The sequence below is a fragment of the Rhodospirillaceae bacterium genome (assembly GCA_018660465.1).
In the GTDB taxonomy this organism is placed as follows: domain Bacteria; phylum Pseudomonadota; class Alphaproteobacteria; order Rhodospirillales; family JABJKH01; genus JABJKH01.
Map to the genome: position 1 here is coordinate 1 of JABJKH010000008.1, position 57,671 is coordinate 57,671.

Annotated in this window: 52 protein-coding genes (1 of these 52 running past the window's edge); 21 read left to right on the forward strand and 31 right to left on the reverse strand. The window is 51.7% G+C overall.

Features of this window, described 5'->3' with window-relative positions; genetic code table 11:
* The 5 genes from HOM51_01340 to HOM51_01360 all read right to left on the reverse strand — a co-directional run.
* Positions 1-396: NAD(P) transhydrogenase subunit alpha (locus tag HOM51_01340; protein MBT5033138.1), on the reverse strand; the 396-nt coding region annotated here is incomplete at its 3' end.
* Between the two features lie 2 nt (positions 397-398).
* Positions 399-1,637, reverse strand: a complete 1,239-nt coding sequence (locus tag HOM51_01345; protein ID MBT5033139.1) for a Re/Si-specific NAD(P)(+) transhydrogenase subunit alpha — start codon at positions 1,635-1,637, stop codon at positions 399-401.
* A 232-nt stretch (positions 1,638-1,869) separates the two neighbouring features.
* The gene (locus HOM51_01350; protein MBT5033140.1) at positions 1,870-2,454 is read right to left on the reverse strand and encodes a cyclic nucleotide-binding domain-containing protein; all 585 of its coding nucleotides are present in this window, start codon (positions 2,452-2,454) and stop codon (positions 1,870-1,872) included.
* Between the two features lie 77 nt (positions 2,455-2,531).
* Positions 2,532-3,875, reverse strand: a complete 1,344-nt coding sequence (locus HOM51_01355; protein MBT5033141.1) for an AarF/ABC1/UbiB kinase family protein — start codon at positions 3,873-3,875, stop codon at positions 2,532-2,534.
* Positions 3,876-4,157: 282 nt separating this feature from the next.
* Positions 4,158-5,936 carry a M3 family oligoendopeptidase gene (locus HOM51_01360; protein MBT5033142.1) on the reverse strand — a complete coding sequence of 593 codons (1,779 nt, stop codon included), beginning with the start codon at positions 5,934-5,936 and terminating at the stop codon, positions 4,158-4,160.
* 78 nt (positions 5,937-6,014) lie between these two features.
* Between HOM51_01360 and HOM51_01365 the strand changes: the two genes are divergently transcribed.
* Positions 6,015-7,772 (forward strand): AMP-binding protein, encoded by a 1,758-nt coding sequence (locus tag HOM51_01365; protein MBT5033143.1) that lies wholly within the window; start codon positions 6,015-6,017, stop codon positions 7,770-7,772.
* Here the strand turns inward: HOM51_01365 and HOM51_01370 are convergent.
* Positions 7,763-8,620: an EamA family transporter gene (locus HOM51_01370; protein MBT5033144.1), complete on the reverse strand. Its 858-nt coding sequence runs from the start codon at positions 8,618-8,620 to the stop codon at positions 7,763-7,765. The two genes, HOM51_01365 and HOM51_01370, sit on opposite strands and share 10 nt — an antisense overlap.
* Positions 8,621-8,800: 180 nt before the next feature.
* On the opposite strand from HOM51_01370, the gene HOM51_01375 reads away from it, so the two are divergent.
* The 7 genes from HOM51_01375 to HOM51_01405 are packed head-to-tail and all read left to right on the forward strand — an operon-like array spanning position 8,801 to position 14,624.
* A complete protein-coding gene (locus tag HOM51_01375) occupies positions 8,801-9,085 on the forward strand; it encodes a 4Fe-4S binding protein (GenBank protein ID MBT5033145.1) in 285 nt (94 codons plus the stop codon).
* Positions 9,082-9,321, forward strand: a complete 240-nt coding sequence (locus HOM51_01380) for a chaperone NapD (GenBank protein MBT5033146.1) — start codon at positions 9,082-9,084, stop codon at positions 9,319-9,321. The genes HOM51_01375 and HOM51_01380 overlap by 4 nt, the downstream gene beginning before the upstream one ends.
* 24 nt (positions 9,322-9,345) lie before the next feature.
* On the forward strand, positions 9,346-11,835 hold the full coding sequence (gene napA, locus HOM51_01385) for a nitrate reductase catalytic subunit NapA (GenBank protein MBT5033147.1): 2,490 nt from the start codon (positions 9,346-9,348) through the stop codon (positions 11,833-11,835).
* Positions 11,836-11,839: 4 nt separating this feature from the next.
* Complete coding sequence (gene napG / locus HOM51_01390) at positions 11,840-12,601, forward strand: ferredoxin-type protein NapG (protein MBT5033148.1); 762 nt, start codon at positions 11,840-11,842, stop codon at positions 12,599-12,601.
* The gene (gene napH, locus HOM51_01395) at positions 12,598-13,491 is read left to right on the forward strand and encodes a quinol dehydrogenase ferredoxin subunit NapH (protein ID MBT5033149.1); all 894 of its coding nucleotides are present in this window, start codon (positions 12,598-12,600) and stop codon (positions 13,489-13,491) included. Before napG ends, napH begins: the two co-directional genes overlap by 4 nt.
* Positions 13,492-13,511: 20 nt before the next feature.
* Positions 13,512-13,964, forward strand: a complete 453-nt coding sequence (locus HOM51_01400) for a nitrate reductase cytochrome c-type subunit (GenBank protein MBT5033150.1) — start codon at positions 13,512-13,514, stop codon at positions 13,962-13,964.
* 33 nt (positions 13,965-13,997) lie between these two features.
* Positions 13,998-14,624 carry a Denitrification system component NirT gene (locus HOM51_01405; protein MBT5033151.1) on the forward strand — a complete coding sequence of 209 codons (627 nt, stop codon included), beginning with the start codon at positions 13,998-14,000 and terminating at the stop codon, positions 14,622-14,624.
* Here the strand turns inward: HOM51_01405 and HOM51_01410 are convergent, their stop codons facing one another.
* On the reverse strand, positions 14,625-15,596 hold the full coding sequence (locus HOM51_01410) for an SDR family NAD(P)-dependent oxidoreductase (GenBank protein ID MBT5033152.1): 972 nt from the start codon (positions 15,594-15,596) through the stop codon (positions 14,625-14,627).
* Positions 15,597-15,734: 138 nt separating this feature from the next.
* On the opposite strand from HOM51_01410, the gene HOM51_01415 reads away from it, so the two are divergent.
* Positions 15,735-19,145 (forward strand): indolepyruvate ferredoxin oxidoreductase family protein, encoded by a 3,411-nt coding sequence (locus HOM51_01415; protein ID MBT5033153.1) that lies wholly within the window; start codon positions 15,735-15,737, stop codon positions 19,143-19,145.
* Here HOM51_01415 and HOM51_01420 read toward each other — a convergent pair.
* Together HOM51_01420 and HOM51_01425 are read right to left on the reverse strand one after the other, a co-directional pair.
* The gene (locus tag HOM51_01420) at positions 19,142-20,017 is read right to left on the reverse strand and encodes an AEC family transporter (GenBank protein ID MBT5033154.1); all 876 of its coding nucleotides are present in this window, start codon (positions 20,015-20,017) and stop codon (positions 19,142-19,144) included. The two genes, HOM51_01415 and HOM51_01420, sit on opposite strands and share 4 nt — an antisense overlap.
* 24 nt (positions 20,018-20,041) lie before the next feature.
* Positions 20,042-20,932, reverse strand: coding sequence for a sulfite exporter TauE/SafE family protein (locus tag HOM51_01425; protein ID MBT5033155.1), 891 nt, complete (start codon positions 20,930-20,932; stop codon positions 20,042-20,044).
* Between the two features lie 384 nt (positions 20,933-21,316).
* Here HOM51_01425 and HOM51_01430 point away from each other — a divergent pair, with 384 nt between their 5' ends.
* Positions 21,317-22,660, forward strand: coding sequence for a hypothetical protein (locus HOM51_01430; protein MBT5033156.1), 1,344 nt, complete (start codon positions 21,317-21,319; stop codon positions 22,658-22,660).
* Positions 22,661-22,664: 4 nt separating this feature from the next.
* On the opposite strand, the gene HOM51_01435 is transcribed toward HOM51_01430, so the two are convergent.
* Positions 22,665-23,903: a glycerate kinase gene (locus tag HOM51_01435; protein MBT5033157.1), complete on the reverse strand. Its 1,239-nt coding sequence runs from the start codon at positions 23,901-23,903 to the stop codon at positions 22,665-22,667.
* Between the two features lie 163 nt (positions 23,904-24,066).
* Here HOM51_01435 and HOM51_01440 point away from each other — a divergent pair, with 163 nt between their 5' ends.
* The 4 genes from HOM51_01440 to HOM51_01455 all read left to right on the forward strand — a co-directional run bounded on the left by HOM51_01440 (position 24,067) and on the right by HOM51_01455 (position 26,952).
* A complete protein-coding gene (locus HOM51_01440; GenBank protein ID MBT5033158.1) occupies positions 24,067-24,570 on the forward strand; it encodes a hypothetical protein in 504 nt (167 codons plus the stop codon).
* Between the two features lie 76 nt (positions 24,571-24,646).
* Positions 24,647-25,624, forward strand: a complete 978-nt coding sequence (gene meaB, locus HOM51_01445; protein MBT5033159.1) for a methylmalonyl Co-A mutase-associated GTPase MeaB — start codon at positions 24,647-24,649, stop codon at positions 25,622-25,624.
* A 149-nt stretch (positions 25,625-25,773) separates the two neighbouring features.
* On the forward strand, positions 25,774-26,301 hold the full coding sequence (locus HOM51_01450) for a hypothetical protein (protein ID MBT5033160.1): 528 nt from the start codon (positions 25,774-25,776) through the stop codon (positions 26,299-26,301).
* 102 nt (positions 26,302-26,403) lie between these two features.
* On the forward strand, positions 26,404-26,952 hold the full coding sequence (locus HOM51_01455; GenBank protein ID MBT5033161.1) for a peptidylprolyl isomerase: 549 nt from the start codon (positions 26,404-26,406) through the stop codon (positions 26,950-26,952).
* A 5-nt stretch (positions 26,953-26,957) separates the two neighbouring features.
* Here HOM51_01455 and HOM51_01460 read toward each other — a convergent pair whose 3' ends face one another.
* From HOM51_01460 to HOM51_01495, 8 genes are all read right to left on the reverse strand, one after another.
* The gene (locus HOM51_01460) at positions 26,958-28,418 is read right to left on the reverse strand and encodes an alkaline phosphatase (GenBank protein ID MBT5033162.1); all 1,461 of its coding nucleotides are present in this window, start codon (positions 28,416-28,418) and stop codon (positions 26,958-26,960) included.
* A 38-nt stretch (positions 28,419-28,456) separates the two neighbouring features.
* Entirely contained in the window at positions 28,457-29,635 is a 1,179-nt protein-coding gene (locus tag HOM51_01465) for a VWA domain-containing protein (protein ID MBT5033163.1), read from the reverse strand.
* A 10-nt stretch (positions 29,636-29,645) separates the two neighbouring features.
* Positions 29,646-30,497: a MoxR family ATPase gene (locus HOM51_01470; GenBank protein MBT5033164.1), complete on the reverse strand. Its 852-nt coding sequence runs from the start codon at positions 30,495-30,497 to the stop codon at positions 29,646-29,648.
* A gap of 33 nt (positions 30,498-30,530) precedes the next feature.
* Entirely contained in the window at positions 30,531-31,754 is a 1,224-nt protein-coding gene (locus tag HOM51_01475) for an MFS transporter (GenBank protein MBT5033165.1), read from the reverse strand.
* 13 nt (positions 31,755-31,767) lie between these two features.
* Positions 31,768-34,413: an alanine--tRNA ligase gene (gene alaS / locus HOM51_01480; GenBank protein ID MBT5033166.1), complete on the reverse strand. Its 2,646-nt coding sequence runs from the start codon at positions 34,411-34,413 to the stop codon at positions 31,768-31,770.
* A gap of 192 nt (positions 34,414-34,605) precedes the next feature.
* Positions 34,606-35,724: a recombinase RecA gene (gene recA / locus HOM51_01485; GenBank protein MBT5033167.1), complete on the reverse strand. Its 1,119-nt coding sequence runs from the start codon at positions 35,722-35,724 to the stop codon at positions 34,606-34,608.
* A 292-nt stretch (positions 35,725-36,016) separates the two neighbouring features.
* The gene (locus HOM51_01490; GenBank protein MBT5033168.1) at positions 36,017-36,505 is read right to left on the reverse strand and encodes a hypothetical protein; all 489 of its coding nucleotides are present in this window, start codon (positions 36,503-36,505) and stop codon (positions 36,017-36,019) included.
* Between the two features lie 34 nt (positions 36,506-36,539).
* Entirely contained in the window at positions 36,540-36,872 is a 333-nt protein-coding gene (locus HOM51_01495) for a hypothetical protein (GenBank protein MBT5033169.1), read from the reverse strand.
* A gap of 432 nt (positions 36,873-37,304) precedes the next feature.
* Here HOM51_01495 and HOM51_01500 point away from each other — a divergent pair, with 432 nt between their 5' ends.
* Positions 37,305-38,849, forward strand: a complete 1,545-nt coding sequence (locus tag HOM51_01500) for a sulfatase-like hydrolase/transferase (GenBank protein ID MBT5033170.1) — start codon at positions 37,305-37,307, stop codon at positions 38,847-38,849.
* Between the two features lie 45 nt (positions 38,850-38,894).
* Here the strand turns inward: HOM51_01500 and HOM51_01505 are convergent, their stop codons facing one another.
* From HOM51_01505 to HOM51_01535, 7 genes are all read right to left on the reverse strand, one after another.
* The gene (locus HOM51_01505; GenBank protein ID MBT5033171.1) at positions 38,895-41,396 is read right to left on the reverse strand and encodes a PAS domain S-box protein; all 2,502 of its coding nucleotides are present in this window, start codon (positions 41,394-41,396) and stop codon (positions 38,895-38,897) included.
* A 104-nt stretch (positions 41,397-41,500) separates the two neighbouring features.
* Positions 41,501-42,568 carry a flagellar biosynthesis protein FlhB gene (gene flhB / locus HOM51_01510; GenBank protein ID MBT5033172.1) on the reverse strand — a complete coding sequence of 356 codons (1,068 nt, stop codon included), beginning with the start codon at positions 42,566-42,568 and terminating at the stop codon, positions 41,501-41,503.
* 30 nt (positions 42,569-42,598) lie between these two features.
* Complete coding sequence (fliR, locus tag HOM51_01515) at positions 42,599-43,360, reverse strand: flagellar biosynthetic protein FliR (protein ID MBT5033173.1); 762 nt, start codon at positions 43,358-43,360, stop codon at positions 42,599-42,601.
* 33 nt (positions 43,361-43,393) lie between these two features.
* Positions 43,394-43,660: a flagellar biosynthesis protein FliQ gene (gene fliQ / locus HOM51_01520; protein MBT5033174.1), complete on the reverse strand. Its 267-nt coding sequence runs from the start codon at positions 43,658-43,660 to the stop codon at positions 43,394-43,396.
* An 80-nt stretch (positions 43,661-43,740) separates the two neighbouring features.
* The gene (locus HOM51_01525; protein ID MBT5033175.1) at positions 43,741-44,067 is read right to left on the reverse strand and encodes a flagellar hook-basal body protein FliE; all 327 of its coding nucleotides are present in this window, start codon (positions 44,065-44,067) and stop codon (positions 43,741-43,743) included.
* Between the two features lie 104 nt (positions 44,068-44,171).
* Positions 44,172-44,582 carry a flagellar basal body rod protein FlgC gene (gene flgC / locus HOM51_01530; GenBank protein ID MBT5033176.1) on the reverse strand — a complete coding sequence of 137 codons (411 nt, stop codon included), beginning with the start codon at positions 44,580-44,582 and terminating at the stop codon, positions 44,172-44,174.
* Positions 44,583-44,619: 37 nt separating this feature from the next.
* Positions 44,620-45,024: a flagellar basal body rod protein FlgB gene (locus tag HOM51_01535; protein ID MBT5033177.1), complete on the reverse strand. Its 405-nt coding sequence runs from the start codon at positions 45,022-45,024 to the stop codon at positions 44,620-44,622.
* A gap of 125 nt (positions 45,025-45,149) precedes the next feature.
* On the opposite strand from HOM51_01535, the gene HOM51_01540 reads away from it, so the two are divergent.
* The gene (locus HOM51_01540; protein MBT5033178.1) at positions 45,150-45,986 is read left to right on the forward strand and encodes an MBL fold metallo-hydrolase; all 837 of its coding nucleotides are present in this window, start codon (positions 45,150-45,152) and stop codon (positions 45,984-45,986) included.
* Positions 45,987-46,002: 16 nt separating this feature from the next.
* Here HOM51_01540 and HOM51_01545 read toward each other — a convergent pair whose 3' ends face one another.
* Complete coding sequence (locus HOM51_01545) at positions 46,003-48,639, reverse strand: PAS domain S-box protein (GenBank protein ID MBT5033179.1); 2,637 nt, start codon at positions 48,637-48,639, stop codon at positions 46,003-46,005.
* Positions 48,640-48,922: 283 nt separating this feature from the next.
* Complete coding sequence (locus HOM51_01550) at positions 48,923-49,798, reverse strand: carboxyvinyl-carboxyphosphonate phosphorylmutase (GenBank protein ID MBT5033180.1); 876 nt, start codon at positions 49,796-49,798, stop codon at positions 48,923-48,925.
* A 138-nt stretch (positions 49,799-49,936) separates the two neighbouring features.
* On the opposite strand from HOM51_01550, the gene HOM51_01555 reads away from it, so the two are divergent.
* The 4 genes from HOM51_01555 to fliP are packed head-to-tail and all read left to right on the forward strand — an operon-like array spanning position 49,937 to position 51,756.
* Positions 49,937-50,266, forward strand: a complete 330-nt coding sequence (locus HOM51_01555; protein MBT5033181.1) for a flagellar protein FhlB — start codon at positions 49,937-49,939, stop codon at positions 50,264-50,266.
* Positions 50,263-50,613, forward strand: coding sequence for a hypothetical protein (locus HOM51_01560; protein ID MBT5033182.1), 351 nt, complete (start codon positions 50,263-50,265; stop codon positions 50,611-50,613). The genes HOM51_01555 and HOM51_01560 overlap by 4 nt, the downstream gene beginning before the upstream one ends.
* A gap of 34 nt (positions 50,614-50,647) precedes the next feature.
* Entirely contained in the window at positions 50,648-50,992 is a 345-nt protein-coding gene (locus HOM51_01565; GenBank protein ID MBT5033183.1) for a hypothetical protein, read from the forward strand.
* The gene (gene fliP, locus HOM51_01570) at positions 50,992-51,756 is read left to right on the forward strand and encodes a flagellar type III secretion system pore protein FliP (GenBank protein ID MBT5033184.1); all 765 of its coding nucleotides are present in this window, start codon (positions 50,992-50,994) and stop codon (positions 51,754-51,756) included. Before HOM51_01565 ends, fliP begins: the two co-directional genes overlap by 1 nt.
* Positions 51,757-51,827: 71 nt before the next feature.
* Here fliP and HOM51_01575 read toward each other — a convergent pair whose 3' ends face one another.
* The 3 genes from HOM51_01575 to HOM51_01585 all read right to left on the reverse strand — a co-directional run bounded on the left by HOM51_01575 (position 51,828) and on the right by HOM51_01585 (position 55,586).
* Positions 51,828-54,011 (reverse strand): VWA domain-containing protein, encoded by a 2,184-nt coding sequence (locus HOM51_01575; protein MBT5033185.1) that lies wholly within the window; start codon positions 54,009-54,011, stop codon positions 51,828-51,830.
* A gap of 167 nt (positions 54,012-54,178) precedes the next feature.
* A complete protein-coding gene (locus tag HOM51_01580) occupies positions 54,179-55,054 on the reverse strand; it encodes a hypothetical protein (GenBank protein MBT5033186.1) in 876 nt (291 codons plus the stop codon).
* A gap of 337 nt (positions 55,055-55,391) precedes the next feature.
* Positions 55,392-55,586, reverse strand: a complete 195-nt coding sequence (locus HOM51_01585) for a hypothetical protein (GenBank protein ID MBT5033187.1) — start codon at positions 55,584-55,586, stop codon at positions 55,392-55,394.
* A 235-nt stretch (positions 55,587-55,821) separates the two neighbouring features.
* On the opposite strand from HOM51_01585, the gene HOM51_01590 reads away from it, so the two are divergent.
* A complete protein-coding gene (locus HOM51_01590; GenBank protein ID MBT5033188.1) occupies positions 55,822-57,423 on the forward strand; it encodes a CHAT domain-containing protein in 1,602 nt (533 codons plus the stop codon).
* A 137-nt stretch (positions 57,424-57,560) separates the two neighbouring features.
* Here HOM51_01590 and speE read toward each other — a convergent pair whose 3' ends face one another.
* A protein-coding gene (gene speE / locus HOM51_01595; protein ID MBT5033189.1) for a polyamine aminopropyltransferase crosses the window boundary here: on the reverse strand, positions 57,561-57,671 show its 3' end. Its footprint extends 756 nt past the window's final position; the window shows 111 of its 867 coding nt (coding positions 757-867); its start codon lies off the right edge, out of view; it ends in the stop codon at positions 57,561-57,563.

Consider the following 57,671-nt stretch of genomic DNA (forward strand, 5'->3'; position numbering starts at 1 on the left):
CCGATTGGTGACGATGAAGCCACCGAAGATGTTAACTGATGCAAGGGTCACGGCCATAAAGCCCATGACTTTTGAAAAACCCATATCCATAGGTCCCGCAGCCAGCAATCCGCCGACGATGATCACCGATGAAATGGCATTGGTTACGCTCATAAGCGGCGAGTGCAGAGCCGGGGTCACCGACCAAACAACATAGAAACCGATGAAGCAGGCCAGCACGAAAACTGTAAACAAGGAGAGAAAGCTATCCCCAGTTTGTGCCGCCTGAGTAAGCGCTTGGGCTTGAGTATCGGCCAGCTTGGTGACTTCGCCCGCGATCTTGGCGGCTTGAGTCGCCAAGTTCTGCGCGTCTGTCGCCAGCTTTGACGATTGTTCTGTGAGGGTCGCCGAATCCATGGTTATTTTTCCTCTTTCTTAGACGCCGTTTTTTTAGCGGCAGGCTTTTTGGCAGCTGGCTTTTTAGCTACTGGCTTCTTTGCCGGCGCTTTTTTCTCTGGCATCAAACGTGGATGCACCACCTTGCCGTCCTTGCAAACCAAAGTGCCTTGAACGATTTCATCATCCCAGTCGAAGTTCAGCGCCTTCTTTTCTCCATCCACAAATGGCGTCAGAAAGTTAAGAAGGTTGCGGCCGAACAATGCGCTGGATGCTTCAGCCAATCGGCTTGGAACATTATCGTGGCCGATGATTTTAACACCGTGCTTGACCACGATCTTGCCCAATTCGGACAACGGGCAGTTGCCGCCAGCTTCAACGGCTAGGTCCACAATAACCGCGCCTGGCGGCATGGACTTCACCATGTCTTCGGTCACCAGCACAGGGGCCGGGCGACCAGGGATCAGCGCCGTGGTAATAACAATGTCTTGCTTGGCAATGTGATCCTGAACGACTTGCGCTTGTTTCTTTTTGTATTCGGCGCTCATTTCCTTGGCATAGCCACCTTCAGTCTCAGCGTTCTTCTCGGCTTCTGGATCGACCTCGAGGAATTTACCGCCCAGACTTTCGACCTGTTCCTTCACCGCAGGTCGAACATCTGTCGCTGTAACAATGGCGCCCAACCGCTTGGCCGTGGCGATGGCTTGCAGACCAGCGACGCCGACCCCCATGATAAAGGCCTTTGCTGGCGGAACAGTCCCCGCCGCCGTCATCATCATCGGAAATGCACGACCATATTCAGCTGCAGCATCCAGCACCGCCTTATAGCCCGCCAAATTGCTTTGGCTCGACAGCACGTCCACCGACTGCGCCCGGCTGATCCGTGGGGCAAGTTCCATGGCAAAGGCTGTGATCCCCGCCTTGGCGTAGGCATCGACGTCCTTGGGATTAACCAAGGCGGAAAGGTGGGCAATTAGAACCGCACCCTTTTTCATCTTGGCAACTTCGTTGGCGGCACCTGAGCCTAATATAGGTCGCTGAACCTTCAACACGACATCTGCTGTTTTCAAGGCAGCGCCAGCATCCTTAGCGATGGAGGCACCCATCTTCTTATAAGCCTCATCAGTGAAGGAGGAACCGTCGCCGGCTCCCTTTTCAACCACAACGTCAAAACCCAGTCCCACAAGTTTGCCGACCACATCAGGTGATGCGGACACGCGCTCTTCCCCGGGACGCAGTTCCTTAGGGATCGCAATTTTCATTTTGGGAAATTTCCTGTCGTCTCATGCAAGGGCCCGCGCGGCCCTAACCAAAATTATATACATTTGAGCTGGAATATAAGAAAGTTCTAATAAACATACAACCAGCTCATTTCACCCACCCAAATTAAACCTTCAACTCCTCACAGACTGCCGTTCCCTTACGTATTTCGCAACAGCAAATACCTGTGATCAGCAGGAAACACCATTTTTTACCTAATTGCATTGATCCAAATCAAGATTGCCGTCGCGCCATGTCTGATTCGTTAAATACGCTATGACGACTGTCCTCGTGATGTTTCAGCATATCGCGCAAAGTAAGAACCAGTTCATCAATTGCCGAAAGTTTATTCATGACATCAGAAGCGATCTCCTGATTCTTTGTCATTCCCATGTATTTTTTGAAGCCATCATTATGGTAATCAATGGCATTCAAAAAGTCATCCACACTTCTTGGCCGATGCATGTAGGATTTATGAACTGTCCTAAGATTATTCGTCAACACTTCAACCAAGGCCTGCAGGAACGGGTCAAATTTTGAAAGCCTTTCTTCCAGGGTCTTGCGCGGCACCTGCAAAAGTACGCTGTCTTCAACCGCCATGGCATCCGCCATACGCTTCCGACCATCAATGATGGCCATCTCGCCAAACATTTCGCCGTTTTTCAAAACCGCCAGTTGGACGCGCTCCCCCTCAATCGTCTTATAAATACCGACCGCGCCGGATTGAACGATAAACATACTTTCGCCCGGGTCGTCTTCTTGAAACACAATTTGGTGGCGTTTCGCCCTTATCTTTTTAAATCCATCAGGCTCAGACATAAGCTTAATCCCTTGTACTGCGAATTCTTATCACCTTGAGTTTATCCATATCACACGGGAGCGCCAAGTGAACTTTATTACGGCAGCGGCACGCCTGCTTTCATCAAGGTCTTGGACTGGCGCACCTTTAGCGTCTCTTCATCGAAATGATCAATCAGGTCATGAAACAATCGATGCCAATTGACCTCAGCCTTCAAATGCATAAACACGCTGCCAAGGCCAATTGCGGCACGGTCCATCAGCACGAATTCACGCGGTGGCGTGACCCCACCAAGTCGTCTGAGTTCCCGGTGGACTTTCGCCGCGACCTCGGCACCATAGATGCCCGACTCCGCTTCTTGAATTTTACGAACTCGGTCTTCCAGCAATGGCGCATATAGGAACCGCGCCCAGTGGTTCAGCACTTCTATCATTTCAATCGATAAGTCCTTGAAACCCCACGTTTCATACGCGTGTACCGCCAATGCTTCATCATCATCCCGAAGGGCGCGATAAAGATTAATGACGGCGCCCATAAAACTTGGCTTAAAGATGCGGATGCAGCCAAAATCCAAAAGATTTACATCGCCGTCGGGGCGGATTGAATAATTACCAAGGTGCGGGTCACCATGAATGACGCCGTAATAATAAAACGGCACATACCACGCCCTGAACATGTTATTGGCGACGGCGTTGCGAAGCTCAATGTGGCTATCGACAAAGTCCATCAGCGGTTCGCCCTCGAGCCAAGTCATGCTCAGCAATCTATCCGTCGATAGATCTTCAACTGATTGCGGCACATGGACGGTCTTTTCATCGGCCAGCATATCGCCATACAACGCCATGTTCTGGGCCTCGCGAACGTAGTCCAGTTCCTCCCGCAAGCGCTCTGAAAGTTCCTTGTGAATTTCGCTCGGATCAATCGCCGGGTCGTAGCGGCGGTAAACTGAGAAAGCCAGCTTCAGTTGCTTGAGATCAGCTTCCACCGCCGATCCCATATCCGGGTACTGGAGCTTACAAGCAAGGGCCTGGCCGTCGTGAGATGTCGCGCGGTGAACCTGACCCAGCGACGCCGCATGGGCCGCCTCGCGCTCGAACGATGCGAATTTTTCTTCCCAGCCTCGTCCCAACTCCGCATTCATCCGGCGTTTAACAAACGACCAGCCCATGGAGGGTGCGTTGGTTTGAAGCTGAATAAGTTCGGCTGTGTATTCTTCCGGCAGCAAATCAGGCACGGTGGCGAGGATTTGCGCCACCTTCATCAGCGGCCCCTTAAGCCCCCCAAGTACCGCCTTCAATTCGCCCGCATATTTTTCGTTGTCTAGATTGATCCCCAAGAACCGCTTGCCCGCGACCCGGGCCGCGACGCTGCCGACCGATGCGCCGACACGCGCATATCGCTTAACTCTGCCCCCCAATGTGGAACTGTCGCGATCGGTCATGTTAGGTCATGTACTCATAAATAGTGTTGACTGTGACGTGACTATTTTTGTCGCTGACAAGGCGTTAGGAGGGCGTGATGCCACAACATTACTGGGCGCATCACAACCGACGACACAACGCGGATCAGCGGCAAAAAGAGACACGCCCTGAAAGGGTCGATATAGGAGGTGTTTCGATGCGTCAAGGAGCCTCACCGGGGAATTGACCCCGCTTTCGGTCCCTTTCCTGCCGAAACACCTCCTATATCGATCACAGCGCATCACTATTTATGAGTACATGACCTAATCCGTCGGTAATTGTTCCAGTTCGTCGATGAACCCTGATACCACATTCAGCCCACGCTTCCAAAACTGCGGATCGGATGCATCCAACCCGAACGGGGCCAAAAGCTCCTTGTGACGCAGGGTGCCGCCAGCTCGCAGCATTTCAAGATACTTTCCTTGGAACGCCGCATGACCGTCGCTGAACACGTCATAGAGCGAATTCACCAAGCAATCGCCGAATGCATAGGCGTATACGTAAAATGGCGTATGGATGAAGTGCGGGATGTAGGCCCAGAAATGCTGGTATTCATCTTCCAGTTTAATCGCCGGCCCCAAGCTTTCCGCTTGGATTTCCATCCAGATTTCGCCCAAGCGCTCTGGTGCCAACTCACCAACCTTGCGCTCATCATGAACTTTCGTTTCGAAATGATGGAAGGCGATCTGACGCACCACGGTGTTGAGCATGTCTTCGACCTTACCGGCCAGAAGAATTTTGCGACGAGCAGGATCGGTCTCGCCCTCCAGCATGGCACGGAACGTCAGCATTTCGCCGAAGACAGACGCGGTTTCTGCCGTGGTCAAAGGTGTGTCAGACATCAACGCACCTTGTGGCCCGGAGAGTATTTGGTGAACACCGTGACCTAATTCATGCGCCAAGGTCATCACGTCACGAGATTTACCGTGAAAGTTCATCAATATATATGGGTGTGCCGACGGCACTGTCGGATGGGAGAATGCACCAGAATCTTTCCCAGGCCTCGGCCCTGCATCAATCCAGCGTTCATCGAAGAACCGCTGTGCGATGTCAGACATCTGCGGCTCAAACGCACCGTAGGCCTCCAGCACCATGGATCGCGCCTCGTCCCAGCTGTAGCGCTTGTCACTGTCGTCGGGCAATGGCGCGTTGCGGTCCCAATATTCCAGTTGTTCCTGGCCAAACCACTTGGCTTTCAGTTTGTAGTACCGGTGTGAAAGGTCGGGGTAAGCGTCCTTCACCGATGATGCCAAAGCATCCACCACGTCGTCTTCTACCTGATTACCAAGATTGCGCGACGAGACGGGACGAGGATACTTCCGCCATGTGTCTTCGATTTCTTTGTCCTTGGCCAAGGTGTTGGTGATCAGCGCAAACAAGCGCTGATGCTTGCCCAAGACCTCTCCCAGCACCTTCGCCGCTTTCTTGCGGGTCACACCATCTTTGTCCGACAGCATGTTCAAGGTGTCAGACAAGGTCAGGGATTTGTGCCCGATTTGGAACCGCATGTCGGCAAAGGTTTCTTCGAACAGGCGCACCCAGGCAGCCTTTCCGGCAACAGATTTTTCAAGTAGCAACTTCTCCAAGTCATCATCCAATTGGTGCGGACGATAGACCCGAACATCCCGCACCCAAGATTGATAGTGGCTGGCGGCCGGGTCCTTCAGCTTTTCTTCCAACACCTTGTCATCAAGGCGATTGAGTTCCAGCGTAAAGAACAAAAGATCAGAAGAGATTTCGGTGATGCGTTCGTGGACGGTTTGTTGAAAACGTCCGCGTTCTGCATCCCCCATATCAGCTGCGAACAGCAATTGTGCGTAGCTCATGGCCTTGCCCAGGACTTCTTCGATTTTCTCAAAGGCAGCAACGGCGGCGCCCAAGCCTGCACCATCTATCGCCTCAAGCGTGCCTTTATATGTCTCCCGAAACGCTTTGGCGTCAGCGGCTGATCCTGCCAAGTCTGCCTCTAGCTCTTTGGAATCTGGGCCCTGATAAAGGTGGCTCAAATCCCATTCAGGAAGGTCTGTCTTGGCAGCCTGCATTTGTGTACTCTCCAATAATTCTTTTAAACTCTCTACGGCTTATACTAAGGCAAGAAAAGAAACAAACGGGGAAGATTCATGACGGCAGAGACTTGGCCCAATTTGGTGACGATGTTTTTCGATCAGGCGGCAGAAAAGCGCGATGCGCCGTTTCTGTGGGCGAAAACAGACGGGACCTATCACGACTTTAGCTGGTCGCAAGCGGCAAGTATCATTGAAGCCCTCGCCCATGGTCTTAAGGCCGCGGGCGTCAACCCTGGCGACCGGGTCGTCCTGATCTCAGAAAACCGTCCCGAATGGTTAATGGCAGATATGGCCATCATGGCGGCGGGTGGCATCTCCGTCCCTGCCTACACCACCAACACAACTGCTGACCATGTTCATATTCTAAGCGACAGCGGGGCCGTGGGCGTAATTGTTTCGAATGATCGCCTGGCCAAATCTCTGATCCCCGCCGCGGAACAGGTCGAGAGCGCTAAATTTATCGTCGGCATTGATGCTTTATCGGACACCGGAACAGGGACCCTACAGTCCCATACCTGGGCTTCTATGACCGATTCCAATGATAAGGAAGGCACAATTAAGGAAGAAGCGCAGTCCCTCAAACGCACCGACACCGCGTGTATTATTTACACCTCCGGCACTGGCGGGGCTCCGAAGGGGGTTTTGTTGTCGCACGGCGCAATCTTGCATAATTGCGCGGGTTCAGCGGACGCAATTGAGCCTCTTGGATTAGACGACAATGTATTTTTGTCTTTCCTGCCCCTGTCACATTCATACGAACACATGGCGGGACAGTTTTTTCCGGTATCAATTGGGGCGGAGATTTATTACGCAGAAGGCGTCGAGACCTTGAGCGCCAACATGCTGGAAGCCCGCCCGACGATTATGACCGCTGTCCCCCGGCTCTATGAAATGATGCATGGGCGTATCTTGGCTGGCGTGCAAAAGGCCGGTGGCTTGAAAGAAAAGATGTTCTTGGGGGCTGTAGCGCTCGGCACGCAACGCTTTACCGACTCGGCCAGCCTATCGGTCTGCGACCGGTTCAAAGACGCAGTGCTTGATAAATTGGTCCGCAATAAAGTCCGGGGCCGATTCGGCGGGCGGCTTAAGGCTTTGGTATCAGGGGGCGCGCCGCTTAACCCAGACATCGGCATGTTCTTCACCGCCCTCGGGCTAACGATTCTACAAGGCTATGGCCAAACCGAATCAGCCCCCCTGATCAGCGTTAACCGCCCCGGAAATGTTAAGATGGAAACCGTCGGCCCGGTTGTTAAGAACACCGAAGTAAAAATCGCCGATGATGGTGAAATCCTGGCTCGCGGCGAATTGCTGATGCAGGGCTATTGGGGCAACGAAGAAGCCACCCAAGAAACAATTATCGACGGCTGGCTGCACACCGGCGACATCGGCGAATTCGATGCCGATGGGCACCTTAAAATCACCGATCGAAAGAAAGACATCATCGTTAATTCTGGCGGTGATAATCTATCTCCACAGCGGGTTGAGGGTATCCTTTGCCTGGAGCCTGAAATCGGCCAGGCCATGGTCTATGGCGACAAGCGGCCTCATTTGGTGGGGTTAATTGTCCCTGATGATGGGTGGCAGAAATCCTGGGCGCGAGAGAACCCAGATCAAGAAGACTTGCTTAAAGAACTCCGGACCGTGGTGAACCGGGTCAATGCCAAGCTCTCCAACATCGAAAAGGTCCGTCACATCATCCTCGCGGGCGAAGCCTTCACCATTGATAACGAGCAGATGACACCAACTATGAAAATCCGCCGTCATAAGATCAAAGAAATTTATGGCGCAGCGCTTGAAGGACTTTATGTTTGATTTTTAGGCTTATAGGTCGACAACCAAATTCCAATTAAAATGACGCCCAGGGCGATCAGTGCTTGCGGAGCCACGCGTTCGTCTAGGAAAAGAAAACCCCAGAAGACCCCTAACGGCGGCAGCAGGAAATTGTTGAGGGCGACATATGTGGCGCCCCGTTGCGCAACCAGATAAAAATAAATGATTAACGCAATCGCACCTGAAAACACACCTAAACAAATCATCGCCCCCCATGATATCGCCGACGGCATGGTCGTGATGGGCCAATCCACAATAAAGGCCAAGGGCAGGGCTTGCACCAAGGCACAGATCATCACAATGACCGATACGGTCAGCGGCGATATCTTTGGCAGGCGCCTTGCCATAACGGTTTGGATGGCGAAGCAAAAGGCCCCCCCCGCCACGGCCAGTTGGCGCACCAGATGATCGCCCAATCCGCCCAAAGCATCAGGTCCAACCAGAATAACCACACCAATGAACCCAACAACAACGCCGGCAACTTTAAGGGGGGTAAATTTCTCATCGGTCGTAAAGATGTGAGCAAGAACCAACGTCGCCAATGGCATCACCGACAACAAAATCGCCGCCAAAGCGCTATCCACATCGACTTCACCCCACATAATTAAGAAATACGGAAGGGTGTTCCCAAAAAACGCCAGCACAAAACATTGCCGCCACAGTGCGCCTTCCATGGGAAGGATGTCGCGACGCCATAGAAAGATCACGTAGAGTATAACGGTGGTAATAAGAATTCGCCCTGCGGCGAGCGACATCGGCGGAACAGTTTCCACACCTATTTTAATAAATAAGACGCTTGAACTCCAAACGACTGCTAGGCAGCAGAGCAAGGCAAAATACCGGGCCGAGGATTGGGAATTGGAAATATCGGCCTCCTAGACAGAAAAAAAAATTTCCGTCCTTATTCTTTGACTTAGGTCAATTACATAGGATTATAACTAACGCAATATTCCTCTTAGAGACAGGCTGCCAGTTTAGGCGGTCTATTTTAATCGGAACAGATTGTCGCAATGGAACCAAAAGCTCAATCCATGACTCGTGCGGCGTTTCTTCGGGGTGATTTCCGCAAGCAAACGCGGAACCTTGTCGTCGGTATTTCCGATGCCTGCTTATCAGCAAAAGGCGTCGTCTGCCGCACCTGCGAAGAGCAATGTGATCCTGGTGCTATTTCTTTCAAACTTGCCTTGGGTGGCGTCGCAAACGCCCAAGTGGATACAACCGCTTGCACAGGATGCGGGGAATGCATTGCCCCCTGTCCGGTGGATGCCATCAAATTTTTGGAGTCAGCTGCATGATTATTTCAGGAATACTTGTCCACGCCCAACCAAGCCAAATGAAGGATGTGGAGAAGCTACTCACAAAAATCCCCGGCGTCGATATCCACGAAACGACGCCCAACGGCCAATTGGTGGTCGTCGTTGAAGAAGATGACAAAAATACAGGTGCCGTTTTAAAAGATGTTCATTTTATGGACGGCGTTTTATCCGCTGCTTTGGTTTATCAGGAATCACTTCCTGACAGTGTTCACTAAGGAGTCCAATAAGGAGTAGAGTTCATGAAACTCACCAGACGCGATTACATTAAGGCAAATGCTGCGGCCGCTACGGCAGCAGCCGCAGGCATTGTTGTTCCAAAGGGTGCCGCCGAAGCGGCCGGCCCAGGTCGAGACATCCGCTGGGACAAAGCCCCCTGCCGTTTTTGCGGTACCGGGTGCAGCGTGCTTGTCGGCACCAAAGGCGGTCGCGTTGTCGCCACCCAAGGTGACCCGGAGGCCCCTGTGAACCGAGGACTGAACTGCATCAAGGGCTATTTCCTGTCTAAGATCATGTACGGTAGTGATCGTCTAACCGAGCCTCTGCTTCGCATGAAGAACGGCAAATACGACAAAAACGGTGAGTTCGAGCGGGTCAGTTGGGACGCCGCCTTCGACATCATGGCCAAGAAATTCAAAGAGGCTCTAAAGAAAAAAGGCCCGACCTCTGTTGGTATGTTCGGTTCCGGCCAATGGACTGTGTGGGAAGGCTATGCCGCGGTCAAATTGATGAAGGCCGGATTCCTATCCAATAACATCGACCCCAATGCGCGCCACTGCATGGCATCTGCTGTCGCAGGCTTTATGCGAACCTTCGGCATTGATGAGCCGATGGGCTGCTACGATGATCTGGAAGCAGCTGACGCGTTTGTGCTGTGGGGCTCAAACATGGCGGAGATGCATCCGATCTTATGGTCTCGCCTGACCAACAGAAGATTAACAGCCGATCATGTGAAAGTTCATGTGCTCTCCACCTTCAAGCATCGGTGCTTTGAGCTGGCCGATAACGGCATGATCTTCAAACCGCAGACTGATTTGGCGATCCTTAACGCCATCGCCAACTACATCATTCAATCTGGTGCGGTGAATGAGGACTTCGTGAAAAAGCACGTAAATTTCCGTGAGGGTAACACGGATATCGGTTACGGCCTCCGGCCCACTGACCCGCGCGAAAAAAACGCCAAGAACAGCAAGAAGACCGGCGGCTCTAAAAAGATCGACTTCGAAACCTTCAAGAAGTTCGTATCTGAGTATACTTTCGAAAAAGCCAGCGAGATTTCTGGCGTGTCGGTCAAAAAGATCGAAGCCTTGGCGAAGCTTTATGCCGATCCAAAGGTTAAAGTAACGTCCTACTGGACCATGGGTTTCAACCAGCACACCCGAGGTACTTGGGCCAACAACCTGATCTACAACATTCACCTGCTGGTCGGAAAAATCTCCGAGCCCGGCAACGGTCCATTTTCTCTAACTGGCCAGCCATCGGCTTGTGGCACGGCGCGTGAAGTCGGTACCTTTGCCCACAGACTCCCGGCTGACATGGTGGTGAAAAAGAAAAAGCACCGCGATATTGCCGAGAAAATTTGGAAACTGCCATCGGGCATTTTGAACGCCAAGGTCGGTTATCACGCCGTGTTGCAGAATCGCATGCTCAAGGACGGCAAGCTCAATGCCTACTGGGTGATGTGCAACAACAACATGCAGGCAGCAGCAAACATTAATAACGAAGGCCTTCCCGGGTATCGCAATCCGGAGAACTTCATTGTTGTGTCCGACCCCTACCCAACCGTGACGGCACAAGCCGCAGACCTAATTCTGCCAACCGCCATGTGGGTAGAGAAAGAAGGTGCCTACGGCAACGCGGAACGCCGCACCCAGTTCTGGCGTCAACAGGTCCAAGGACCGGGCGAATCCAAATCAGATCTCTGGCAGTTGATGGAGTTTTCCAAGCGATTCAAGGTCGAAGAAGTTTGGCCCGCCAAGATGATCGCCAAGATGCCGGAATACAAAGGCAAGACCTTGTATGATGTGCTCTTCAGAAATGGCCAAGTCGATGCCTTCCCGAGCAACCAAACCGCCGAAGGGTTTGATAACGACGAAGCCAAGCACTTCGGCTTCTATGCCCAAAAAGGCCTGTTCGAGGAATACGCCGCGTTTGGTCGCGGCAAGGCGCATGATCTCGCCGACTTCGACCGCTATCATAACTCCCGCGGCTTGCGTTGGCCTGTTGTCGATGGCAAGGAGACGCTCTGGCGGTTCCGCGAAGAATATGATCCCTACGTCAAGAAGGGCCAAGAAGTCCACTTCTATGGCAAGAAAGACGGCAAGGCCAATATCTTCGCCCTGCCCTACGAGCCCGCCGCAGAAGAGCCGGATAAAGACTACGATATGTGGCTGGTCACAGGTCGGGTGCTGGAACACTGGCATTCCGGGTCAATGACCAGACGGGTGCCGGAATTGCACCGCGCGGTACCGGATGCCGTCGTCTTCATGCACCCTGATGATGCATCCAAGCGCGGCCTGCGGCGGGGCCAATCGGTAAAACTCCAATCCCGCCGGGGTGAAGTAAAGACCCGAGTGGAAACACGTGGCCGTAACCGTCCACCAGAAGGGGTTATCTTCATCCCGTGGTTTGACGCCTCTCAATTGGTGAACAAACTCACGCTCGACGCCACTTGTCCGATCTCCAAGGAGACCGATTTCAAGAAATGTGCTGTTCGCGTGGTGAAAGCCTAAGACAATGCCCCATCAGGGACACGATAAGGCCGCTAAACTAAACCGCAGGAAGTTTCTGGCCTCCACGGCCAGGAATGCCTGCGGGGTGGCGGCGTTTGGGTTGCTGTTGGGGCTTTACGCCAAGCAAGCAAAGTCCCTCCCGGCAGATGCTCTTAGACCACCGGGTGCCGGTACCGAAGATCAATTTCTTGCCGCCTGTTTGCGGTGTGGGCTCTGTGTCCGCGACTGCCCCTATGGCACGTTGAAGTTATCTCAATTAGGCGACAGACCTGCCACCGGCAGCCCCTACTTCACGGCCCGCGATGTGCCATGTGAAATGTGTGATGATATCCCCTGTGTCGCGGCCTGCCCCTCTGGGGCCTTATCCAAAGACCTAAAGAACATTGATGACTCCCGTATGGGTATCGCGGTTCTCTCGGATAGGGAAACCTGCCTCAACGTCCGCGGATTGCGCTGTGATGTTTGTTATCGGGTGTGCCCCCTGATGGGCAAAGCCATTACCCTTGATATGCAGGCCAACAAGCGGACCGGCAAACATGCCAGCTTCATTCCGACTATTCATTCCGAAGCCTGCACCGGCTGCGGCAAATGTGAAAAATCCTGCGTCTTGGAAGAAGCCGCGATCAAAGTATTCCCGCGATCACTGACCAAAGGCCAAATGGGTGAACATTACCGACTCGGCTGGATTGAAAAAGAGAAAGCCGGAAAATCTCTAATGCCTGGACTTATTGACCTGCCAGACAGAAGGCCGGGAGGTCGAATATGAGCGAACACCATGTTCCCGGCCTGAATGCTGTAATTACCAAGGGTTATGCCGCCTATAAGTGGTTGCTAATCCGGCGGACAGTTCAGCTTCTGTTTCTAGGCTTGTTTTTAATTGGGCCTCTTACGGGCTTTTGGATTGTTAAAGGCACAGCAACTTCCAGTATTACCTTGGGATTCTTGGAACTAACTGACCCCTACGTCGCTCTTCAATCTCTTGTCGCTGGCCATATTACAGGCACCGCAGCAATAATTGGTGCCGCAATTTTATTCACCGTTTATGCGTTGATTGGTGGTCGGACGTATTGCTCTTTCTTCTGTCCCGTAAACATTGTGACCGACGCAGCTCATTGGCTGGCGCAACTATTTGGCGTAGATCGGGGCATTCGATTGAACCGGCATACTCGGCTCTGGGTACTTGGTATGACCTTAGTGGTTTCTGCCGTAACTGGCACCATTGCTTGGGAGTTTGTGAACCCCGTCACGCTGACGCATAGGGGGCTGGTCTTCGGCATTGGCTTTGCCTGGAGTGCCGCTGCCATGGTCTTCTTATTTGATCTATTTGTCAGTCGCCGGGGGTGGTGTAGCCATCTGTGTCCCGTCGGCGCTTTCTACAGCTTGGTAGGATCTTTCAGCTTGATCAGAATTTCAGCCCAAGATCGTGCAAAGTGTAATAATTGCATGGACTGTTTCGCGGTTTGCCCTGAACCACACACAATAACACCTGCGCTAAAAGGTGATGGTGGCCCCCTGGTACTATCAGGTGATTGCACCAACTGTGGACGGTGCATCGATGTCTGTGCCGAGAATGTATTTAAATTTGGATTAAGAACCAATAACCACCGGCCTGAATTAACTCCGGTGGCAGAATTCCCCTCCCGCAAGGCGGCTTAGAGGATAGAAGGAGAGAGCTAATGAAGACGATTAATTACGGCATGATCTTAGGCTTAGCATTGGTATTTGTTGCCCTTGGAAGCCCAGGTGCATTCAGCCAGGACGGCGGCGTTCAGTCGTTGCGTGGTACCCCGCAGATAAGCGAACCAGGTCCTTCGCCTGAAATCAAAAAGCAGGCAACGAACCAGCGCTTTGGACGCGCCTATCGTCAGCAGCCGCCGCTGATCCCACATAAGATCGAAAAGTACCAAATTAACTTGAAGGTCAATCAATGCATGCGCTGCCATGATTGGCCTTACAGCGTTGAAGAAGGCGCCCCTAAGATTAGCGAGACCCACTACATTGACCGCAGCGGCGTTGCGCTGGATAAGGTCGCTAAAACTCGCTGGTTCTGCACCCAATGCCACGTGCCTCAAGTTTACACGCGGCCACTGGTTCCCAACCGATTCAAATCGGCGTTCGAAACGAAGTAAATTTTATTTGGCTCGAAAGACGAGGATACGACCATGAACGACCAAGCGCCTGATGAGAATAAAGGGAAATTGATCCAGCGAGTCTGGGGGATCATTCGCAAACCCTCGGCCCGTTATGCCTTGGGGACACTCCTCACTGTTGGCTTTGTAGCCGGAGTTGTGTTCTGGGGAAGTTTCAACTGGTCGCTGGAACTGACCAATAACGAAGAATTCTGCATTACATGTCATGAAATGAAGGACAACGTCTATCAAGAATACAAGCAAACGATCCATTATTCCAACCGCTCCGGCGTGCGCGCGACGTGCCCAGACTGCCATGTACCGAAGACCTGGGTACACAAAATTGCACGGAAGATTCAAGCTTCCAATGAGCTATACCACCACTTCTTGGGGACCATTGACACCCGCGAGAAATACGAGGCCAAGCGCTTAAAACTAGCCAAAAATGAATGGCGGCGGATGAAGGAAACTGACAGCCGCGAATGCCGCAACTGTCATAACTTTGACTACATGGACTTCACCGTCCAAGAAAAGCGTTCCCGCAAGCGCCACGCGGTCGCCATCGAAAAAGGCAGTACCTGCATCGACTGCCACAAAGGCATCGCGCATGAATTACCAAAGGGCGCGTTTGAAGCGGAAAAGGAGATTTCGGCGAAGTAACTAAACCCCGTAATACCCGCGGTACCACTCAACAAACCGGGGCACCCCTTCATCAAGCGAGGTCTTGGGCTCGAAACCAAAATCCCGTCGCGTGGCGTCGATGTTGGCGTAGGTTTCTTTGACATCGCCGGGTTGCATGGGCTTAAAGTTAATTTCGGCCTTAACGCCCAAGGCATCTTCCAAGATTGCAATAAACCGCATCAGGGGTTCTGCATTGTTGTTGCCGATATTGTAGATCGGATTGGTCACGCCATCGCTGGGCGGTTTGTCTAAGCAGCTGACCACTCCCGCGACGATATCATCAATGTAAGTGAAATCCCGAGCCATTTCGCCGTTGTTAAAGACATCGATAGGCTCATTAGCAAAAATCTTGCGGCTAAAAATCATCGGTGCCATATCAGGCCGACCCCAGGGACCATAGACCGTGAAGAATCGCAGTCCCGTTTGTGGCAATCCATAAAGCCCGGCATAAGCATGGCTGAATAATTCCATGGTTTTTTTGGTCGCACCGTAAAGGGATTTGGGGCTGTCAGTTGAGTCCCCTACTGCGAGCGGTAATTCTAGGCTGTCGCCATAGACCGACGATGACGAAGCATAGACGAAATGCTTTAGGTCTTTTAGTCCGCGCGCTGCCTCCAACAGAACCAAATGCCCTTCAACGTTGGCATGCAAATAGGCGAAGGGATTGACCAGGGAATACCGAACCCCCGCCTGTGCCGCCAAATGAATGACCTCGGAAACTGCTGGATGCGCCGCGACGAGGGCCGCAACAGCGTCTCGGTCCGCAATATCAAGTTTGGTGAATTCGAATCCCTTGGCCTCTTGCAATTGGGCCAAGCGCGCTTGTTTCAAGGAGACTTCGTAATAATCGTTTAAATTATCGATGCCAATGACATGCCGCCCGGCTTCCAGAAGAGCCTTGCAGGTATGGTAGCCAATAAATCCCGCAGCGCCGGTCACTAAGACAGTCATGTGTTCTCCGTTATTGCCCCAGTGTTGTTGCCCCTGTCGCTTCGCGACACCATGGTAGCTTAGTCGGTTTACAACACCATGGTAGATTATGCCAAGGGTTACTGATAATGGTCCTTATAGACAAGGAGATGTTTCGGCATGGCGACGGCGAAGATAACGCTGGAAGATAAATACACGGTAACAGACGGGCGGATTTTAATCTCCGGCGTTCAGGCCTTAACGCGCCTGACTCTGATGCAGCGACGCAGGGACTTGGCTGCGGGCCACAATACGGCGGGCTACGTATCCGGCTATCGCGGGTCGCCTTTAGGAACCGTCGATACGGAATTCTGGCGCGCAGCAGAAATTGTCGAAGACCATCACGTAAAATTTCAAGCCGGGGTTAACGAAGACCTCGCCGCGACCGCGATCTGGGGCAGCCAACAAACCAATCTATTCGAAGGTGCCAAATACGATGGCGTGTTCGCGATGTGGTATGGCAAAGGCCCCGGCGTCGACCGATCAGGTGATGCCTTCCGCCATGGCAACCTAGCCGGCACGTCGCCTTTGGGAGGTGTCCTGGTGATCGCTGGAGATGATCCGTCGTGCATGTCTTCCACGGTCGCCAGCCAGAGCGAGGTAGCGCTGATTGACGCTCAGTTCCCAGTGCTTAATCCTTCCACTGTTCAAGACGTTCTTGATTTCGGCATTCGGGGCTGGGCGATGTCTCGGTATGCAGGCTGCTGGGTCTCCATGAAAACCACGTCGGAATTGATGGATTCTTCAGCCACAGTTGATGTCGGCGCGGACAGAAATAACGTCACCCTGCCGACAGACTTCGACATGCCGCCCGACGGTCTTCATATCCGTTGGCCCGATTCGTCGTTGGATCAAGAACGCCGCTTGCGCCATCAGAAGTTAGAAGCCGCCAAAGCCTTCGCCCGCGCAAACCCCTTCGACCGTATCGTTGTGGACAGTCCAAACCCCCGCATCGGCATCGCCACCACAGGCAAGTCGTATCCTGAAGTTATGCAAGCCTTGGCTGACTTCGGTATTGGTGATGATGCAGGTGTGAGGGTCTACAAGATCGGTCTGACCTGGCCGCTGGAGCAAGAGGGTCTGCGCCGCTTCGCCAATGGTTTGGATGAAATTTTTGTCATCGAAGAAAAGCGCCCCATCATTGAGCCTCAGATCAAAGAAATTCTTTATGATCTGCCGTCAGACAATCGCCCCCGCGTTGTGGGTTCAACCGATGAGACGTGTGCGGAACTCATTCCCTCCTACGGCGTTTTAAGCCCTGCACAAATTACCGAAGCCCTCGCCGATCGATTATCTCGATATATCGACGTTCCATCGATCCAGTCTAGATTAGATTTCGTTCGCGGTCGTATCCAGTCCCCGGCTGCATCTAAATCCAAACGCACCCCGTATTTCTGCTCCGGATGTCCGCATAACACATCGACCCTGACACCGGAAGGAACGCGCACGTTGGCCGGCATCGGCTGTCACACCATGGCGATCTGGATGGATCGCGAAAATTCGGTCTATACCCATATGGGGGCAGAAGGGGCGAACTGGCTTGGCCAAGCGCCCTTCACCGAAACTGATCATGTCTTCACCAATATTGGCGATGGGACCTATTTCCACTCAGGTTTGTTGGCGTTACGGGCGGCGGTCGCGGGTGGCGTCAACATGACCTACAAGATTCTCTATAACGATGCCGTCGCCCTCACCGGTGGCCAGCCTATGGATGGGCCGTTGGATGTGCCCATGATCACGCGGCAAGTACGGGCAGAGGGCGCGGGGCGCATCATCGTGGTTAGCGACGAGCCGGATAAATATCCCCTCGGTGCCGACTTCGCGTCCGGCGTCACCATCCATCACCGAGACGAATTGGATGAACTGCAGCGCAATCTACGCCATGAAAAAGGCATTTCGGTCCTGGTCTACGATCAGACCTGTGCCGCCGAAAAGCGCCGCCGACGTAAGCGCGGCGAATTCCCCGACCCGCCCCGGCGCGTCTTTATCAACGAAGCCGTCTGTGAAGGCTGCGGCGACTGTGGTCGGGCGTCTAACTGTGTCTCCCTAGTCCCTGTCGAAACTGAATTTGGCCGCAAGCGGGCCATCGATCAATCGGCTTGCAACAAAGATTACAGCTGCTTGAACGGCTTTTGCCCGGCCTTGGTGACCGTGCATGGGGGTGCGCTCCATAAGCGCGCTGCCTTGGCTGAGGATGAAACAGTCTTTCCACCCCTGCCCGAGCCAGAAATTCCCAACACAGCAACGCCCTACGGCATCGCCATTGCTGGTATTGGTGGAACTGGGGTGGTCACGATTGGCGCGCTGCTCGCTACCGCAGCACACATGGAAAACAAGGCAGCGTCCCTGCTGGAGATCACCGGCATGGCACAAAAGAACGGCGCCGTCTTCGCCCACTTGCGCATCGGTGACAAAGCGAATGCTCTCCATGCCCTGCGGTTAGGGCCGGGCTCTGCGAACCTACTTTTAGGATGTGACCTGGTTGCTTCAGCGGGAGAGGAAACCTTGGCAGCACTCACCCCTGGGCAATCTTCTGCCGTGGTCAATCGACATGAAACCATGACGCCTAATTTTTTACAGTCCCCTGACTTGGTATTTCCCGGCGAAGAACTCGTAGGCGCTTTAGAAAATGCGGCTGGATCTGATCGTACCCACGTCCTGGAAGCGACCAAGATTGCGACGGCCCTGTTGGGTGATTCTATTGCAACCAATCTTTTCCTTGTCGGGTTTGCCTACCAGAAAGGATTGATCCCACTTCATGCAGCGAGCATAGACGCCGCCATTGAACTCAATGGAGTCGCTGTCGACTTTAACAGGAACGCATTCATCTGGGGGCGCCATGCGGCCCATGATGGTGATTGGGTTAAAGACCTTGCCGGGTTTGGAACGGATCAGGTAGTGGAGCGCAAATCCATCGTTGACCACCGCGCCGATGAGCTGATTGCCTATCAAGATGAAGCCTACGCCGCCCGATACCGGGCTTTGGTTACACGAACACAGCAGGCCGAAGACGCCTTGGGGAAATCGGGTCTCGCCGATGCCGTGGCGCGATCTTATTTCAAGCTGCTGGCCTATAAGGACGAATACGAGGTCGCACGGCTGTTCACAGAGAGGCCCTTCCAGGATAAGCTTCGGGCCCAATTCGATGGTGAGATAAAACTATCGTTTCATCTCGCGCCGCCCTGGCTGGCAAACCGTGACCTTCGCACAGGCGAGCCCAGGAAAAAGGAATTCGGCAGCTGGATGATGCGCACGTTTCGCGTCTTGGCGAAGTTCAAAAACCTACGCGGCACGCCTTTCGATCCCTTTGGCAGATTGAAAGAACGACGAACAGAACGCCGCCTAATCACCGAGTTCGAAGCTCTCATGGATGATATTCTGGCTAATCTTTCTGCGGATAATTTTGAAACCGCCTGCGACTTAGCAGCGAACGCCCAATCAATCCGAGGCTTCGGCCATGTGAAGGATAAATCAATCGCTAAGGCGAAGACGACGGAGCAGTCGTTGCTGACGGCATTCCGCAGTCGCTAAATCACAAACCACAAAAGCGCTGGCAAGGTCGCGAATGTCAGTAGGGTTGAGATCATGGTTAGACTTGCGACGTCTTCTGGGTCCTGTTTAAAGGTCACCGCGAATAGATAGCTGAAGACCGCCACAGGCATGGAAGATTGTAATATCACGACGCCCTTAGCCATTCCTTCAAGCCCCATGAGTTCTGCAACCAAAATGCCCACCACAAAGCCTGATGCCAATCGAAACACTGAAAGTGGCAAGGCCCGCTTGAGGCTGCCCATTTTGATTTGACCCAAGGTAATCCCCAATGTGATCAGAAGCAGCGGGATGGTGATGCCGCCCAAAAGCTTGGTGGTTTCTAAAATCCATTTTGGTGGCGTCATATCACCGCTCATAAACACCAACGCCACGGCAACGGCATAGAGGATCGGCTGGCGTACGGCGACTTTGAACGTCATTGATCCAGCCGCGATTCCCAGCCCCAACGTAAACTGTGCAATCGCGATGATGGAAAATAGGGCGATGGCCAGGGCCAATCCTTTTTCACCAAACGCAAACAGCGCCAACGGCAAACCCATATTCCCCATATTCGGCAGGATCAACGCAGGCAAAAATGACCGTTGGGGCAACCTAACCATCGCCAGCATTGCCCAACTCACCGCCAATGCCCCCGCCAACACGGCCAGAGCGGCGATGGCCATCTCGCCAAAAGCGGCCGGATCGAGGTTGATTGCTGTCAGGGTATAAAACACCAAGCACGGTGTGCCGATATTAAGCACCAGGGCGCTAGCCAGTGTCGTATCAGAGGGTAAGCCCGCCTTTATCCAGCCATACCCAATCGCCGTACAAATAAATACGGGGGCGACGATCTCAAGTAATTGAAGCAGCATGGCCGGAAGTCTTTTTCGTGGTCGTTAAAAAAAGTTCCTGGAAACAATCCAGATAAAGGCCAGACCAATCACCGTAAATAACGAGCCAATCAGCATCTCTACCTTACGGGTGGCGATCAGACCCTGAAGCCGGGGGCCAATTTGCCCACCGATGATCACGGCAGGCACCGTATAGCAAATTAGGTTCCAGGGCACCGCATTAATCCCACCTTCCTGTATCATCTTGGAAAACTGCGTAAACGACGCGCTCATCACGGTGATGATCACCACCAAGATGGACGTCGCCGCCGCAACAGGAATATGAACCCGATACCGACGCGCCAATAGGGGAAGCGTAACTTCTCCAATCCCAACCCCAAGCACACCTGTTAACAGTCCACCAAGTCCGATTAGTGCTCCGCCCTTGCGTGGCCAATGGAAGTGATAGTTGTAGGTGTTGTTATCCCGGTCCGTTACCGAACGTTTTTCAATGGGATACGACGTATTGTAATGGATCGCGCCGTCTTCGCCGATATGTTCTTCGTCAACAGAGTGGCCCTTTAACAGAACATAGGCCAGGATCAACATCAGCAGTCCATAGCCTAATTTCAAAAGTTCTTCGTTAATCACGAATGCCAGCAAAGCCCCGGCGATGCCACACGGCACAGCAAAAACCAGAAATGACTTCGCCATACCGTAATCAATTAAACGGCGACGGCGATAGCCGACAAAACCCGATGCGAACCCGAATGTTTCGGTAAACAACGCGACGGCTATGGACGCGACCATGGGCTGAACGTACTCAGGCCCAAGAATTGGGAAAATAATTGCAAAAATCGGAATAAAATAAGCTGCGCCCCCAATTCCGCTCAACATCGCGATTGTCGCGACACATATCGAAATCGGAAACATGAACCAATATTGGACCCAATCCATAAACAGAACCCCTATTTGAGTGGATCACCGCGTCCCCGGAGAAATACGAGGAAAAACAACCGCACGGCAGATTTTGAATAAACACCAATTTCACGAACCGGTGGAGTTATTAACAGAAGCAAGCTATCCCTAGCAAACGCTTCTAATTAATCAAAATAAGTCTGGCAATTCACATTGTCGTGGCTACTTTCATATATGGTTAGCAATCTGTTAATATCCGTTGGTGTAGATAGGACATAGAGCTAACTTGGAAAATTATTTTATTTCTTAGGGAGAATTGGCGTAAGATACGCGTGCTGCGGTCCAAATCTAGGGAAGCATATTCCTTCATTGGGTTCGCATGAGTACTATCTTATGCTTAGTTGGGCGTACGAGTGCTGATAAATGGCTGAACAGGCAAGCTTTCCATACTGGCAAAAGCGTATTTCGGAAACCCCGGATGCGGAGAACTTGTCCGCGACCGTGCAGGATGCCGTTCAAGCTATGCTGGCCGAGCATAAAGTAGGCGATCAGGCGTGCGCTGACTTGTCCGGGATGATCATCGCATTCATCAATAAAAAGTCAGAGTTATCTGATAAAAAAATCCGTGCGACCAAGGCCTTAACGCCATTTTCGCTCCTTCCGAAACCGAAAGCTGGTGCAGCGGCGGGTGCAGGTGCTGCGATGGCTGCGGCTGCGGCGGCCGCGGTCACTGAGCCAGCGGCAGATCCTGAACCTAAGCCAGAAGCAGCGGCCCCTGCCCCTGCTGCAAAACCAGAGCCAAAGCCTGAAGCTGATGACCCCGCCCCACCACAAACCGAACCAGAGGAAGCGAAGGAGGAGGCTCCCGCTGAACAACAGGTAGCTGCGGGTCCAGGATTTGAAGAGCTTCTGATCAAATATCTGGCCAAGCATATTCTCCTACGCTTAAAACCGTTTCAATTGCCGGATTCAGGTAGCGAACCACAGCCCTATATATTCTCGGAGAAATTTGCCAATCGATTTAGTGATGCAATTCAGAAATATATCGGCCCCGAAGTAATAAAAAATCGTCGCATTCGTAATATGGGAACGTCGGTTAACCCAGCCGAACTAAACGACGCGTATTTTGAATATCAATTTTCCCTCTCTGAAAAAGAAAATACCGTCCGCACCTTGTGGTTAGAACTCATGAATACGACCCAGGGAACGGTCCGAATGGAACAGAAATCCCGTAAAAAGAAGAAGAAAGGCAAGGATGCCAAGGGAGAAAAGAAGGGCTTCCTCGCGAAACTTGGTTTGAAAAAATCAGAAGAACCAGCAGTCGGTGGCGCGACGGGCCCAAAAGTTGAGTGGCCGATGAAATTTTGGGATGCCGTGACCAAACCCGCGAAAGAAGATAATTACAGCCCACCGAAACTGGATGATTTTGGCCTTTTCCAAGTCCTCTTCGATTACAAACTTGATGACGTTAAAAACAGCCTTCAGGCCACAGCCCAGATTATGGATGAGGAATACCAGTCTGGAGAGCCTGGTGCGACACGGCGATTCATCTGTGATCGGGTCGATATGTATCCAGATTATTGCGGTGAACTAATTGCCTTATGGGCCTACTACGCCCATCCTGCGGAATACATAAAACAAGTTCATAAATCGTTTGTCGCAAGCCAAGGCCGTTCCGATGGTGAACGTAAGGCGCGCCTAATATTCTATCTGCGTTGGACTGAGAACCCGATTGGCAAAGACGAAGAAGTCCCTGTCGAGGAATAGACCGCTAGGCAATGAGTATTGCCCGAAAATCATTTACATTGGTTTGGGTCGGACCGGTTATCACCAAATCTCCCAACGCATCGAAGAACCCATACGCATCATTGTTGGCCAGCATGGCCACGGCATCCAATCCCAAATTCTTAGCCCGAGCCAGCGTATCTGGGCGAAGGATCGCACCTGCGTTGTCTTCACTGCCATCTATGCCGTCTGTATCGCACGCAATGGCCCAAATCCCAGGATGCCCGTCCAATTCAATCGCTAAGGACAGCAAATACTCGGCATTGCGCCCTCCCCGACCTGTGCCGGTTAATGTCACTGTGGTTTCCCCACCTGAAATTAAGACTCGTTTTTCCTGCCCAGATTGCAGCGCCTGATGAGCGTGATCGCCCGCAACTTCTCGGGCCTCGCCCTCTATATCGTCACCCAATACAACCGCCCTAACGCCTTCTTTCTCGGCATATTTTGCGGCCGCTTGCAGCGCCTCAGCAGGTGTGGAGATCAGGGCGAACGACGATTTCGATAGGCCCGAATCACCAGGTTTCGGCGTTTCCATGGCCGGGTTGTTCAGGCAATCCATAACAGTCGGGGAAACCTCCAGCTTATACTTATCCACAACGGCTCTTGCGTCGGCCAAGGTCGTTGGGTCGGCGACAGTTGGCCCGGAAGCGATTACCGCCGGATCATCGCCAGGAACATCGGAAATTGCCAAGGTCACAACGGTCGCCGGATGGGCCGCCACCGCCAATCGTCCGCCTTTTACCGCAGACAAATGCTTACGAACGCAATTCATTTCCGAAATATTGGCCCCAGAGCGCAGCAATGCCCGGTTCACCGCTTGTTTTTCATACAGGGTCAATCCAGGTGCAGGTAATGAAAACAGCGCAGACCCCCCGCCAGAGCATAGACACAGAACCAGATCATCACTGCTAAGACCTTGAACTCGGCTGAATATCTCTTCCGCGGCTTCATTGCCTGCGGCGTCAGGCAAGGGGTGCCCAGCCTCCACCACACGAATGTTCTGACAATCCATCCCGTGCTCATATCGCGTGACCACAAGCCCAGTTAGGTTCCCGCTCCAGTGTTCTTCAACTGCCCGCGCCATGGAGGCCGCAGCTTTTCCAAAACCGATAACGACAGTTTTGCCTTTCGGTGCAGGCGGCAAATGGCCTTGGATCACCTTTAAAGGGTCAGCGGCCGCAACCGCCTGCTCAAACAAAGACTTCAAAAACGTTTCATTCATCATGAATACTTATTATTTTTAGACCTTGGTCATTTTAAACCTTGGACACCGAATTTAACGGAGAATAAAGGGCTAATGGTATAAATCTAACATATAATTTATCCGATTTTCGGGCCGGTGTCGGTATGATAGACTGGTTACGTTCGTGATCTGAGGGCAGTAAAGAATGCTGAAATTCGTTTCAAAAGCGCTGATGTCTGTGGTGCTGGATAAGAACGCCCGCAAAAAGTTAGAGGGCCGCAGCGCGTCCAAAAAGAAAAAAGTCGTAAAAAAGCAGGTTCGGGTGGAAAAAACCATCGTTCACAGCTCCGGTGCGGCGGATCCGTTAGCAGAAGACGCCCAGGCGATTATGGAAGTCCTCGCCGAAGCCCGCCAAATGATTGCCCCGGGCGATAACCTGGAGCCATCGGAACCTGACAAACTACGGCACCAACTGCAGCAACGCCGAACCGGCACCCACCAAGCCCTGGACCAAGCGCTGGATTCATTATCGACGCGGAAAAAAAGTATGACACCGGAGCGGCAAGCGCTGATAAATGGCGCCGTGGCTTTAACCAAAATGAAGGCCAACGTTTTAGACGACTTGGCACCGGAACAGCGTGAAAAGCTCCAAGCCATGGCAGTAGCGACCTTCGCCGGTCAAATGGCCCCACCCAAGGGCCGGAAATAAGCAGTGAACGGCGATTAGCTTGCCAAAAACCCCGCCAAGAATTTCACCAGAAACCAAAGCTTTAGCCAGCAGCGTAATGGCTGGCGATGTCCGTGCTTTGGGCAAAGCCATCACCCTTATTGAATCCAGCCGCAGCGACCACAGGGAAACCGCGATCGGACTTATTGAAAGACTATTACCCCACGCTGGAAACGCCATTCGCGTAGGGCTTACAGGCATTCCGGGAGTCGGTAAATCTACCTTCATCGAAGCTCTGGGGCTGCAATTAATCGACCAAGGCCACAGGGTCGCCGTATTGGCTATTGATCCCACCAGCAACCGATCAGGCGGTTCTATTCTAGGTGACAAAACGCGTATGGAAAATTTATCTCGCCATGAAGATGCCTTCATCCGCCCTTCCCCCTCACGTGGCACTCTTGGCGGTGTGACACGCCGCACCCGCGAGGCAATACTTTGCGTTGAAGCCGCTGGATTCGACGTGGTGATTGTGGAGACCGTTGGCGTCGGCCAATCTGAAGTTTCTGTTGCCGATTTGGTCGATGTGTTTGTCTTGCTGTTGGCACCTGCGGGTGGTGATGAACTGCAAGGTTTGAAGAAAGGCATTATCGAAGTAGCTGATATTGTCGTTGTGAATAAGAACGATGGTAGCCTGACCCATGACGCGGAACGAACCCGCCACGACTACGCCCAGGCCCTGAGCCTATTGCAGCCCTTGTCCCCGGTTTGGATGCCGGAAGTTTTAAAATGCTCGGCACGGGCCCCTGATGGTATTGACGAAGTCTGGGACTCGATTAAACGCTGCCAAAATGCGCGCCAATCCTCGGGAGAAATTGTAGAGCGACGCAACGCACAGGCCTTGGCCTGGATGTGGTCTGAAGTCCAAGATTTGGCCCTTGAGCGCATCAATGGGAGCCCAAATATACGCGCCCGAGCTGTTGAACTCGAACACAGCATCACCGTCGGTGATATTTCGCCAACATCTGCCGCGAATTCATTATTTGAGACCTATTTAGAAAATCTAGAAACATCCCCCAAACAATCGAAAAACAAATAAAATCCCTAATTCTCAATCATTTAGACAATTTTAACCTCTATCGTTAACCATAGACGTGTTATGGAGTCTGGGATTTACTAGATAGTTGCGTTAGGATTGGTCTAGCTTTCTTGTACAGGAAAGCGTCTGAGTAGGGATTGGTGCGCGGTATGCCGGCCACAAGTAAAGACTTAAATGCTGAATTGGTTAGCCTGTTTTCTTATGTAACGCGGCTGCGCCAAGAAATTGCATCGATTAACCGTGGCCAAGGCGGAACCGAACAATTTAAGTCCATGAGCGATCAATTGGATGCAATCGTCGAAGCGACGGAAGAAGCGACTAACACCATCATGGAATCCATGGAAGGCAACGAAAACGCCGTAACAGAACTTCGCAAATCCATTACCGATCCGGAGCAAGTCAAATATCTAGATCAAATTGTCGATAATGGCAGCAACGTCTTTCAGGCTTGTGCTTTTCAAGACATCACCGGCCAACGGGTCTCAAAAATCGTCAAATCGGTGATTTACGTGGAACAACGGGTTCATAACCTGGTCGACATCTGGGGTAAATCTGAGCTGGAAGAGATCGAAGTTGAAGAGCAGGAAGAAACAGAAGATGAAAAACTTCTGCGCGGACCGAAGCTTCAAGGACAAGAAGCCTTGGACCAGAACGACATCGACTCTTTGTTCGATTAGGTAATATTTTTTCCTGCAAGCGGCCAATCATTGCTACCAAGGCGAAAAAATTTTCGCTAAACTCCCTCAAATAAATTTATATCAACCGGTTGAAGTGATCTCATGCTGCGCACAATCTTCCTCGCCTCTGCCCTCTTTCTATCAGGACTATTCATGACTCAAAACAGTTCCGCCGCCGATTTAGAAAACACCCTTTATTTGGACCTGACGTATGGACGGGTGATTATAGAGATGCGGCCCGACTTGGCGCCTAAGCATGTCAAAAGGATCAAAGAACTGGTGCGCTCGGGTTTTTATGACGGCCTCACGTTTCATCGGGTCATTCCTGGGTTTATGGCCCAAGGTGGTGACCCCAGTGGCAATGGCACTGGCGGTTCCGGCGTCAACATACCCGCAGAATTTTCCAGCGAGCCGCACCGCCGTGGAACCTTATCCATGGCCCGTTCGTCTGATCCGAACAGCGCCGACTCGCAATTCTTTATTGTCTTTGGACGGACACGGCATCTGGACGGAAAATATACTGTTTGGGGACGGGTGGTGAAGGGCATGATCCACGTCGGCAAAATCAAAAAAGGCACGTCGGGCAACAATGGATCCGTGAGCGACCCCGACAAAATCGTCCGCATGCAGGTAGCCGCCGACGTCAAATAGACGTTCTAGAGTCTCTGGGCCCCGGGTTTACCCTGTTCAACGATAAATGATGCTCGGGTTTTGATATCAGCTCCTGGGCTGGAGACATGATCAACAACGCGAAAATCTGTTTGCCATTTCTTGGGTGAGACTTCCGCCCGCACGTAGCCGCGTTGGTAGTTGAAAAATTTGAAATGCGGGTTCTTCTTCAACCGCTTGCGCCCCTTGCGCGTCATATCCCGACCATCACCGTTCGATGAAATCGACGTTCCGATAAATTCCGTTCCAATAATTTGTGAGTCGGAATCATCAAAGTCGGCAAGCAAATCCGCCACCCAGTTGCGATGATTGTCACCGCTTAGCACAATCGGATTTGGCACCTTATTTTCACGCAGGACATGAAACAACCGATTGCGAGACGCCTGATAGCCCGACCACTTGTCGAACATGTTATGGCCCGCAACCATATCCGCCATGATGACCTGCTGTGCCAAGACATTCCAAATCGCACGGGTTCGCCCCAATCGTCGATAAAGCCAAGCCTCCTGAGCAGGGCCGAGGATGGTTGCCGACAGGTTTTGCATCGCCGCATTCGTTTTCGGCAGGGGCGTCCTAAATTGGCGGGTGTCGAGAACATTCATGTCCATCAAATTGCCATATACGAAGTACCTGTAAAGCCTCATTTTTAGTCGATCCGGCTGCGACATCACGCGAAGTGGCATGTGCTCGTAATAGGCCCTGTAGGCATTTTCTCGACGCTTCGTAAAAGGAATTTCAGAGACCTTCTTACCAGGGATTAGTCCCGCATAATTATTTTCCACCTCATGATCATCCCAGGTCACGATCCAAGGGTGCGCCGCATGGCAGGCCTGTAGGTCTTGGTCCGACTTATAAAGCGCGTATCGATTGCGATAGTCATTCAACGAAAGTATTTCATCTGAATTGTGCTTTCGGGGAAAGATTGGCCACGCGCCGTTTTCATAAATGTAATCACCTAAGAATAAGACAAAATCCAAATTTTCCCGGCTCATATGACGGTGTGCCGTGTAATATCCCTGTTCGTAATTCTGACAAGATGCAAAGGCGAAGCGTACCTGCTCTGGTTTTGAAAATGGCGACGGGGCGGTTCGGGTTCTCCCGATTGGGCTGGTAAATTTTGCAGTGTGAAATCGATACCAATAAGAACGCCCAGGTTGCAGACCCTTAACATCCACGTGCACGCTATGAGCCCAGGCGGGATGGGCCACTGTTTTACCGGTTTGCACGATTTTTTTAAAGCCGCTGTCCGTCGCCATTTCCCAGTGAACATTTTGTGGCTTAGGCAACATGCCGCCACCGTTTAAAGGGTCAGGTGCCAACCGTGTCCACAACACCACGCTATCGGGAAAGGGATCGCCTGATGCAACACCGAGCGTAAATGGGTAGTCACTTCCCGCTTGGGCACCCCCCATCCCACCAACCATCAAAGCAGTTGCGGCACCTGCCATGATCTGACGCCGTGTAAATGAGGAAGGATTATTCTTCACTAACGGCTAAGTTCCCGCATGGCTTGATCAAGCCCCTCCAGCGTCATCGGATACATTCTGTCGTCCAATAGGTGCCGGATAATATCGATTGAGACCGTATGTCCCCACCATTGTTGCTTGACCGGGTTCAGCCATATGGCCTTGGGGTAAACATTCAGCAGGCGCTGCATCCACAACCCGCCGGCTTCTTCGTTCCAATGATCCACGGCACCGCCTGCAATCTTGATCTCATATGGGCTCATCGACGCATCTCCGACGAAGATAACTTTGTAGTCTGAACCGTAAGTATGCAGCAGGTCCCATGTGCCGATCCTGTCTCTTTGATAATTTCCATTATCGCGCCAGACATGGTCATAGAGACAATTGTGGAAGTAAAAATGTTCCAGGTGCTTGAATTCACCCCGGGCGGCGGAAAACAGTTCTTCGACCACCCGCACATGGTCATCCATGGAGCCACCGACATCCAGAAACAACAAAACCTTCACCGAATTATGGCGTTCCGGCACCATGTGCAGGTCCAGATACCCCTTCTTCGCCGTTGCATTAATGGTGCCGTCTAGATCCAATTCGGTTGCCGCCCCTTGGCGCGCGAATTTACGCAGCCTGCGCAGCGCCACTTTAATATTACGCGTGCCGATTTCGACGCTGTCATCCAGGTTTTTGAATTCGCGCTTGTCCCAGACTTTCACCGCGCGTCGATTACGTGACTCATTTTGACCAATGCGGACCCCTTCCGGGTTATATCCGAAGGCCCCGAATGGTGACGTACCAGCAGTACCAATCCACTTTGATCCGCCCTGGTGACGTTTCTTTTGCTCAGCCAGACGTTCAGCCAGGGTCTCCATCAACTTGTCCCAGCCGTCCATGGCTTCGATCTGAGCTTTCTCCTCATCGGTCAGAATTTTCTCGGCCATTTTACGCAGCCACTCGTCGGGAATTTCTGTCGTTCCGTCTTCATCTTCCGGTGGTTCCAAACCCTTAAAGACATGACCAAACACCCGGTCAAACTTATCCAGGTTGGTTTCATCCTTCACCAAACAAGACCGGCTCAGGTAATAGAATTCATCTATAGAATATTCGGCGAGACCTTCATCCATGGCCTCCATCAACGTCAGGTATTCGCGCAAACTCACCGGTATTGCAGCGTTTCGAAGCTCCAGAAAGAAGTCGACGAACATTGCGCCCCTCCTACCTTCCTTCGCGCCGATGCAGAAATGCCAGGCGTTCGAACATCTGGACATCTTGTTCGTTTTTCAGCAGCGCGCCGTACAATGGCGGGATCAGGTCGTTCCTATTTTCTGAGCGCAACGTTTCCAGTGGCACGTCTTCGATCATCAGTAGTTTGATCCAATCCAATAGCTCTGACGTGGTCGGCTTTTTCTTTAAGCCCGGCACTTCGCGGATTTCGTAAAACGCGTTCAAGGCCTCTGACACCAAGCGCTTTTGAATTCCAGGATAATGTACATCAATGATCCGGCTCATGGTCTCGGCATCAGGAAACTGGATGTAATGAAAAAAGCAGCGCCTGAGAAATGCATCCGGTAATTCTTTTTCGTTATTTGACGTGATTACAACAATTGGGCGGCTGGTCGCGCGGATGGTTTCCTTGGTCTCATAAACATGGAATTCCATTCGGTCCAATTCCAACAACAGATCGTTGGGGAACTCTATGTCGGCCTTATCAATTTCATCGATCAATAGAACAGGCCGGTCGGTGGCCTCAAAAGCTTCCCACAAACGACCGGGCAAAATGTAATTAGAAATATCATGGACACGCTCGTCGCCAAGCTGAGAATCTCTGAGCCGCGCGACGGCGTCATATTCATAAAGCCCTTGCTGCGCCTTGGTGGTTGATTTGATGTGCCACTGGATGAGATTTTTATCGAGAGCCTTGGCGATTTCGGTCGCAAGAACCGTCTTTCCTGTGCCGGGTTCCCCCTTGATCAACAACGGGCGTTCCAGTTTCACCGCTGCATTGACCGCCACCATTAAGTCTTCAGTGGCAACAAAACTATCCGTTCCCTCAAACCGTTTTTCCATAAGAGCCTTCCCGTCCTTGTGTATGCCCTGAACCTACTCAGCTGGTTCTGGTGCAACCCGATAGCGGCCGACAATTGCGACATTTTCCTGGGTCGGCGTTGTCGGTACCAGTAACCCCAAGATCAGTGATACCACCGCCATACCCGCACCGGCAAAGAAAACCGCCGCGGGTGAAATCACCCAGATAAGCCCGAATGCCGCCGGAATTACCACTGCGGCCGTGTGATTGATGGTGAAGCTAACGCCCATGCTGGACGCGATGTCTTTGGGGTCGGCGATCTTTTGGAAATACGTTTTGATGGCAATCCGCATGGCGAAGAACATGTGATCAAGGATGTAGAGGGCAACGGCAATCCACGCGACCTCGACAAAAGCGTAAGCGGTGAAGATCGCGATCAACCCAACATATTCGATCGTCAGCGTTTTGCGTTCACCCCATTTACCGATCATTTTCCCGATCATCGGGGCAACGACGATGTTCAACGCCGTATTGGCCAGAAACATCAACGCGATATCTTCTGGCTGATAGCCAAATTTTTCGACCATCATGAAGCCGGCAAAGACAAAAAAGATTTGCCGTCTGGCCCCGGCCATAAACGTCAGGCAATAGAACAGCCAGTATTGGGGCCTGAGAACCAATTTCTTATTTTGTTCGGACTTTTCGGGAAAGCGCGGAAAACCGATCCAGATGAAGATCGTAATCAATATGGTCACTCCGCCACTGGCCAGGTACATCCATTTCAGATCTACATTGAATTGAGTGCGTGCGAGATAAATTAGGCCGAAGACAATCAACGCCGCAAACGACCCAATCGCAATGAGCTGACCGAAAAAATGTGGAGATTTTTTCTTATCGATCCATTGCAGGATCAGCGATTGATTTACTGCCTCATAATAATGAAACCCGATGGACGTCAAAACGGTCAGGCAATACAGGCCTATGATAGAAGGAAACATTCCGGTTAACGCCGTACCGATCCCCAACGTCAACAAAGAAATCATCAACAACGGCTGTTCGCGCAGCAGCAACAGCAAGAACACCACCGCAAACGACAAGAATCCCGGAATTTCTCGTATGCTTTGTAAAAAGCCGATTTCAACGCCGGTGAAACCAAGGTTATCAACCGCAAAGTTGTTTAGAAGGACCTGCCAGGTATTGGTTGATATTGCGGTGGCGATGCCAACCAGAACGAACAACACCTCAGGCCGTCGCCAGTTCCCGCGACTGTCCGCAACAAATTGCTTGAGGTCAGAAATAATCAGCAAGGCTTTATGCGCCTAGCGCGGCTTCAATCGCGTCCAGTGCCGCTTGGGCGTTGCCACCATCGGGGCCCCCGGCCTGTGCCATATCCGGGCGTCCGCCACCGCCTTTACCGCCGACAGCACCTGAGCCCGCACGCACAAGGTCAACGGCGTTAATATTCTCAACCAAATCCTCTGTCACGCCGACGACCAAGGAGACCTTGCCATCGTTAACCGCAACCAACGCGACCACACCGGACCCGACTGACTTTTTAATTTCATCTGCCAGACCTTTCAGGTCCTTGGCCGGCATGCCGTCCAACAAACGCGGCGCGAACTTGATGCCGTTCACGTCCTTGACCTCTGCTGCATCGGACCCACCACCGCCGCCCGTTGCCATCTTTTTGCGTACGTCGGCGAGCTCGCGTTCGAGATTTCTGCGTTCCTCTATTAACGATGCCACCCGGCCCGGCACATCCAACGGTGGTACCTTTAGTGCGCCTGCCGTTTGATGGAGAGCCTGTTCCTGTTCTTCGAAATAAGCCTGGGCAGCGGCCCCTGTTACCGCTTCAATGCGCCGAACACCAGAGGCTACCGCACTCTCGGCAATCACTTTTATAAGTCCAATATCGCCAGTGCGCCTTACATGGGTGCCACCGCAAAGTTCAGTCGAGAATGCTTGGGCGTCTTCCAAACCCATGCTCACGACCCGAACTTCGTCGCCGTATTTTTCGCCAAACAAAGCCATGGCACCGGCTTTAACGGCGGAGTCAGGGTCCATCACTCGGGTGGTGACTTCGGCGTTGGCGCGGATTTGTTCGTTCACTGTGGCTTCAACTCGGGCGACCTCATCGGACGCCACGGCCTTGGGGTGGCTGATGTCAAACCGCAAACGATCCGGAGCCACGAGAGAGCCCTTTTGTGTCACGTGATCGCCAAGTTCTTCACGCAAGGCCGCGTGCAATAGATGCGTCGCAGAATGATGCGCCCGCAGAGATGACCGACGTTCAGCATCAACGTCCAGTTCGACCTCGTCCCCAACCGACAGAGCACCGCCTTTAAGAATGCCGACATGGACATGCAGATCGCCGAGTTTCTTCTGCGCATCGGTAACTGTGACTGTGCCGCCGTCGGCGTGCTTCAAAATTCCGGTGTCGCCCATTTGGCCGCCGGATTCTCCGTAAAAGGGTGTTTGGTTCATGACCACGGCAACGCTGTCCCCGTCTTGGGCCTTTTCAACACTCTTGCCGTCCACCACGAGGGCAACTACTTGGCCTTCGGCAGATTCGGTCGCATAGCCTAAAAAGTCTGTCGCACCGACTGCGTCGCGAATATCGAACCAGACATCTTCGGTGGCCGCGTCGCCGGAACCTGACCACGCCTTACGGGCTTCCGCACGTTGGCGTTCCATCGCCGCGTTAAACCCATCAACGGAGACGCTAAGCCCCTTGGATTTTAGCGCATCTTGGGTGAGGTCAAGAGGGAAGCCGTAGGTGTCGTAAAGCCGGAAGGCCGTTTCGCCATCTAACTCTGCGCCGTCCGATAAGTCTGTCGTTGCTTCATCTAATAACTTAAGCCCACGGTCGAGCGTTTTCTTGAACCGGGTTTCCTCGAGTTTAAGGGTCTCCGTAATCAGAGCCTGGGCGCGTATGAGTTCTGGGAACGCCTGCCCCATCTGGCCGACCAATGTCGGAACCAAGCGCCAAATCATCGGCTCCGTGCACCCCATCAACTGAGCATGGCGCATGGCCCGGCGCATGATACGACGGACGACATAACCACGTCCTTCGTTCGACGGCAACACGCCGTCGGCGATGAGAAAACTACTGGCGCGCAGATGATCAGCGATGACACGGTGTGATATACTATGGGCACCATCAGCTTCTACGTCTGCAGCCTCCGCTGAGGCTTCAATCAGGGCCCGGAACATGTCAATGTTGTAGTTGTCGTGGGTGCCTTGCATGACGGCGGCGATGCGCTCTAACCCCATGCCAGTGTCGATGGACGGTTTCGGCAAGTCGACCCGTTCGCCGGGGGATAGCTGCTCGAACTGCATGAACACCAAGTTCCAAATCTCGATGAACCTGTCGCCGTCTTCGTCCGGGCTGCCGGGAGGGCCACCAGGAATGTGGTCACCATGGTCGTAGAAAATTTCTGAGCACGGTCCACAAGGGCCCGTTTCGCCCATCGACCAGAAATTATCGGACGTTGGGATACGAATGATCTTGTTATCAGAAAGCCCGGCGATTTTTTTCCAAAGGTCAAAAGCCTGATCGTCTTCGGCGTAGACCGTTACCAACAGTTTGTCGGCGGGCAGGCCGAATTCCTTGGTGATAAGGTTCCAAGCCAATTCGATGGCCAATTCTTTGAAGTAATCGCCGAAGGAAAAATTGCCGAGCATCTCGAAGAATGTGTGATGGCGTGCCGTGCGACCGACGTTTTCTAAATCGTTATGCTTGCCGCCCGCACGAACGCACTTTTGGGATGTCGCAGCGCGGCTGTAATCGCGGGTTTCAGCCCCGGTAAAGACGTTTTTGAACTGCACCATGCCGGCGTTGGTGAACATCAGGGTCGGGTCATTCAGGGGTACCAGCGGGCTTGAGCTTTCCGCCGTATGGCCGTGAGACTCAAAATAGTCCAAGAAGGCACTGCGTATGTCGTTAACCGTCTGCATCAATTTCCCCCAGGGAGTCTCCAGAATATCTCACCGGATATCCATGGCTCCGTCGAATTCAGGAATCGGTTTTAACGCCTCAGATACGCACTGTCCAGGAACGGCATAGGTCCTAACCCCTTAAAACAAAAGACGGCCCCCAATGCTGAGGACCGTCTTCTTAACCGTATTAAGGGATTAGAACGCGGACTTCTATTCCTCTACGTCCGGACTCTCTTCGCTGCTGGCTTCAATGCTGGCCTCATCGCTATCTTGAGGGGCATCGTCCATTTCGACCTCTCCCGTGCCGTCACCGATGCCGGCCTTTTGGCGGATGATCGATTCGATTTCGTCGGCCATTTCCGGATGTTCCCGCAAATACGTCTTGGCGTTTTCCCGGCCTTGGCCGATGCGTTCGGAATTATAAGAGAACCAGGACCCTGACTTTTCGACAATGCCGTCATTCACGCCAATATCCAGAATCTCGCCCATCTTCGAAATGCCCTCGCCATACATGATGTCGAATTCGACCATCTTGAACGGCGGGGCCAGCTTGTTCTTCACGACTTTGACCCGGGTTTGGTTGCCGACCACTTCGTCGCGGTCCTTAATCGCGCCGATGCGGCGGATTTCGAGCCGTTGGGAGGCATAGAATTTCAGCGCATTACCGCCGGTGGTGGTTTCGGGATTGCCGAACATAACACCGATCTTCATGCGAATTTGATTGATGAAAATGATCATGCAGTTGGATTTAGAAACAGAGGCGGTCAATTTCCGTAACGCCTGGCTCATCAGCCGGGCTTGCAGCCCCATGTGGGAATCGCCCATCTCGCCTTCGATTTCTGCGCGGGGCACCAAGGCGGCGACACTGTCGATCACCAAGATATCGATCGCACCGGAACGCACCAGGGTGTCGGTAATTTCCAATGCCTGTTCGCCGGTGTCAGGTTGCGAGATCAACAGGTCTTCAACGTTCACGCCGAGTTTCTCAGCATAGACCGGATCAAGCGCGTGTTCTGCATCGACAAAGGCACAGGTGCCGCCGACTTTTTGCGCTTCAGCCACGGTGTGTAAAGCCAGGGTCGTCTTGCCGGAGCTTTCAGGGCCATAGACCTCAACGATCCGCCCGCGTGGCAAGCCGCCAATACCGAGCGCAATATCGAGCCCTATCGAGCCTGACGAAATGGCTTCTGTTTCCACCACTTGGTCTGTGCCGAGCTTCATAATCGAGCCCTTGCCGAAAGAACGTTCGATCTGCCCGACCGCCGCCTCCAGCGCCTTAACCTTATCCATATCTTCCTTTTCCACTAAACGTAATGCGGCCTGACCCATATCGTCTCTCCCTTATTCCACAGCGGTTGGCGTGTTGCAATGGGGATCAATGTACATGGTTTGTTCTCATGTGCAACAAGTTTTTATAATACTTTGATAATAAAGTATAATTTGGTTTTTATTCACAGTTTGTTCTGGGAAAAATAGAACATTTCCGAGTTCGCAGGTGGGATAGGAGAACACATGGGTATGGCATCAAAGTCGTTGTATAGAATTGGATTCGCTGGAGGTCGACTTTTCAAGCACATAAACCCACCTCCGCATTCGCAATGTTCTATGATTAAATGTAAATCTAATTTCGCCCCTTATAAATTTCACGAACCAAAGCCTCGGCGACACTTTTTGCCGTTGAGGTTTCTGGATCAGTGAAGACGCCAAAACCACCGGGATTGTAAGATCCATTTACACTATATTCCGCGAGGCGTTTTGAATCTTTTTGGTTTTTTATCACGGCTGTAACATTAAGCTTATTTGCGCCTAACAGCATGCCTGTTAGGGCTCTTTTCTCTGATCTAATTATTTTTATATGGGTAATCTTGATTTCCAGACGCGCAAACCGCCCGCGCGTTATTTTAGTCGAAAGCTCTTCAATGACTGCTGACCTGAGGGCTGAAACTAATTTCGAACTTGGGTAAATTCCCTTTTGCGTATCAACCGATACCTCCGTGATTTCTAAGGTTTTCTGCAAGCCTTCATCCAGTGGCTTTCTTGCAGAAATATCGGTTGAACACGCACCAACGAGAAAAAGCGCTGAAACAAGCACGAACGTATTAATGTTCATAAAACATATCCCCTCGTTTGCTGGGATAGTAGTTCTAAGCTGTTCTGCAGTTTATTCTGACCGCGCGTTCTAGGGCGTTAACCTCACCTTTTGCCGCGGCCAATTCACCTTCCACATCGGCGCCGAACACCGATCCTAAAGGTAAAAGAACAAGAAATACGGTAACCGCGTCAGCAATCGCCGCATTATTTTGTTGATTAACAAGGGTATCCCTTAAAACCCTTTTATCCTTAAGCATGGCTTTTGTATCGCCACAAGACATAGACGCATAGTCACCCGCAGACACACTTACAGGTGCCACACTTGATGCTCTATCGGCGCAGGCTGCCACTGAAAAAGCCAAAAGTAAAATAACAAGATTTCTCATTAGAACGTTTATCCCCCTTGGATCGATAATTTTTAGGCGTGTTCCCCGCGACACGAACCAATTTATACAGCGTACTATTCAGAAAAAAAATGTGACGTCAATAAATTAGATGTGCAAAACAACAATATGAATACGATGGCACTCTATGATCTATAATTTTGGGTGTTATTGCTTCTGCTCAGTACTGGGAAGGTGGTGAAGAAACACCTGAAGGTGCCTAAGCGCATGGCAGGGTCAGGGCTGTGAAACACAAGGTCGGAAACACGGGGTGTAAACATTGAAATTTACACAAACCACAACTGCATCTAAAATCATTCATTAGCGCAGCAAGTTTTTCGATTTGCCATTAGATTAGATTGATCTCGTGAGGGGCCTTCTTCCGTTCGAAGAGGACCAGTGGTAGGATTGGATATAAAGTGAAGGAGCCCCGCCATGTCTAAGTCAAAGCCCAACATTCTATTCATAACATCAGATATGCAACGCGGAGACTGTTTCGGTGCCTTCGAAACAAGAGGTGCCCGTGCGCCCCATGTTGAAATGATGGCCGATTCGGGAACCCGGTTTAGCAACTGCATTACGCCGAACCCGATTTGCATGCCGTCACGCGCCTCAATCTTGACGGGCATGCTGCCGCTCACCCATGGGGTTTACGACAACGGCATTGACCTTGATCCTAATATTGCGGCCAATGGATTTGCTGGCCAGCTCGCTCGGATTGGATACAACACGGGGTTTATCGGCAAGGCCCATTTCTCGACATTTGAAACGTTCAATCCAACCGGCACGCCGGAATGCCGGTTTAGTTCGGCTGACTATGATGAAAACTGGACGGGCCCCTACGCCGGGTTCGAGCACGTCGAGTTGGTGACGATGGGCCACCTCCATCGCAAGCGACCACCCGAAATCCCGCCTCATGGTCAGCATTACGAACATTGGTTTAATGCGCGGAATAAAGATGGCGAAGCGTTTAAACTTCATGCAACCGGGCTGCCCCCTGATACGGGTGCGGCCAACACATGGAATTCTGCCCTGCCCGCTGCGTGGCACACCAGCACATGGGTCGGAGACCGAGCAATTTCTTACCTCCAGGAGCAAAAAGAAAACCCCTTCTGCGCGTGGGTGTCCTTTCCAGACCCGCATCAGCCCTTTGCACCGCCGGAGCCGTGGAGCCGGTTGTATCACCCGGATGAGGTGGACCTGCCGGAACACAGGACCATGGATCTTGACCGACGACCGTGGTGGCATCGGGCCGCCTTGGAAAGTGAACCCCAGATCGATGATGATCGTTTAAGAGAACACCGTAAAAAAGTATCGCGTTTGCCACCACAAACCGATGAACAACTGCGCCATATGACGGCGAATTACTATGGCATGATATCCATGATCGATCACAACGTCGGGCGCATTCAAGCCGCGCTCGAAGATTTGGGATTGGCGGAAAATACCATTGTTATTTACGCCACAGATCACGGCGAATTCCTCGGCGATCACGGCCTCTATCTGAAAGGGCCGATGATGTACGATGGTTTATTGCGTGTTGGTTTGGTGATGACGGGGCCCGGCATTCCTGCCGATAATGTTGTCGACGCCCCGGTCTCGACAATGGATCTATGCGCGACCTTCCTGGACTACGCAGGCGTTGGGAAACTTGATGGCATTCAAAGCGAGACCCTTCGCCCGTTTATAGAAAATCGGGCCGCCAGTCGCGACGTGGCGTATTGTGAATGGAACATGCAGGCCATTCGCGCCGGGGTCGAATTGCATCTGAAGACGGTCAGAACCAAGACCCATAAGCTCACGATGGAACAAATATCTGGTGACGGCGAACTCTATGATTTGTTCAACGATCCAACCGAAATGGACAATCGGTACGGCGACCCGGCGGTAAGCGCCGTGCAGCGCGAATTGGAAGATATGATCAAAGAACGCCCCGGCCCGCTGCTAAATAATCTGCCTGCCGCCGTTGGCATATATTAGAGGGTACCGCCTTGATTTAAAGAAGGATGAGGTCATGCGCGGCCCCTATCCCTCCATAACTTCCTTCACCTTCCCGGCCAGTTTCTTCAGGCTGAACGGTTTTGGCAGAAAGTGGATGTCGGGATCGCGGTCTATTTCGTCGATGAAGACGTCTTCGGCGTAGCCGGACATGAGAATCACTTTGACGTTCGGGAGTTCGTGGCGGACCAGGCGGACCAGGGTGTGGCCGTCCATGCCGGGCATGACCACGTCCGAGACGATTAAGTCGATGGTTTCTTCCGTGCCGTTGATGACATCAAGGGCGGCTTCGCCGTTATCGGCCTCTAGAACGTTGTAGCCTTTGTTGGTCAGCGCGCGGGCCCCAAACATGCGGACGGCGTCTTCATCTTCGACCAATAGAACAGTGCCCTCCCCCGTAAGATCACTATCTGGCGCATCGCCTTCGTCTTTCGGGGAGAAGCGGACTTGGTCTTCGCGGGAGATCGCTTCGCCGTCCGCATCGAACTGTGTCGCCTCATCCGCACCGGCTTCACTGCGCGGCAGATAAACCATAAACGTGGTGCCGGCACCTAAGCCACTGTCGACGAAGATAAAGCCGTCCGACTGATGCACTATTCCATAAACAGTGGAGAGCCCGAGTCCTGTGCCCGCGCCAACGTCTTTCGTGGAAAAGAACGGCTCAAAAATATGATTGATGTTTTCAGGCGAAATGCCCGATCCCGTATCGACCACTTCAACTGTCACATAATCGCCAGCGGGAATAACTTCGTGGGCGCGCGAGACCTGTTTTTCCAGGGTTACAGAATTGGTGCGAATGGTCACCGCCCCGCCGCCGGGCATGGCGTCCCTGGCATTCACAGCCAGGTTAATGATCACTTGGTCGAACTGACCGCGGTCGACACGGATCAGACCTAAGTCCCGACCGTGCTCTATATTAAGATCAATGGTCTCACCGATCAGGCGGCCCAACAAATTAGAGATATCGCCGAGCAGTTCACTAACATCGATCAGTTCCGGCTCCAGGGTCTGCTTGCGGGAGAACGCCAACAGTTGGCGCACCAGATTGGTCGCGCGATTGGAATTTTGTTTGATCTGCATGATGTCGGCGAAGGACGGATCGCCTGGACCATGGCGTTCCAGCAGCAGATCACAGAAGCCAATCATGGCGGTCAGCAGATTGTTGAAATCGTGCGCCACGCCACCTGCCAACTGACCGACGGCCTGCATCTTTTGGGACTGAGCAAATTGAACCTCCAAGTGCTTTTGTTCTGTCGCGTCAATGAAGTGCAGAACCAAGCCTGTAATGTCACCATCGTCATCATCAATGCGGCTGGCATAGAGCGAGACCACCAGTTCGCGTTCCCGCGACGCCGGCATGCGGACTTCTAAATGCGCTGCCCGACTGGCCCCCATGACGATTTTGGAGAGCACACCACCGACTTCGCCACGATCTTCTTGGATCAAGCGATCAGAGAATGGTAGTCCCGCCACCGCGTCCCGATGAACGCCAAGCAGGCTCAAGAACGCGCGGTTGCAGTCGGTGATGTTGCCTTGCAGGTCTATCATGACAATGCCGACGGGGGCTTCTTCAAATTGCCAGCGGGCGGCCTCGCCGCCGACTCCGTCTCGCCGCCACGCCATGTCCTTGAGCACGATTGACCGGCTGTAAACCATATCGCCAGCATCGCCTATTTGCTGCGACTGGATTAAGCAAACCTTGAACGTAGAGCCATCAACCGCGCGCAGAGCGACCTCGCCACGCGAAACATCAACATCACCTTCTTCCCAGACCGGGGTGTTGCTATCGTCATCGTCCAGCGCCACGAACTCGGAGAAACTCCGGCCGATAAGATTTTCATCGTCAGCCAGTCCCAGCCAAGATTTTAAAATTTGATTGGCGTATATGATCCGTCCATTGGCGTCAGCAGAAAAGAAACCTGCCGGCAATTGGTCCAAGAGATCGGCTAAGACTTCTTCTTCGCGGCGTAGAACCGTGTCGATCTGATGACGAGCGGTGACATCTTCCACAACCCATAACATCGTGCCCCAGCCGCCAACGGGTTGGACTGCAAACCGTCTCCACTCAGGGATGCCACTGCTGCCTCCCATAACAGAAAGTTCTTCGTGAGCCCGCGCGCCCAAGGCCGCTTGATTGCGGAGGCGCTGAAGCACTTCACCCGCTTCACTACCGCCATTCAGATGCCGCGCCATTACTTCCAACGGAGGGGGCTTCTTGCCACTGTCTTCACGCGATACTGGGAACATCGCATTGAAGGCGGCATTGGCGTAAATCAAGTCGCCGCTTGATGTGGTGATCAGATGCGCATGAGGACTTTTATCGGCGGCATTGAGCAGGTACTTGGCCGACGGCGCCGCCGATCCATGCCGACCCCACGTCCAAACGAAACCCAGCAGAAACGCCGCAGCCAGACCCGAGAGACCTGAAATTAGTGCCGACACAAGGGTAGATGGATCGGATTGTATATATCCTAAGTAGGCAACACCCCCGACCGACAGCAAACATGCCAGCCCCCACGGCAACAACAAACGCCAAAGGCTTACACCCGGTGCCGCTGCCAAGGGCGCGCTATATTTTGCATGGGGACTATCAGGTGACGTGAACACGTCGAATGCCGCCTTTCTATAGCCAGTTAGTTAAGTTCACCGCGAAGCCGCATCACGTAGCTGATGATTTCGGCGACAGCCATATAATGTTCGTCAGGAATTTCTTCGTCCAATTCAACAGCGGCGTAAAGAGCGCGCGCAACCGGGGCATTTTCAACGACGGGAATGTCGTTTTCTTCCGCGACCTCCCTGATCCGGAAAGCCAGCGTATCCATTCCCTTCGCCACCAGCACAGGGGCCGTCATTTCAGACATATTATATTGCAGCGCGACTGCGTAATGGGTCGGGTTGGTAACGACCACATCGGCCTCTGGCACAGCGGCCATCATGCGCTGTTGCGCGCGTTCCATGCGAATTTGTCTAATCTTACCTTTTACTAAAGGATCACCTTCGGACTGCTTGTGTTCGTCCTTGACCTCTTGCGGGCTCATTTTTAGATCCTGAGTATGAGTATATTTCTGCCACGCGAAGTCGAGCAAAGCGATGGCCGTCATGACAACGACGGTCGCAACCGTCATTTCAATGGCAATGGCCTGAATTTTCTCGATAATGGTTGTTAGCTCCATCGTTGGAACGCTCTCGATATCGCTCAACAATGGAATAGACAAACCGAAAGCAATTGCCCCAACCACCACAATCTTTGTTATGCCTTTGATGAATTCGACCCACCCCTTGGGGCCAAAAAGCTTCTTAGCGCCAGATACTGGAGAAACTTTGCTGAATTCGGGCTTTATTTTTGACGGTGCCCAGACAAGTCCTGCCTGCATCACGTTGGACGCCAATGCCAAGACGATTAACAACAGCAGAATCGGTATCATCGCGATAAGGAGATCGATGCCAACGCCGGCGAAAAGGTTCTGTAACCCCGGGGGACTGACTTCGAAAGCATGGGGGCTTTCAATGAATTTCATGGCCATTGCTTTAATGTCAACGGCGAGCCTCGGAAACAACGAAAACAGTCCTACCGCCCCTCCCATCAAAATAGCCCAACTTTTAATTTCGTTTGAGCTCGGAACATTACCTTTGCTCCGCGCCTCAGATAATCGTTTGGCAGTCGGGTCTTCTGATTTTGAAGCTTGGTCTTCGTCAGCCATATCTTATCCTAATACCAAGAAACATTGGCCTTACGGGGCCAAAAACATAACAAAGCCGTCCTGAAAATACTTCATGAACACCATCATGATCGCCGGCAGAGCCAGCATCAAGGTTATGATCTGCATTAAGAGTTGCAACGGCAACCCGATGAAGAAAATTGGCAGCATCGGCATCAACCGGCCCAAAATTCCGAGGCCCAGATAATAAGTCAATGACGTCACCATCAAAGGGGACGCTATGCGGAGGGCCAAATTAAAGCTATCAGCAACCTTGCGGGCAATTAAATGCACGGCATCGCCACCAACCATCACCTTACCCGGTTCAAACAGACCATAGCTATCGACTAACGCCCGCAGCATCAGATGATGGGTATCGGTCACGATTACCAAAAGCAGTCCAACGAGGCTTAGAAATCCAGAAATCAAAGATGACTGCTGGTCTGCGATGGGGTCGCGGACCATCGCATTCGCCAGGGAGGAAAATAGTGCGATAAAGCTACCTGCCGATTGTAAGCAGGCAATTAAAATGACCCCAATTGCACCGAAATAAAGCCCAATGATTATTTCACCCATGATCATCAGTGCAAGTTCTATAGGCGTCGCGGCCAATGGTGGAAGATAACGTGCCAGGGGTGGCGTTATGACAAAACAAATGCCGATCGCGATAACCAAACGCATGCGCACGGGCACCCACGCAGAACTAAAACCCGGCAATACAGAAATCGCCGAGCCAACGCGAGCGAATACCAAAAAATACGTATATATATTGAGGTTAATAAATTCCGCCAGCATGATTGGCTACTGATCTAGACATAACATGCGGCACTAACCCATTGTCGCAATTCTTTCGAACAGTGATTTCGAGAAATCAATCACTGTCGTCATCATAAATGGCAACAACACAATCACCGCCGTGAAAATAACAATAATCTTTGGAACGAACGTTAGGGTCATTTCCTGAATGGTGGTCAATGCTTGGAACAACGCAATAACCAAGCCCACCAGCATGCCGGCAATCATGATTGGCCCTGCAGCCTTTAAAATCACCGTTAAGGCTTCTCTGCCAATTTCGACGACGGTAACCTCATTCATTGAGGAATTCCTCCAGAAAATTAGGTGCTGCTCGAGTGTTTTTAATCCAACACTAGGTCGGCTAACACTAGACCGGGCCGCTACATGGGCATGCGGAGGATTTGCTTATAAGATTCGATAACCTTGTCACGGACGGCGACCACGGTTTGCAAGGTCAGTTCCGCCTCTGCGACTGCCGTCACGACACTGCTTAAGTCCGCCTTGTCAGTAACACCGGCAAGGGTCTTCTGCTCACCTTCACGGCCAATCTCGGCGGCCTGCTTCAGCGCGCCCTTGACCAATTCAGAGAATTCATCACCCGTACCGTTATCCCGAGCATCAAGACCTTCGGTGGATTTGCTTGTCGGTTTCGCCGCATTGGCGTAGGCGTTGACAGCACCTGTAAAGCTTTGTGTCGGATCTACCATTTTAATCTCTTACCCGTTATTTACGACCCACGAATTGAATTTTAAAGAGGCTACCCAACCTCTTTGCCCTAAATGACTAGCGCCAAATGATTAGCGCCAAATAATTAGCGCAAGACATCAATGGTCTGAGTCAACATTGCCTTAGAAGCCCGTATCACGGAGATATTGGCTTCATAGGACCTTTGCGCCTCTCGCATATCCATCATTTCCACAAGTATTTTCACATTCGGTGTTTGCACATAGCCGTCTGCATCCGCTGCCGGATGGGCCGGATCATATTGCTTACCGAAATCCGAATTATCAGGTTTAACTTTACCGATTCGCACTGTTTCAAGTCCGATTCTACGGTCTAGTTCATTCTCAAACGTCACGACTTTGCGTCTGTAAGGCGTGTCGTTAGGCGACTGTGGCAGGGATTCGGCGTTGGCGATGTTTTCTGAGATCACCCGGAGCCGGTGCCCCTGCGCCCGCATACCCGCAGCCGAAATCTTCATTGTTTTTAAAATATCATCCATCGCCGTATTCCTGTCTTAATGATCGCTTCCGTTAACCCTATTTTCTGCCGAGGGCCATGCGGAACATGTTCAAATGTTTCTTATAAAGTTCCGACGTTAATTTATGCTTAGCTGTCGTTTCCGCGACCTTCATCATTTGCTCTTCCAAAACGACCGCATTCCCTTGCGGTGCTGTTTCAAAAGGCTTGTGGGTCTCTTCTGAGTCAAAATCAGCGATGCGCTTGCGCTGCCCTTCCAAGTGCTGTGGGTTCTCAACGCTCATATTCAGCGCGCTGTTTTGACGGCGAATCAAATCCTCAAACTCGAAGGGCCTCAGGTCCTTCGGCTTATAGCCAGGCGTATCCGAATTCGAAATGTTCGACGCAAGAACTTCCTGACGCTCCGTCAGCCATTCCATGCGCTTTTTGATAACACTGAAAATCGGTATTTGATTGAAATCCATAAGGGATTTTGGCCTCTTGCTTCAGACTCTATATTTCAGTCTAGATAATCACGTCGGGATGGTAGACCATAGGTACTTAATTGAATCTTAAAATTCGGAAATATTCGGCGATAAAGGAGACCTCAATGCACACTGCTAAGGGCTTTTTCATTGCCATGGCCATATTTACGATTTGGACTCTGGGGACAGCGCCGGCTACTGCCGCTGACCGTGCCTGTACGTTCGGTTTTGTTGAAGGCCCTTCCCTATTTCAGCCAGCAGCCTTCCAGTTGGCATCTGTTCCAAAAGGAAACGTAAAAATCACCTTTATTGGCCACTCAACTTTCGTCCTCGAATCGCCCGCCGGAATCACTCTCGCCACTGACTTCAACGGCATTCACACACCCAAAATACCGCCCACGATTGTGACCATGAACAATTCCCATAGCTCGCACTATACAGATGTGTTCAGCCCCAAAACTTCCTTCGTGCTGAGAGGCTGGGACCCGAACGGCGGCATTGCCAAACATGATATTAAAACTAAGGATATGCGGGTTTATAACGTGCCGACGAATGTCGAGAGATTTAGCGATAGACTAACCAACAAAAATTCAATTTTCGTCATAGAAACCAATGGCTTATGCTTCGCCCACATGGGTCACCTCCATCACGTAATTGGCTCGAAGCAAAGCCGGGCATTAGGCCGGACGGACGTGTTATTTATTCCCATTGATGGCCTTATGACCATGAGCTTCGAAGAGGTTATGCTGTCGATCAAAAAAATCTCGCCGAAATTGGTCATCCCAATGCATTTTTTTAGCGAAACCGATTCCCACAGCTTTCTTCAATTCCTCAATAAAAAATTTCCGGTCAAGACCACCAAGCAAACATCTGTGCTTATCAACCGGCGATCCCTGCCCAAAACGACCGAAATTTTACTGCTAAACGCTGAATTCTGGAGCGGAGTGGCCGGCGAAGACTGACCAATAGAACTCGTTATCAATTGAACGTGTTTTTTAAAACCTCAGCCAATCTTTCTGTCTTAACCGGCTTGTGTAAGATAGAGAGCCCGGCTTCCTTAATAAACTTGAGACGGTCAGGTGAGGTATCCCCAGTTAGAATAATCCCCGGAATTTGGTGTTCTGACTCGCCCTGCAACGTCTTGATTACTTGAATACCATCCATATGCCCGGCCAACCGTAAATCAGAAATGATGATCTTCGGAGTGACATTATTTTTACGGAGGAGCCCTTGTGCTTCCTCAAACGAATTTGCCGCCAGCGTGTTGTATTCCCAGGATTCGAGGCGAAGTTTTAGGCTTTCCAAAACGCTGGGATCGTCATCGATCAACAGAACTGTTTTTGAGTCCATATCTTTTTGTACCGTTGACATGGGTTCCGGTTCGGCCAGCAGTTCTTGGCCCTCAAGCGGGAGAATACTGATCGCAAACGTGGTTCCTCGACCTTCCTCTGATGCCACCGTCAAGGGAAGGCCAAGGAGGTCGGCCGTTCTTTTTGCGATCGCCAGGCCGAGCCCTAAACCCTTTGTCCGGTCACGGTGTTGATTTCCCACCTGATAAAATTCATCAAATATATTACCGACCTTATCACTCGGAATTCCAATGCCGGTGTCTGTCACTTCTATATTTATCCGACCGCCAGATTGGCGGGCAGCGAAGCTGATCTTACCATTTTCCGTATAACGTATGGCGTTGCCCAAAAAGTTACTCAAAATTTGACTTAAGAGTGCTTCGTCACACCGGACTCTATATTCAGCCGCCTCCATGCTGAAATTAAGTCCCTTGGCCTTGGCCTGAGCTTCAAACTGACCAAACAATCGTGACATCAAAGCATCAAGACCAAAGTCCGATAAGTTCGGCGTAAGAGTCCCGGCGTCTAACTTGGAGATTTCCAGCAATGACGAGAATAATCCATCCAAAGCCGTCACCGAGTCATTCATTCGACCGACAAGTGTTTGAATGGTTTCATCCTTACCCACTGACGTCGCGAAAAGCTTATCCTCCAGCACAGATAGAAACATCCCAAGAGCCTGGAGGGGTTGTCGGACGTCGTGACTGGCAGATGCGAGAAACGTTGTTTTGGCTTGATTGGCAGACTCCGCTTCCAATCTTGCCGTTATCAGGTCTTGTTCGGATTCTTTGCGGGCAGTTAGATCATGCAACGTTCCGATATATTTTATTTTGTCGGTAGACGTAAATTTATTAACGGTTAAATCCATGGGAAAGGTTGTACCGTCCTTACGTTTCCCCAAAACTTCGCGCCCAATGCCAATAATTTTTTCTTCCCCGGTTTCGTGATAGTTGGAAAGATAGCTGTCATGCTCATTATGGTACGGGTCAGGCATGAGAATTTTTACGTTCTTGCCGATTAATTCCTCCGCCGCATAGCCAAACATCTCTTCCGTCATGGGATTTACTGTCTCAATTTCGCCACCTTCCGTGATCGTAATGATGCCTTCCGCCATGCTACTGAACATAAGACCAAGCTGTTCATTTTGGTCGCGGATTTGGTCTTCAGCTTCCTTGCTGTCACTTATGTCGACGCGCATAGAACACAAAGCCGGTTCACCGTCCCAATCAATCATAAACGCGCGCCGACGAACCCAGAGTTCTGTTCCGTCTTTTTTGACGCCCTTGTATTCGCGGTCCAGCGGTACGTCACTTCCTTTCAAATGGTCGTCGTAACCCGTGATGTGATTAGGCAACTGCAGTTCGATTGTTGATGAAAGCGCAAGAATTTCATCAGGCGACGCGTAACCATACATATCCGCCAAAGCCTGATTAGCGTAGAGGGGGCGATAATTTTGGTGGACTAAAACGCCTTGGTTTGCGCTGTCTAGGATGGACTGAAGCCGTTGCTGACTTTTACTCAGCTCTTCTGTCCTTTCGCTCACACGGTCTTCCAACTCGTCGTGGGATTTCTGAAGCGCTAAATGGGACTGCCTAAGTTTTTCCTGCATCTCGTTAATTGCGGAAACAAGACCGTCCAGTTCATCTTGTTTCGAAGGGGAGGAAACCGCACGATCTAACTTCAGACTTTCAGCACCCCCACCTAATTCCAAACGTCGGGCATACGCCGTCATGGTTGCAAGATGGCGCGTCACTAAGACGCCAAAGAGAATAGAAATGAAGAATGCAACGAGAAATGTTTTAATGCCATTCGACAGTAAAACGACGCCGACCCGGTCCAGTAATCTGGCATAAATAGCATCCTTGTCGGCATGGACCACCAAAATGCCGATCTTAATATTTCTACCTAACTGATTGAAAACAATGTCGTAATTTTTACGAATAATATTCGAAATGGTCCTCGTCCCACTTGACGCCAGGATATTACCCTTATAGCTCACTTCCGCGAATTCGACGCCTTTCAGTGCCAAAATACCATTTAATGAAATCTCGAGCTGTTTTGTATCGACGTTCCAAATTGCTTCTGTGATGCTTGGAATACTGGTTACACCAATTTGCCGAAATTCGTCTTGAATAGAATCAAGATCATGTTCGTACTCACGATAAAGCTGAAGCCCCGTCGTCAGGAATGTAATTGCCGAACTGAATAAAATAACGAGAATAATAAGCTTTCGGCTCAGCCTTTTCTCAAACTTTATTTCAGACATAATACCTGCTTAATTCTAAAATTATTAGATTGCTCAGCTACATCTTTTCGAAAAAATACGACGGCAGACCAAAATTCTGACAGACTTTTCGTATCATAGCGCGTGATTTGCATTTTAGTATTAATTTAAAACAAAAATTTTTGAGTGTTTAAATCGGAGCAATATATACAACCAGAGTTAGTTCGAGATATGTGCCCTCAATAGAATGTTGCCAGTAGAAACAACGTATTGATTTAACTTTACCATGAAAATTTATTCGACTGTTCTATCCGCGTCACCTTATTTATTCGACTCCCTCCGCATAGCGCTGCTCCAGTTCTTGTATTTCAGACAATCCCAGGACTTCGTGGTATTCATCGAAGCTGGCAAGGCCGTCTTTTACCGCAGCCAGACTGCCATCCCGATGCAACGCCTCTAAGGTCTGGCGAATTGCAGGAATGAGGGACATCACGACAGCGGTTGGGAAGATGCCGAGCTTGATTCCCATGGCTTCCAGTTCCTCAGGCGAGGCCACCGGCGTGCGGCCGCTGCTGTCGAGAATGGCCAACAACGGCGCGCCCAGGACCTTAGCTTTCTTAAAATCCTGGGCCTCCATCGGCGGGCCGAACATCAACATATCCGCACCGGCAGCGTAATAGGCTTCTGCCCGTTCCAGGGCCGCATCCAGCCCATCAACAGCGATTGCATCCGTACGCGCTATAATAAGAAAATCTGGGTCTTGCCGGGCGTCAACGGCGGCCTTGATCTTGCCTTCCATTTCCGCCGTCGGTATCAACACCTTTCCCTGAAAGTGGCCGCATTTTTTGGGCGATGCCTGATCTTCCATATGGAACCCAGCAACACCTGCACGTTCAAATTCCCGGATTGTACGCTGCACATTCAACGCGTTGCCGTATCCTGTATCCGCGTCAACCACCAAAGGCAGCCCTGCGGCATCAACGATACGCGCTGCACTGTCGGCCATTTCCGTCAACGTCAAGAGCCCGACATCAGGTGTTCCCAACCGAACCGCTGTGGTCGCATTGCCACCCATGAAAATCGCCCGAAAGCCCACGTCACGCGCCAATTTGGCAGACAGCGCATCGACCACGCCGGGGGCCAGGGTAACCCCTGGATTGTTGAGAAGGCGGCGTAATTGGGCGGTGAAACGGTCGGCCATGGCGTGCGATTCCTTATACATTTCTTAAACATCCTCAGCCAAACTGAAGTCTATTGATTGATAGGCAATCAAACGTGGATTTTCGACTTGGCCAATTCCGATAATGATACCGAAAACGACACCACTAAAAAAGACGCCATTGCCGTCGCACTCCGCTATGAACCGGATAGCGAATATGCGCCCAAGGTCGTGGCTGGTGGTCGGGGATCTGTGGCCGAACAAATCCTGGAAATTGCCTTTGCGAATGGCATTAAGGTCCGTGAAGACCAGGACCTGGCCGAAGTTCTTAGCAGTATTGATATCGATTCAGAAATTCCAGTGGAGGCCTTCGCGGCCGTCGCTGAGATTTTAATCTACGTATACCGTGCCAACGGCGGCGAACTTAAAGCCCCAGAAATGGAAAGCACGGAAATGGAAAACCCGGAAACGGAAAACCAAGACCCCGAACCAGGAGACCCTGCTTCATGATGAACACAGAAACATCCAACACCGAAACCGTTGACCAGGCCATGATCGAAAAAGAAATCGGCAAAGTATCGGCCTTCATCGACACCGCCCGCAAACACATCAAGGAGGATAAGATGGTTGACGTGGTCGCGTTAGAGGAAAAGGTCAGATCGCTCTGCAGTAAGGTGAAGGATTCCAGCGATAAAGATTCCGAAAGCGTTCGCCCGGCGATCATTAAAATCCGCGAGGATCTAGACAGATTGGACAAAGAATTAACGCGGCAGTTTAAAAGGGTCACCGCAAGCATGGCCGGCTCCACCCGCAACCATGCGACGGCAGCCTATGCCAAATCCGGCGACGATGTTTAAGGCCCCGAGCTAAACTTTCGGTAAGACCACCGTCATGGACCTCAATTCCTCAGAATATTTTTACGTCTTTCTCGCCCTGCTTTTTGTCTTAGGGCTGGTCGGCTTGCTGGCACTTATTGCGCGGCGTTTCGGACTGGGGTTTCCTGTGAGTGGACGGGCCAACAGCGCCCGTAGGCTCGCCGTTTCCGAATTGCTGCCGCTTGATTCAAAACGCCGGCTGGTGCTGTTTCGAAGAGACGGTACGGAGCATCTGGTTCTGCTAGGCACTGAGTCTGATCTTCTGATCGAATCAAACATCCAGCCACCCCAAGATACATTTGCGACGGTCTTAAACGAGACAAGCGGTCGCGTCCCGGCTATCGGTAAGGATATTAATTAATGGCGCAGGCGTTTCGGATTATTGGCATTGCTGGCCTGAAACTAATCGTCCCGGCCTTACTCATCTTGGTAGCCAGCACAGACTCTGCGTTCGCGCAGTCAGTGTCGCTGGACCTGGGCAAGGGGGCTGACTCAACCGGACGTCTCATTCAAATCGTCCTGTTGATGACGGTGCTGACTCTGGCGCCATCGATTTTGATCATGATGACGTCGTTCACACGCATCGTCATTGTCCTGTCGTTCGTTCGCACCGCCCTTGGCACACAACAGACACCGCCCAACCAAGTCCTCGTCAGCCTCGCGATGTTCCTGACATTTTTCATCATGATGCCAACGTTTGAGAAAGTGTACGACAATGGCATTCAGCCCTTAATGGAAGGTAGAATTTCCGAGGCAGATGCCTTCGAACGCTCCGCCGAACCGATCCGAGATTTCATGTTGCGTCACGTGCGGGAAAAAGATTTGGTCCTGTTCGCCGATCTTTCAGGAACCTCGGACACAGAAATCCGCAAGCAAATGCCGCTCCGGATTTTGATACCGTCGTTCATGATCAGCGAACTCCGCCGCGCATTTGAAATCGGCTTCCTGGTCTTCATCCCTTTCCTCATCATCGACATGGTCGTCGCCTCTGTGCTGATGGCCATGGGCATGATGATGCTGCCACCCATCATCATCGCCCTCCCCTTCAAGATCGTCTTCTTCGTACTGGTCGATGGCTGGTACATGATTGTCGGCAGCTTGGTGAAGAGTTTTGGCGGGGGTTAGGGGTTGTCTCTCGGCCCTCTGAGTCTAAAAAAGTTTTAATACCAAGCGCACATAACACACCCGGCCCTCCATCATTTGGCGTTTCCGAAGTTTACACTTTCGTGCTGTCCTGCCGTAACGGTTAGGCTGCCTTCACTTTTGATGCCGCGGCCTGAACCGCGCACGAGATATTGTCCGGCTGGAAGGTTTACGGTTGCCGAATTCTCGTAGGCATAGGTGACATAGCGCGCGGCCGGTTTCTTATTTGCGTCCAACGGATATACGCGCCATTGGGTGATTGCCTTGTTGTCCCAACTGATACGAATTTTTGCCGCCTTGAGATCGACATTGGTCTTAACAATCTTTCCGGCCGCGACGTTTACTTCGGTTGCGCCGCGCATGGCCCCTGCTTTGACCCGCACCAAATACCGGCCAGGTGAGACCCGGAAATCGCCAACGACACTAATGTCGGTCGAAAGTGCCTTTTGTGACGGCTTGCCATCCTTGCCGATTGGATGAATGGTCCAGTTGTTATAAGGCGAGCTTGTGTGCTGGACCCCGCCTTTGGTGAAATAGGAGCGCAAGAGAACCTGCCCGCTTGCAAGTAACAAGGTGGTGTTAACTTTTTTATTCGCGACGACATTTACCTCGGTTTTTGCCCGCAATACGCCAGCTTTGGTGGAAATTCGGTATTTCCCAGGCGCCAGCACGAAATTACCCTGATTACTGATCTCCGTCTTTACCGACTTGCCAGAAACCTTTCCGTCGGTGCCGATCGCATGCACCTGCCAAATCGGATAGGGCGGTCCCTTATAGCGGCTGCCGTCTTTGGTCGATATCGCGGTGATGACGACCCGACCCGTTGCCAGCAGTACCGCCATGCTATCGGATTGGCCCGTCTTGATGGGGACGGGCACGGTCACCTTCAAGCCGCTGACTTCAACGCCAAGACCATAAGTGCCGGGTGCCAAAATCATCGTGGTTCGGTCGTTGATATCGGAAAACGCGACCTTCTTCGACCCCGCCCGGCTGATGTTCCAGTTAGGATAGGGTGGCCCTTTATAGGCGTCGCCGCCCGCCTTCTTGATAACCCATGCGGTAAGGCGACCGGCGATCAAGGGGATGTGGTACTGTTTGCCGGATTTGGCCTCATAATTGATGACCTTCCGACCCTTTGCATTGGCATAGGAAATTTCGACGACATATCGACCGGAGGGTAATTTCGGGTTGATCAGTCGGTCCGAACCCTTTGTGGTGTAGACGACGTTTCCTGCCTTATCTGAGCCTTCGACAGCCTTCGATATTTTCCATTGGAATGCCAGTCTCGGGTACTCATCGGTTTCTCCCAACGTTGGGAAAATCGCTGTGCCCTGTTCGAACGCTGTTTTGGTTTCGGCAACCGATGCCCTGAGCGCTGCCTTCAAAGCGCCCGCATCTGTCGCGGCGAAGTATTTTCCGCCTGTGTTATCAGCAATACATTGCAGCTTACGCCGTTCTTCTTTTTTAATGTCGAAGCCGATGACATGAACGGTAAATTTTGCCCCGGCTTTTTTCAATTCTTTGGCAACGGCGCACGGGTCTGCGCCGCAATTCTCGCGCCCATCACTAATCAAAATGATCGTCGCTGGCTGCTTGGTATATTTGAGATTCTTTGCCGCCTGACGTACAGACTCCGTTAGCGGCGTCTTGCCAATAGGTTTGAGACGATTGACCGTCGAAATCATTGATTTGGGATTCAATTTTTGTGCCGGAAGCAAGTGCTCAATGTCTGAACAATCATCCTTGCGCCTGTGCCCGTAGGCGGTGAGGCCGATATAGAGGCTAGGGTCCAGATCCTTCACAACATCTTTAAAAACGTCGCGCGCCACCGCCATTTTAGAGCGGCCCTTTAAATGCGCCCGCATGCTGCCGGAAGCATCTAGAACGAGGATCATTTTTCCGGATTTCTCGTCCTTGGCCGTTTTGGGCTCTGAGTTTGTTTTGCTTGAGGGTTGCGCAACTTGTTTCTGCGGCGCGGGTAAGCCCGGCGATAGTTTCTGTACTTTTAACTTAGCCAATTCGGCAAAGACCCCCTTTGGGAACTTTTTTAGATAGGCCCGGTACATTGCCGGGTCTTTGCTGTCCTTGATAGATTGCCAAAATAACAGGTCCGCTTGCGTGATGGCTTGGGAAATTTGAAGGGGCCGCGTTTCCGAGCGGACGTGGCTAGGCACCCCTGCAAACGTCACGGCGAAAGTCAGTGCTATCGCAATTTGTAGCCTTGAATATAGTCGCATATTGCACCTCCCGAACTAACGTCAACCCAGTACCATCGACTGGGTATTAAAGGGGAGCTAAACAAATACGTCGTAATAGTAGCCGAAGTTGGGTCTCAACTAAAGTATCGAAGGTAGAGGCGGTGACTTATTCCACTATCGCTCCGGTTTACAATCAAAATGCCGGTTTAATTCGGGGCTGGTTTGTACCATAGCTCCTTGCGTGAATAGGGGGTTGCCTTGGATAGAATTGGGTTGTTGAGATAAATAATCCGGCGATTTTCCAAGTTTGAGCGTTCAATGCCTTCTTTGTGGTGGGTCATAAATATTTCATCATATCTACCATTTTTGATCAATTTGTTCAGCCCCTTTTCGAGCCGCACAGCCAGATATGGGAACTTTGGAGATACGAATAGATAAACTGGATTGGGTAAATAGAGCGCCAACGAGGGTTCGATAATCATATCTGGCATCGTTGGCGCAAACTTTTTAAGTTCCTTATATATGTTGTTGGTGCTGCGCGGAAAAAAATCAAACCGGTCAAACTCAAACATTTTGAATAGATTTTTGTACTTTACCCCCCCAGCAACGTTAAACCCAAGTTTCGTAAACGCCTTGGTTGACGTCCACTGCTGACCCCCGCCCATAACAAATTTCTGTAAATCTTCGACCGATTTAATATTGCCAAACTTAGATTTATTACGCTGTTTAATAAGTAATAATTTATAGCCTTGAATACCTTTGCGAAGCGGAATTCGAATGGGGATCGCGCGCTCTTCCCAATTATTCCGAGTTGCCGTGCTATAGACGTGAATTTCGCCGATGGAAAGTTCCTCCAAAGCGCGGCTGCGCGATAAACTGCTGTTCAATGGACGCAAGGTGTAGGGACCAAATTCATCAGCCGTCAGATTAAGGGCCTCAACCAATAATTTTCCAGGATACTGGTAGCGAAAGTCAGCCGCATCTGGTCGGGCATTTGTTTTAATAACAATTTCTGCCTGCAAAACAGACGGCAAACACAGCAAAAAAAGAAAGGAAAGCGTTAGTACGTTTCTTTTTATCACCGTATTCTCTAGAAGATTTAAGGTATGCTTTAACACAACGCCCTCACACACTTCCGAAGTTTCAGGTGCACCGTAACAATAATTTAATTTACGGTCAAAAGCCGTGAGTTTTCTAATTGTATATTTGAGAGGCGGTTGGAAGGGTTGGAAGGATTGGAAGTTTAGCGGTGGCTAGGCGACTAACGCCACATCCTTCGAGACACGGCTTCGTCGCTCCTCAGGATGAAGAAAATTTACAAATTAGATTAAACTTCATCATGAGGAGCCGCGCCCGGGGTGTGGGGCGTCCTCACAAATATAAAAGCGGCGTCTCAAAGGACACTAATAGGATTCACTCTTACTGGTCGAAACTGCTCCGCCGGATTGCGGCAAAGCGCCAGTCGGCGTCCATCCGCCTTTCCGGGCCAGCCCACTTCGTCTGGATTTTACGGCGGTCTTTGCCGTATTCAAAATTCATGTTCAAACGCGTGTAAATATCTCGGACACTTTGATAAACAGGACCAGGTTCGTTTTTTGTTTTATCTTCCATCATTAGAACTTCTCCAAGGGTTATAGGTTACAACGTTTCTGTTGTTTCCCCCGAACGTGCCGACTCTTCTGACCGGACGCCGCCCCTCATTTGTTGAGAGGCGATTAAGTGGATTATAGGGGTGAGTCATTAACATTGGCTTTATAGAGACGGTTAAAAGAGTCTTTCCCACCACTTGCAAGAGTCGAACATTCTCAGCATTATTTCCTCACGTGAAAACGCATCTCGGGGGGTGTCCGTGTTTCCGTTAGCGAGATCAATTCTTATTGTGTGTTTAGCCGCCGCTTGGTCGACGGGCGCAGAAGCTGGTATCGCCAACAAGGGCGTGCCATCGGACCGACCACGGATCGCCTTGGTGATTGGCAATAGCGCGTACAAGACGGCCCCCCTGCCTAATTCCAGCAACGATGCGCGATTGATTTCATCGACCCTAAAATCCCTCGGCTTTGATGTAGCTGAACATATCGACATCACTCGCCGCCAGATGAAACGTGCGGTTGCCGCCTTCGAAGACCGCCTGCAAAAAGCCGGGAAGAAAGCAGTCGGCGTGTTTTATTACGCCGGCCATGGCGTGCAGGTCCGGGGTAAGAACTACCTCCTTCCGGTCAATGCGGATGTAAAAAAAGAATACGAAGTCGATGACGAAGCGCTCGACGCGTCTAACGTTCTGGAAGCGATGGAGTTCGCCGGCAACGAGCTTAACTTTGTCATATTGGACGCGTGCCGCAACAACCCCTTCCCGCGCAGTTTTCGCTCCGCGACCAAAGGATTGGCGCGCATGGATGCGCCCAGTGGGACCTTGATTTCGTATTCGACCGCACCGGGAGACGTGGCAGCGGATGGCACTGAAGAAAACAGTCCTTACACCAAGGCGTTGGCATCGGCCATGGTGAAACCAGGTCTCGCTGTTGAACAGATGTTTAAAAAAGTTCGGGTCGCGGTCCGCTTCGCCACCAAGGATGAACAAACCCCTTGGGAGTCCTCCTCCTTAACCGGCGATTTTTATTTCGTGCCGGGGTCTGCTGGAACGATTGTGCCGCCCACAGCTTCCCTATTGCCGACCGACACCTCAAACACCAGCGAAGAAATCGCCTATTGGCAATCAATCCAGGCCAGCAAGGACCCCAATGATTTTGACTCCTACTTGGATCGCTACGGCAGTGAGGGTGCCTTCACCGTGTTGGCTAGAAACCGCGCTAAATTATTACGCGCACACAAGGTCGATGGCACCTCGCCTACCCAACAAGGCACCACCAGAATTAAAAGCCAACAACAACTGGCCGCCGAAGCCCTGATCCGGGGCCGCAAGATGATCGAAGAATTGGCCGAAAGTGCCAATCTTGTCATGGATAACGACAAAATTCCCTTTGGACGCAGGATCGAAAAATTCCGCGGGCTTTTAGGCGAAGTTGTCGATTTCAAACCGATGGCCCGCTTCGTGCTTCAGGACCACTACGACAGGGCCTCGCCAAAGGAATGGGAGGATTTCTACGCAACCTATAAGGAACTCTTCCTCTCGGGCTATGATTTTACCTCGGGCGAACGCTGGTCAGGTGAATACGTGGTCGAGAAAATTCGCGCCTACGGCAAAGACACCCTCGTCACCGTCCGTCTAACTCAAAACAATGAGGATCCCCTCCACGTTGCCTTTCGCGTCCGCATCAGACCCGACAGCTTCTTCGGTTATAAAATCATCGATGTCCTGGTTTCAGACCTTAGCCTACTGGTCACCCAACGCGCTGACTTCAAGCCTGCGTTAAACTCTGGCGGCATCAGACATCTGATTGCGACCCTGGAGAGAAAGTTCGGCAAGGCCGTGAAGCCGGTGGAAATTCCGTGAGGGGGAGCTTAACTCAGGGTCCTTCGAGACGCGCGATTCTCGCCCTCCTCAGGATGAGGTTTTTATTTAATTTCAAAAAATCACCTCATCCTGAAGAGCTGCGTCAGCGGCGTCTCGAAGGACGCTGAGCAAAGCCCTTACCCCCGCATCAACTTCCCAACAAACGGCGGCAGCTCAAACGCCGCCTTATGTACCTCTGGGGAATAGTAGTCAGAAGAGAACCCAGCCACCTCAACCCGAGCCTGCAA

What these genes read in the sequence shown, in the direction of transcription:
- HOM51_01420 (MBT5033154.1), bottom strand. Translation starts at nt 20,017, where the DNA reads ATGCTGCTTCAATTACTTGAGATCGTCGCCCCCGTATTTATTTGTACG.
- HOM51_01565 (MBT5033183.1), top strand. Translation starts at nt 50,648, where the DNA reads ATGGACCTCAATTCCTCAGAATATTTTTACGTCTTTCTCGCCCTGCTT.
- fliQ (MBT5033174.1), bottom strand. Translation starts at nt 43,660, where the DNA reads ATGAATGAGGTTACCGTCGTCGAAATTGGCAGAGAAGCCTTAACGGTG.
- HOM51_01345 (MBT5033139.1), bottom strand. Translation starts at nt 1,637, where the DNA reads ATGAAAATTGCGATCCCTAAGGAACTGCGTCCCGGGGAAGAGCGCGTG.
- HOM51_01500 (MBT5033170.1), top strand. Translation starts at nt 37,305, where the DNA reads ATGTCTAAGTCAAAGCCCAACATTCTATTCATAACATCAGATATGCAA.
- HOM51_01490 (MBT5033168.1), bottom strand. Translation starts at nt 36,505, where the DNA reads ATGAACATTAATACGTTCGTGCTTGTTTCAGCGCTTTTTCTCGTTGGT.
- HOM51_01470 (MBT5033164.1), bottom strand. Translation starts at nt 30,497, where the DNA reads ATGGAAAAACGGTTTGAGGGAACGGATAGTTTTGTTGCCACTGAAGAC.
- HOM51_01465 (MBT5033163.1), bottom strand. Translation starts at nt 29,635, where the DNA reads ATGTTCGTCGACTTCTTTCTGGAGCTTCGAAACGCTGCAATACCGGTG.
- HOM51_01415 (MBT5033153.1), top strand. Translation starts at nt 15,735, where the DNA reads ATGGCGACGGCGAAGATAACGCTGGAAGATAAATACACGGTAACAGAC.
- HOM51_01455 (MBT5033161.1), top strand. Translation starts at nt 26,404, where the DNA reads ATGCTGCGCACAATCTTCCTCGCCTCTGCCCTCTTTCTATCAGGACTA.
- fliR (MBT5033173.1), bottom strand. Translation starts at nt 43,360, where the DNA reads ATGCTGGCGGAATTTATTAACCTCAATATATATACGTATTTTTTGGTA.
- HOM51_01405 (MBT5033151.1), top strand. Translation starts at nt 13,998, where the DNA reads ATGAACGACCAAGCGCCTGATGAGAATAAAGGGAAATTGATCCAGCGA.
- HOM51_01425 (MBT5033155.1), bottom strand. Translation starts at nt 20,932, where the DNA reads ATGGATTGGGTCCAATATTGGTTCATGTTTCCGATTTCGATATGTGTC.
- HOM51_01430 (MBT5033156.1), top strand. Translation starts at nt 21,317, where the DNA reads ATGGCTGAACAGGCAAGCTTTCCATACTGGCAAAAGCGTATTTCGGAA.
- HOM51_01450 (MBT5033160.1), top strand. Translation starts at nt 25,774, where the DNA reads ATGCCGGCCACAAGTAAAGACTTAAATGCTGAATTGGTTAGCCTGTTT.
- HOM51_01380 (MBT5033146.1), top strand. Translation starts at nt 9,082, where the DNA reads ATGATTATTTCAGGAATACTTGTCCACGCCCAACCAAGCCAAATGAAG.
- napA (MBT5033147.1), top strand. Translation starts at nt 9,346, where the DNA reads ATGAAACTCACCAGACGCGATTACATTAAGGCAAATGCTGCGGCCGCT.
- flhB (MBT5033172.1), bottom strand. Translation starts at nt 42,568, where the DNA reads ATGGCTGACGAAGACCAAGCTTCAAAATCAGAAGACCCGACTGCCAAA.
- HOM51_01360 (MBT5033142.1), bottom strand. Translation starts at nt 5,936, where the DNA reads ATGCAGGCTGCCAAGACAGACCTTCCTGAATGGGATTTGAGCCACCTT.
- napG (MBT5033148.1), top strand. Translation starts at nt 11,840, where the DNA reads ATGCCCCATCAGGGACACGATAAGGCCGCTAAACTAAACCGCAGGAAG.
- HOM51_01560 (MBT5033182.1), top strand. Translation starts at nt 50,263, where the DNA reads ATGATGAACACAGAAACATCCAACACCGAAACCGTTGACCAGGCCATG.
- napH (MBT5033149.1), top strand. Translation starts at nt 12,598, where the DNA reads ATGAGCGAACACCATGTTCCCGGCCTGAATGCTGTAATTACCAAGGGT.
- recA (MBT5033167.1), bottom strand. Translation starts at nt 35,724, where the DNA reads ATGGGTCAGGCCGCATTACGTTTAGTGGAAAAGGAAGATATGGATAAG.
- HOM51_01365 (MBT5033143.1), top strand. Translation starts at nt 6,015, where the DNA reads ATGACGGCAGAGACTTGGCCCAATTTGGTGACGATGTTTTTCGATCAG.
- HOM51_01540 (MBT5033178.1), top strand. Translation starts at nt 45,150, where the DNA reads ATGCACACTGCTAAGGGCTTTTTCATTGCCATGGCCATATTTACGATT.
- HOM51_01435 (MBT5033157.1), bottom strand. Translation starts at nt 23,903, where the DNA reads ATGATGAATGAAACGTTTTTGAAGTCTTTGTTTGAGCAGGCGGTTGCG.
- HOM51_01535 (MBT5033177.1), bottom strand. Translation starts at nt 45,024, where the DNA reads ATGGATTTCAATCAAATACCGATTTTCAGTGTTATCAAAAAGCGCATG.
- HOM51_01460 (MBT5033162.1), bottom strand. Translation starts at nt 28,418, where the DNA reads ATGGCAGGTGCCGCAACTGCTTTGATGGTTGGTGGGATGGGGGGTGCC.
- meaB (MBT5033159.1), top strand. Translation starts at nt 24,647, where the DNA reads ATGGCTGGCGATGTCCGTGCTTTGGGCAAAGCCATCACCCTTATTGAA.
- flgC (MBT5033176.1), bottom strand. Translation starts at nt 44,582, where the DNA reads ATGGATGATATTTTAAAAACAATGAAGATTTCGGCTGCGGGTATGCGG.
- fliP (MBT5033184.1), top strand. Translation starts at nt 50,992, where the DNA reads ATGGCGCAGGCGTTTCGGATTATTGGCATTGCTGGCCTGAAACTAATC.
- HOM51_01525 (MBT5033175.1), bottom strand. Translation starts at nt 44,067, where the DNA reads ATGGTAGATCCGACACAAAGCTTTACAGGTGCTGTCAACGCCTACGCC.
- HOM51_01355 (MBT5033141.1), bottom strand. Translation starts at nt 3,875, where the DNA reads ATGACCGATCGCGACAGTTCCACATTGGGGGGCAGAGTTAAGCGATAT.
- HOM51_01400 (MBT5033150.1), top strand. Translation starts at nt 13,512, where the DNA reads ATGAAGACGATTAATTACGGCATGATCTTAGGCTTAGCATTGGTATTT.
- HOM51_01440 (MBT5033158.1), top strand. Translation starts at nt 24,067, where the DNA reads ATGCTGAAATTCGTTTCAAAAGCGCTGATGTCTGTGGTGCTGGATAAG.
- HOM51_01550 (MBT5033180.1), bottom strand. Translation starts at nt 49,798, where the DNA reads ATGGCCGACCGTTTCACCGCCCAATTACGCCGCCTTCTCAACAATCCA.
- HOM51_01375 (MBT5033145.1), top strand. Translation starts at nt 8,801, where the DNA reads ATGGAACCAAAAGCTCAATCCATGACTCGTGCGGCGTTTCTTCGGGGT.
- alaS (MBT5033166.1), bottom strand. Translation starts at nt 34,413, where the DNA reads ATGCAGACGGTTAACGACATACGCAGTGCCTTCTTGGACTATTTTGAG.
- HOM51_01575 (MBT5033185.1), bottom strand. Translation starts at nt 54,011, where the DNA reads ATGCGACTATATTCAAGGCTACAAATTGCGATAGCACTGACTTTCGCC.
- HOM51_01410 (MBT5033152.1), bottom strand. Translation starts at nt 15,596, where the DNA reads ATGACTGTCTTAGTGACCGGCGCTGCGGGATTTATTGGCTACCATACC.
- HOM51_01585 (MBT5033187.1), bottom strand. Translation starts at nt 55,586, where the DNA reads ATGATGGAAGATAAAACAAAAAACGAACCTGGTCCTGTTTATCAAAGT.
- HOM51_01545 (MBT5033179.1), bottom strand. Translation starts at nt 48,639, where the DNA reads ATGTCTGAAATAAAGTTTGAGAAAAGGCTGAGCCGAAAGCTTATTATT.
- HOM51_01350 (MBT5033140.1), bottom strand. Translation starts at nt 2,454, where the DNA reads ATGTCTGAGCCTGATGGATTTAAAAAGATAAGGGCGAAACGCCACCAA.
- HOM51_01495 (MBT5033169.1), bottom strand. Translation starts at nt 36,872, where the DNA reads ATGAGAAATCTTGTTATTTTACTTTTGGCTTTTTCAGTGGCAGCCTGC.